The sequence below is a fragment of the Pilimelia terevasa genome (assembly GCF_014647915.1).
Lineage (GTDB): Bacteria > Actinomycetota > Actinomycetes > Mycobacteriales > Micromonosporaceae > Pilimelia > Pilimelia terevasa.
Window position 1 is genome coordinate 225,377 of sequence record NZ_BMQC01000007.1, and the last position, 45,525, is coordinate 270,901.

At 74.8% G+C, this 45,525-nt stretch carries 37 protein-coding genes (1 of these 37 running past the window's edge); 18 read left to right on the forward strand and 19 right to left on the reverse strand.

Going from position 1 to position 45,525, the window contains the following annotated elements; translation table 11 throughout:
* Both IEY75_RS12250 and IEY75_RS12255 read left to right on the forward strand, forming a co-directional pair.
* Window positions 1-789, forward strand: partial view of an acyl-CoA mutase large subunit family protein gene (locus tag IEY75_RS12250; protein WP_189114403.1) — the end only. Its footprint begins 798 nt before the window's first position; the window shows 789 of its 1,587 coding nt (coding positions 799-1,587); its start codon lies beyond the left edge, outside the window; it ends in the stop codon at window positions 787-789.
* A 219-nt stretch (window positions 790-1,008) separates the two neighbouring features.
* Window positions 1,009-2,565 (forward strand): amidohydrolase, encoded by a 1,557-nt coding sequence (locus tag IEY75_RS12255; RefSeq protein WP_229789592.1) that lies wholly within the window; start codon window positions 1,009-1,011, stop codon window positions 2,563-2,565.
* A 12-nt stretch (window positions 2,566-2,577) separates the two neighbouring features.
* Here the strand turns inward: IEY75_RS12255 and IEY75_RS12260 are convergent, their stop codons facing one another.
* Window positions 2,578-3,483 carry a DUF4349 domain-containing protein gene (locus tag IEY75_RS12260; RefSeq protein ID WP_189114404.1) on the reverse strand — a complete coding sequence of 302 codons (906 nt, stop codon included), beginning with the start codon at window positions 3,481-3,483 and terminating at the stop codon, window positions 2,578-2,580.
* A gap of 77 nt (window positions 3,484-3,560) precedes the next feature.
* On the opposite strand from IEY75_RS12260, the gene IEY75_RS12265 reads away from it, so the two are divergent.
* The 4 genes from IEY75_RS12265 to IEY75_RS12280 all read left to right on the forward strand — a co-directional run bounded on the left by IEY75_RS12265 (window position 3,561) and on the right by IEY75_RS12280 (window position 9,515).
* The gene (locus IEY75_RS12265; RefSeq protein ID WP_189114405.1) at window positions 3,561-4,478 is read left to right on the forward strand and encodes a hypothetical protein; all 918 of its coding nucleotides are present in this window, start codon (window positions 3,561-3,563) and stop codon (window positions 4,476-4,478) included.
* A gap of 115 nt (window positions 4,479-4,593) precedes the next feature.
* A complete protein-coding gene (locus IEY75_RS12270; RefSeq protein WP_189114406.1) occupies window positions 4,594-5,346 on the forward strand; it encodes an SCO6745 family protein in 753 nt (250 codons plus the stop codon).
* Between the two features lie 143 nt (window positions 5,347-5,489).
* Complete coding sequence (locus IEY75_RS12275) at window positions 5,490-6,437, forward strand: GNAT family N-acetyltransferase (RefSeq protein WP_189114407.1); 948 nt, start codon at window positions 5,490-5,492, stop codon at window positions 6,435-6,437.
* 126 nt (window positions 6,438-6,563) lie between these two features.
* A complete protein-coding gene (locus IEY75_RS12280) occupies window positions 6,564-9,515 on the forward strand; it encodes an ABC transporter substrate-binding protein (protein WP_189114408.1) in 2,952 nt (983 codons plus the stop codon).
* Between the two features lie 7 nt (window positions 9,516-9,522).
* Here IEY75_RS12280 and IEY75_RS12285 read toward each other — a convergent pair whose 3' ends face one another.
* Window positions 9,523-9,978: a gamma-glutamylcyclotransferase gene (locus IEY75_RS12285; protein WP_189114409.1), complete on the reverse strand. Its 456-nt coding sequence runs from the start codon at window positions 9,976-9,978 to the stop codon at window positions 9,523-9,525.
* A 162-nt stretch (window positions 9,979-10,140) separates the two neighbouring features.
* Between IEY75_RS12285 and IEY75_RS12290 the strand changes: the two genes are divergently transcribed.
* From IEY75_RS12290 to IEY75_RS12300, 3 genes are read left to right on the forward strand one after another with little or no spacing between them, the layout of a single operon-like run.
* On the forward strand, window positions 10,141-11,580 hold the full coding sequence (locus IEY75_RS12290; RefSeq protein WP_373290262.1) for an NAD(P)H-quinone dehydrogenase: 1,440 nt from the start codon (window positions 10,141-10,143) through the stop codon (window positions 11,578-11,580).
* Between the two features lie 38 nt (window positions 11,581-11,618).
* On the forward strand, window positions 11,619-11,966 hold the full coding sequence (locus IEY75_RS12295) for a PadR family transcriptional regulator (RefSeq protein WP_229789593.1): 348 nt from the start codon (window positions 11,619-11,621) through the stop codon (window positions 11,964-11,966).
* Window positions 11,963-13,030 (forward strand): hypothetical protein, encoded by a 1,068-nt coding sequence (locus tag IEY75_RS12300; protein ID WP_189114411.1) that lies wholly within the window; start codon window positions 11,963-11,965, stop codon window positions 13,028-13,030. Before IEY75_RS12295 ends, IEY75_RS12300 begins: the two co-directional genes overlap by 4 nt.
* Here the strand turns inward: IEY75_RS12300 and IEY75_RS12305 are convergent.
* The 5 genes from IEY75_RS12305 to IEY75_RS12325 all read right to left on the reverse strand — a co-directional run bounded on the left by IEY75_RS12305 (window position 12,994) and on the right by IEY75_RS12325 (window position 18,909).
* Entirely contained in the window at window positions 12,994-14,433 is a 1,440-nt protein-coding gene (locus tag IEY75_RS12305; RefSeq protein WP_189114412.1) for a GuaB1 family IMP dehydrogenase-related protein, read from the reverse strand. The two genes, IEY75_RS12300 and IEY75_RS12305, sit on opposite strands and share 37 nt — an antisense overlap.
* A 51-nt stretch (window positions 14,434-14,484) precedes the next feature.
* Window positions 14,485-15,564 carry a helix-turn-helix domain-containing protein gene (locus IEY75_RS12310; protein WP_189114413.1) on the reverse strand — a complete coding sequence of 360 codons (1,080 nt, stop codon included), beginning with the start codon at window positions 15,562-15,564 and terminating at the stop codon, window positions 14,485-14,487.
* 627 nt (window positions 15,565-16,191) lie between these two features.
* Window positions 16,192-17,940 (reverse strand): acetyl/propionyl/methylcrotonyl-CoA carboxylase subunit alpha, encoded by a 1,749-nt coding sequence (locus IEY75_RS12315; RefSeq protein ID WP_189114414.1) that lies wholly within the window; start codon window positions 17,938-17,940, stop codon window positions 16,192-16,194.
* A 34-nt stretch (window positions 17,941-17,974) separates the two neighbouring features.
* Window positions 17,975-18,595: a Maf family protein gene (locus IEY75_RS12320; RefSeq protein WP_189114415.1), complete on the reverse strand. Its 621-nt coding sequence runs from the start codon at window positions 18,593-18,595 to the stop codon at window positions 17,975-17,977.
* Window positions 18,596-18,690: 95 nt separating this feature from the next.
* Entirely contained in the window at window positions 18,691-18,909 is a 219-nt protein-coding gene (locus IEY75_RS12325; RefSeq protein ID WP_229789594.1) for an acyl-CoA carboxylase epsilon subunit, read from the reverse strand.
* A 115-nt stretch (window positions 18,910-19,024) separates the two neighbouring features.
* Here IEY75_RS12325 and IEY75_RS12330 point away from each other — a divergent pair, with 115 nt between their 5' ends.
* Entirely contained in the window at window positions 19,025-20,953 is a 1,929-nt protein-coding gene (locus IEY75_RS12330) for a serine/threonine-protein kinase (protein ID WP_189114416.1), read from the forward strand.
* Window positions 20,954-21,002: 49 nt separating this feature from the next.
* On the opposite strand, the gene IEY75_RS12335 is transcribed toward IEY75_RS12330, so the two are convergent.
* Together IEY75_RS12335 and IEY75_RS12340 are read right to left on the reverse strand one after the other, a co-directional pair.
* A complete protein-coding gene (locus IEY75_RS12335; RefSeq protein ID WP_189114417.1) occupies window positions 21,003-22,394 on the reverse strand; it encodes a TerB N-terminal domain-containing protein in 1,392 nt (463 codons plus the stop codon).
* 90 nt (window positions 22,395-22,484) lie between these two features.
* Window positions 22,485-24,071, reverse strand: coding sequence for an acyl-CoA carboxylase subunit beta (locus tag IEY75_RS12340; RefSeq protein WP_189114418.1), 1,587 nt, complete (start codon window positions 24,069-24,071; stop codon window positions 22,485-22,487).
* A 522-nt stretch (window positions 24,072-24,593) separates the two neighbouring features.
* Between IEY75_RS12340 and IEY75_RS12345 the strand changes: the two genes are divergently transcribed.
* Window positions 24,594-25,478 (forward strand): biotin--[acetyl-CoA-carboxylase] ligase, encoded by an 885-nt coding sequence (locus IEY75_RS12345; RefSeq protein ID WP_189114419.1) that lies wholly within the window; start codon window positions 24,594-24,596, stop codon window positions 25,476-25,478.
* 15 nt (window positions 25,479-25,493) lie between these two features.
* Here IEY75_RS12345 and IEY75_RS12350 read toward each other — a convergent pair whose 3' ends face one another.
* Window positions 25,494-26,159 (reverse strand): potassium channel family protein, encoded by a 666-nt coding sequence (locus IEY75_RS12350; RefSeq protein ID WP_229789595.1) that lies wholly within the window; start codon window positions 26,157-26,159, stop codon window positions 25,494-25,496.
* Window positions 26,152-27,513 carry a TrkH family potassium uptake protein gene (locus IEY75_RS12355; protein ID WP_189114420.1) on the reverse strand — a complete coding sequence of 454 codons (1,362 nt, stop codon included), beginning with the start codon at window positions 27,511-27,513 and terminating at the stop codon, window positions 26,152-26,154. The genes IEY75_RS12350 and IEY75_RS12355 overlap by 8 nt, the downstream gene beginning before the upstream one ends.
* Before the next feature lie 170 nt (window positions 27,514-27,683).
* Between IEY75_RS12355 and IEY75_RS12360 the strand changes: the two genes are divergently transcribed.
* Window positions 27,684-28,235: a PH domain-containing protein gene (locus IEY75_RS12360; protein ID WP_189114421.1), complete on the forward strand. Its 552-nt coding sequence runs from the start codon at window positions 27,684-27,686 to the stop codon at window positions 28,233-28,235.
* Between the two features lie 27 nt (window positions 28,236-28,262).
* On the opposite strand, the gene IEY75_RS21475 is transcribed toward IEY75_RS12360, so the two are convergent.
* The 3 genes from IEY75_RS21475 to IEY75_RS12375 all read right to left on the reverse strand — a co-directional run bounded on the left by IEY75_RS21475 (window position 28,263) and on the right by IEY75_RS12375 (window position 30,446).
* Window positions 28,263-28,964, reverse strand: a complete 702-nt coding sequence (locus IEY75_RS21475) for a GtrA family protein (protein ID WP_189114422.1) — start codon at window positions 28,962-28,964, stop codon at window positions 28,263-28,265.
* A gap of 62 nt (window positions 28,965-29,026) precedes the next feature.
* A complete protein-coding gene (locus tag IEY75_RS12370; protein ID WP_189114423.1) occupies window positions 29,027-29,644 on the reverse strand; it encodes a GtrA family protein in 618 nt (205 codons plus the stop codon).
* A complete protein-coding gene (locus IEY75_RS12375) occupies window positions 29,631-30,446 on the reverse strand; it encodes a sigma-70 family RNA polymerase sigma factor (RefSeq protein ID WP_189114424.1) in 816 nt (271 codons plus the stop codon). Before IEY75_RS12375 ends, IEY75_RS12370 begins: the two co-directional genes overlap by 14 nt.
* A gap of 324 nt (window positions 30,447-30,770) precedes the next feature.
* On the opposite strand from IEY75_RS12375, the gene IEY75_RS12380 reads away from it, so the two are divergent.
* Complete coding sequence (locus IEY75_RS12380) at window positions 30,771-32,603, forward strand: phosphoenolpyruvate carboxykinase (GTP) (RefSeq protein WP_189114425.1); 1,833 nt, start codon at window positions 30,771-30,773, stop codon at window positions 32,601-32,603.
* Window positions 32,604-32,661: 58 nt separating this feature from the next.
* Here IEY75_RS12380 and IEY75_RS12385 read toward each other — a convergent pair whose 3' ends face one another.
* Window positions 32,662-33,336, reverse strand: a complete 675-nt coding sequence (locus IEY75_RS12385) for a maleylpyruvate isomerase N-terminal domain-containing protein (RefSeq protein WP_189114426.1) — start codon at window positions 33,334-33,336, stop codon at window positions 32,662-32,664.
* 314 nt (window positions 33,337-33,650) lie between these two features.
* Between IEY75_RS12385 and IEY75_RS12390 the strand changes: the two genes are divergently transcribed.
* Entirely contained in the window at window positions 33,651-34,433 is a 783-nt protein-coding gene (locus IEY75_RS12390; protein ID WP_189114473.1) for an isoprenyl transferase, read from the forward strand.
* Here IEY75_RS12390 and IEY75_RS12395 read toward each other — a convergent pair.
* Together IEY75_RS12395 and IEY75_RS12400 are read right to left on the reverse strand one after the other, a co-directional pair.
* On the reverse strand, window positions 34,421-35,086 hold the full coding sequence (locus tag IEY75_RS12395) for a peptidylprolyl isomerase (protein WP_189114427.1): 666 nt from the start codon (window positions 35,084-35,086) through the stop codon (window positions 34,421-34,423). The two genes, IEY75_RS12390 and IEY75_RS12395, sit on opposite strands and share 13 nt — an antisense overlap.
* A gap of 41 nt (window positions 35,087-35,127) precedes the next feature.
* The gene (locus tag IEY75_RS12400; RefSeq protein WP_189114428.1) at window positions 35,128-37,473 is read right to left on the reverse strand and encodes a putative bifunctional diguanylate cyclase/phosphodiesterase; all 2,346 of its coding nucleotides are present in this window, start codon (window positions 37,471-37,473) and stop codon (window positions 35,128-35,130) included.
* A 280-nt stretch (window positions 37,474-37,753) separates the two neighbouring features.
* Here IEY75_RS12400 and phoH2 point away from each other — a divergent pair, with 280 nt between their 5' ends.
* Together phoH2 and IEY75_RS12410 are read left to right on the forward strand one after the other, a co-directional pair.
* A complete protein-coding gene (phoH2, locus tag IEY75_RS12405) occupies window positions 37,754-39,139 on the forward strand; it encodes an RNA 5'-3' helicase PhoH2 (RefSeq protein ID WP_189114429.1) in 1,386 nt (461 codons plus the stop codon).
* A gap of 294 nt (window positions 39,140-39,433) precedes the next feature.
* The gene (locus IEY75_RS12410) at window positions 39,434-40,114 is read left to right on the forward strand and encodes an aggregation-promoting factor C-terminal-like domain-containing protein (protein ID WP_189114430.1); all 681 of its coding nucleotides are present in this window, start codon (window positions 39,434-39,436) and stop codon (window positions 40,112-40,114) included.
* 15 nt (window positions 40,115-40,129) lie between these two features.
* On the opposite strand, the gene IEY75_RS12415 is transcribed toward IEY75_RS12410, so the two are convergent.
* Window positions 40,130-40,555 (reverse strand): peptidase inhibitor family I36 protein, encoded by a 426-nt coding sequence (locus IEY75_RS12415; protein ID WP_189114431.1) that lies wholly within the window; start codon window positions 40,553-40,555, stop codon window positions 40,130-40,132.
* Between the two features lie 178 nt (window positions 40,556-40,733).
* Here IEY75_RS12415 and IEY75_RS12420 point away from each other — a divergent pair, with 178 nt between their 5' ends.
* Together IEY75_RS12420 and IEY75_RS12425 are read left to right on the forward strand one after the other, a co-directional pair.
* Window positions 40,734-42,959 carry an FG-GAP repeat domain-containing protein gene (locus IEY75_RS12420; RefSeq protein ID WP_189114432.1) on the forward strand — a complete coding sequence of 742 codons (2,226 nt, stop codon included), beginning with the start codon at window positions 40,734-40,736 and terminating at the stop codon, window positions 42,957-42,959.
* A gap of 122 nt (window positions 42,960-43,081) precedes the next feature.
* Complete coding sequence (locus IEY75_RS12425) at window positions 43,082-44,056, forward strand: hypothetical protein (protein ID WP_189114433.1); 975 nt, start codon at window positions 43,082-43,084, stop codon at window positions 44,054-44,056.
* A gap of 142 nt (window positions 44,057-44,198) precedes the next feature.
* Here IEY75_RS12425 and IEY75_RS12430 read toward each other — a convergent pair whose 3' ends face one another.
* Window positions 44,199-44,519 carry an FG-GAP repeat domain-containing protein gene (locus IEY75_RS12430; RefSeq protein WP_373290263.1) on the reverse strand — a complete coding sequence of 107 codons (321 nt, stop codon included), beginning with the start codon at window positions 44,517-44,519 and terminating at the stop codon, window positions 44,199-44,201.
* Between the last annotated feature and the right edge of the window lie 1,006 nt (window positions 44,520-45,525).

Consider the following 45,525-nt stretch of genomic DNA (forward strand, 5'->3'; position numbering starts at 1 on the left):
GTGGCGAAGTTCCGCGCCGCCCGGCGCATCTGGGCGCAGATGATGCGCGAGGAGTTCGGCGCCGTCAACCCCAAGTCGTGGATGCTGCGCTTCCACACCCAGACGGCCGGCGTCCAGCTCACCGCCCAGCAGCCGGAGGTCAACCTCGTCCGGGTGGCGGTGCAGGGCCTGGGCGCCGTGCTCGGCGGCACCCAGTCGCTGCACACGAACTCCTACGACGAGGCGATCGCCCTGCCCACGGAGAAGGCCGCCCGGCTGGCGCTGCGCACGCAGCAGGTGCTCGCGTACGAGACGGACCTGACGGCGACGGTCGACCCGTTCGCCGGCTCGTACGTGGTGGAGTCGATGACCGACACCATCGAGGCCGAGGCGGTGGCGCTGATGCAGCGGGTGGCCGACTTCGGCTCGTCGGTGGAGGCGATCGAGAACGGGTTCCAGAAGCGGGAGATCGAGTCCTCGGCGTACCAGATCGCGCAGCAGATCGACGGCGGCGAGCGGGTGGTGGTCGGGGTCAACCGGTTCACCGTGGACGTGGAGGAGCCGTACGAGCCGCTGCGGGTCGACCCGGCGATCGAGGCGGCGCAGGTCGGCCGGCTGACCCGGCTGCGCGCCGACCGGGACGACGCCGCGGTCCGGGCGGCGCTGGAGAGCCTGAGCAAGGCCGCCGACGGTACCGAGAACGTGCTGTACCCGATGAAGGAGGCGCTGCGCCTGCGCGCCACCGTCGGCGAGGTCTGCCACGCGCTGCGCGCCACCTGGGGCCTGTACCAGCCCGCCGACCACTTCTGAGGCCCGCCGCGGCGGCCGGTGTGCGGCGGGTCACGTTGCGGGCGGCGGCGTGCGGGTACGGACGGGGGAGCCGCGCCGCGGCCGAAACTCGGGTGTGACGAACGCAAAGTAGGTAGGTTGCGGGAAGGCGTGACGCCGCGCGGCGCCGACTCGTTGAACGCGGGGCGGCGTTGTCCGTTCGCGGAGTGCCCGGCGGCGCCGTGTCGTGGAGGAGGTGCCGTGGCGGCGATCAGCGACGCGTCCGGCGCCGACCGCCGCCGCGCCGACCCGGCCGCGCGCGCCCGGCCGCGCCCGGACAGCCGCCACGACGGCGCGCTCCGGCTCCGGGGCCGCCCGTCGCGGGCGCCCGCCCGCGACGAACCCGCGGCGCCGACCTCACGCGGGGCGGGCGAACCCGCCCCGCGGCCGTCGGCCGCCGCCGAGCGGGAACGAGATGCCACCGTGACCACTGCGCCCACCGCCACCGCCGCGGGCGGGACCCCCGCCGACGCCCCGCGGCCGGGCGCCGCCGACGCCCGGCACCGCCCGGCCCCCGCGTCCGCGCGCCCCGGCGCCGAGGCCCACGTCGGCTGCGCCGCCGGCCCGGCGGACCCGCTGCGGGACCAGATCGACACCTGGCTCGCGGCCCGCGGCGAGGAGCTGGTCACGGTACGCCGGCACCTGCACGCCCACCCCGAGCTGTCGCACGCCGAGTTCGAGACGGCGGCGCTCGTCGCCCGGGAGCTGGCCGTCGCCGGCCTCACCCCGCGGCTGCTGCCCCGGGGCAACGGGGTGATCTGCGACATCGGCACCGGCGACCGGGTGGTCGCGCTGCGGGCCGACCTGGACGCCCTGCCGCTGCAGGACGTCAAGGACGTGCCGTACGCCTCGACCGTCGCCGACGTCACCCACGCCTGCGGCCACGACGTCCACACCACCGTCATGCTCGGGGTGGCGCAGGTGCTCGCGCGGGTCGCCGAGTCCGGCGGGCTGCCGGGCCGGGTGCGGATGCTGTTCCAGCCGGCCGAGGAGTGCATCCCCTCCGGCGCGCCCGACGTGATCGCCGCGGGCGCGCTGGAGGGCGTGTCGGCGGTGTACGCGCTGCACTGCGCCCCCCAGCTCACCGTCGGCACCGTCGGCGTCCGGTCCGGCCCGTTCACCGCGGCCGCGGACACCGTCGAGGTGACCCTGCGCGGCAAGGGCGGCCACACCGCCCGCCCGCACGTCACCGCCGACCTCGTCGGCGCGCTCGGCCGGGTCATCGTCGACGTGCCCGCGCTGCTCGGCCGCCGGGTCGACCCCCGGGCCGGCCTGTCGATGGTGTGGGGGACCGTCCGGGCCGGGGAGGCGTACAACGCCATTCCCGGCGTCGGGGTGGTCCGCGGCACGCTGCGGGTCCTCGGCCGGGAGGCGTGGCGCGGGGCGCCGCAGCTCCTGGAGGAGCTGGTCGAGGCGGCCGTCGCCGGCACCGGGGCGCGGGCCTCGGTCACCTACGTCCGCGGCGTGCCTCCGGTGATCAACGACCACCGGGCCAACGCGGTCATCGCCGCCGCGGCCGGGGCGGTCCTGGGCGCCGAGCGGGTGGTCGAGGCCGAGGTGAGCATGGGCGGCGAGGACTTCTCGTTCTACCTGGAGCACGTCCCCGGCGCCATGATCCGGCTCGGGACGGCGCAGCCGGGCAGCGAGGGCGCCCTGGACATCCACCAGCCGGGCTTCGACGTCGACGAACGGGCCATCGGCGTCGGCGTCCGGGTCATGGTCCGCACGGCGGTCGCCGCGCTCCAGGACCCGCAGTAGGCGCCCCGGAGTTCACTGTGGCGCGGCTGCGGCGGCCGGGCGGGCGCGGCGGCGACGCAGCCAGCGCGCGGTCAGCCAGGCCGGCCCGCCGAGCAGCAGCACCCACGGCGCGAGGAGCCCGAGCACGGCGGCCAGGACCCGCAGCGAGGACACCAGCGCCCGCCAGCCGGCCGCGAGCCCGCTGCCGAACCCCGGCTCCCGCGGCGCCGCCGCCGCGACGCCCGGCCCCCGGATCTCCAGGGTGACCGTGGACAGCGCGGTCCGGTCGGCGAGGCTCCGCTTGCGGGCCTGGAGCGAGGCCAGCTCCGCCTCGCGGCGGGCGAGTTCGCCCTCCAGCGACACCAGCTCGGCGACGGTCCTGGCCTGGGCGAGCATCGCCCGGGTCCGGTTCACGCTGGCCTGCTGGCTGGCGAGGCGGGCGTCGACGTCCACCACCTCCTCGGTGACGTCCTGGGTGCCGATCTGCCGGCTCTCCTCCCGGCCCACGCCGGCGAGCTGGCCCAGCAGCGCCTCGAACCCGGCCGCCGGTACCCGCACCGTGAGCGTGGCCTGCGCCGCGCCGGTACCGCGGTCGCGCCGGTCCTCGCCCACGTAGCCGCCCGCCGCCTGGGTCAGCGCCACCGCCCGGGCCGCCGCCGTCTCCACGTCGCCGGCCCGGTCCACCCGGACCGCGAGCGTGCCCGTGCGGACGACGCTGCGCGTGTCGACGACCTTCGCCGCCGGCAGGCCGGCCGCCGCCGGCCGGCCTGCCGGCGCCGGTGCGCCCGCGGCCTCCCTGCGGTCCTCCTGCCCCATCGAGACGCCGCTGCCCGTGCGCTCGTCCGCGGCCCGCTCGACGGTGCAGCCGGCCGCCACCGCCAGCAGGGCCGCCCCGGCGGCGAGCGCCACCCCGTACCGCCGCGCCCGGAACCCGTCCATCCGCCACCCCCGCGATAGGTCGATCCGACCCGGGTGGGACGCGCTACCCGGGGTCGCGGTTCCGGCACACTGGGCATATGCCGCCTGACGACGCGACGGCGGTGGACCCGCCGACCCTGGACGCGCTGTACCGCACCCCGCCCGACCGGTTCGTGGCCGCCCGGACCGCGGCCGCCGAGGCGGCCCGGGCGGCCGGGGACCGCGACGGCGCCCGCGCCCTGGCCGCGCTGCGCCGGCCCACCGTGCCCGCCTGGCTGGTCAACCTCCTGGCCCTGGCGGACCCGGCGGCGCTCGCCCCGCTGGACGCGCTGGCCGACGCCCTGCGCACGGCCAGCCGCGAGCGCGACGGCGCCCGGCTGCGCGCCCTCGCCGACGAGCGCCGCCAGGTGGTGGGGACGCTGCTGCGGCGGGTGGCGGCGCTGGCTCGCGCGGCGGGCGCCACGCGGCCCGGGCCGGCGGTCCTCGCCGAGGTGGAGTCGACCCTGCACGCGGCGCTCGCCGACGGCGAGGTGGCCGCGCTGGTGCGGGCCGGCCGGCTGACCCGGCCGGCGGCGTACTCCGGCTTCGCCGACGCACCCCGCCGCGGCCTGCACGTCGTCCCGCCGCCTCCCGCCACCCGGAACACCACCGGGCCGCGCGACGAGGCGCCGACCGCACCCGCGACAACCGCACCCGCGACGACGCCATCCGCCGGGACCGCCCCGCGGGACGGGACCGCACCGGCAGACCCGACTCCACCAGCGGACCCGGCCACACCCGCGGGCAGAGTGGCGGGTGACCCCGTCGCCTACCGGGCCGCGCTCGACGCCCTCGTGGCCGCCCGCGCCGCGGAGGAGGAGGCCGGGGAGGCGCTGGCCGGCATCGACGAGGCGCTGGCGGCACAGCGACGGGAGGCCGAGCGGCTCCAGCGCGCACGGCTCGCCGCCGTTGCCCGCCGCGACGCCGCCCGGCGCACCCGCCGCGCCGCCCAGCAGACCCTCGCCGGCCTGGACTGACCGCCGCCGCGGCGGTACCGGACCGTGCCGCCGACACCACACCCTGTTGCGAGGACCACACTTTCGGCCGTCCGTCCAGATCAGCCGTCGTGAGTGGAGCGGGCACAATCGGCGGGTGACCCCCGAACACGCGGCCGCCGTCAGCCGGTCCGCCGTCCACTACCTCGGTGACGCGTTCACCGAGTGCCCGGTCACGGTCCGGCACGCGCAGCAGCGGGGGCTCAGCGGGTGGTCGTACCACGTGGCCAGCCGCGCGGGCGTCCTCGGCTACGTCTCCACCGCCACCGTGACGGCGGCCCTCGGGATGCTCGGCCCCGAACTGGTCCGCGACGCGTGGGAGTACGCGCGCCGGCTCCTGCCGCCCACCGAGATCGCCGCCCAGCGGGCGGCGGAGTGCTGCCGCTGGGGTACGGCCCAACTGGACCGCTTCCCGGCCGTCAACCGGCTGGTGGGCCTGACCGGCCGGATGCTGGCCGCGGCCGACGCCACGGCGATGCCGCTGTTCGCCGCCTGGCGGGCGCTGCCGAGCCCCGACGTGACGCCGGGGGCGCGGGCCGCCACCCACCTGCACCTGCTGCGGGAGCACCGGCGGGCGGCGTACCTCATCGCGGTCCGGGCCGGCGGCCTGACCCCGGTGGAGGCGCTGGTGGCCGGACCGGAGGGCGAGGCGGCGGCCGCGGCGTGCGGCTGGGCCGGGCCGTACCCGCGGGTGGGCCCGCTGCTGCGCCGCCGGATGTGGACCGAGGCGGTCACCGACCGGCTGGCGGGCCAGCCCTTCACCGCACTGAGCCCGGCCGAGCGGGCCGAGCTGGTCGACCTCCTGGACGAGGCCGCCGCCGGGCACTTCGACACGCCCGCCTCCCCCTGACGGCGCCGCCGCGTCCGGCGAGCCGCCCGCACGCCGCGTAGGCAGCCGTTGCCGGGCGAGGAGTCGCAGGGGTGGGCGGGCAACGCGGGCGGCGGTGCGTAAAACCCGGGGACAGCCGGCGGAGCGGCGGGTTCAATGGCGGCATGGAGCTGCCCGCCGACTGGACCCTGACCCGCCCCGCCGACGCCGACGTCGCGGCGCTCACCGCGCTCGTGCGGGCCAGCGACGTGGCCGCCCTCGGCTACCCCGACTCGGGGGAGGACGACGTGGTCGAGGCGCTCGCGGGCACGCACACGACCCCCGCCCGCGACCACTGGCTGGTGCGGGACCCGGCCGGCGCCGTCCTGGGCTGGGCGTACCTGGACAGCCGGCAGGGCGGCGCCCGGGAGACCGCCGAGGTGTTCGTGCTGCCCGGCCGGGGCGAGCCGGCGATCGGCCCGCTGCTCGACCTCCTGCTCCGGCGGGCCGGCGAGCGCGCCGCGGCCGCCGGCCGCCCGGCCACCACCCTGCGCGCCTGGGCAATCCCGACCGAGGCGGCGTACCTGGCGGGCCTGCGCGAGGCCGGCTTCGCCGAGGTCAAGCGGTACGCCCGGATGCGCGGCCCGCTCGACCCGCTGCCGGCGGTGTCGGCCCCGGGGGTGGCGGTCCGCCCGGTGCGCGAGGGCGACGAGGCCGACCTGCGGGAGTTCCAGGCGGTGCTGGACGAGGCGTTCCGCGACACCGAGGACTACGAGCCGGAGTCGTACGGGGACTGGCGGCGCCGGATCGCGGCCCTGCCGCGGATCGACTGGGATGAGTGGCTGGTCGCCGAGTGCGGCGGCGCGGTCGCGGGCGTGCTCCAGTCGGCTCCGCCGGGTGCCGACGCCGAGGGCTGGGTGCGCAACCTCGCGGTCCGCGGGCCGTACCGGGGGCGGGGCGTGGCCAAGGCCCTGCTGGCCGCGGCGTTCGCCGTCTACGCGGCCAAGGGCCGCACCCACGTCGGCCTCGGCGTCGACCTGACGAACCCGACCGAGCCGTACCGGCTGTACCGGGCGGTCGGCATGAGCCCGGCCTACGAGGCCGTGGCGATGCAACGGGAGGTGAGCACCTGACGACGTATTGACACCGCCGGGCCCGCTGACCTGAATGGACGGTACAGACTGGCCGCTCGGTGGAGGGACGCCCCGCGGCCGCCTCGTTAGCCACTGCGAGTCTGTGTCGAGAGGCGGGAGCTTCCCTTGCTGTCCAGACCACGACCGCACGAGTACCACCTCCGCGCGGGCAGCCGCGGCGCCTGGGACCTGGACCCGGGACTCGACGACAGCCTGGTGTTCGCGGGCGTCGCCAACCTGGTCGACCAGATCGACCGCCTGACCCTGCGGCCGTACCTGTTCTGGCGCAGCCGGATGATGCCGATCCTGGTGCTGCGCCACCCGCCCGAGCGGCACTCGCCCCTGCCGGGGCTCCGCAGGCGGTTCGCCGCCGCGGGCAACGCGGTCCCCTACGCCCACCCGGCCGGCCCGGCGCCGCGCGCACCGGCCGACACCGGGCTGCCGGGGCTGATCGAGCTGCTCGACAGCCTCGTCACCCGCTGGCGGACCACCTCCAAGGGCAGGATGGCGTTCAGCCACTACGAGTACGGCCGGAAGCTGGTCACGTCGTCCGCGGACGTGTCGGTCGGCGCCGCCGACGCCGTCGCCGAGAACCCGCTGTTCCAGCAGTTCGTCACCCACGCGCTGCCGCGCGGCCTCACCGTGGACAACCTGGCGCCGGTCCGCGACCAGTTCCCGTGGTGGCTGAACCTGGTCATCAGCGGCGTGAGCCCCTCGCTCAACTCGTGGGCGTTCCGGCACTGGCGGGTCGCCCGGTGGTTCTCCCACCACCAGTTCTCCGACGCCCCCGAACGGCTGGCGGCCGGCCCGCCCGACGCCGAACCCCGGCACCTGCTCGGCCGGCCGACCGCGGAGGGCTCGCTCGCCCAACTCCTGGTCGACGCGCTGCTGCACGACATCCGGCGGGCGTACCGGCCGCGCCCGGTCCGCGGGCGGCCGTCGCGCTACCCGGTGGCGCTGCTGGATCTGGGGGTGCCCCAGCAGCGCCGGCTGGTGGAGCTGATCGAGGCGTCGCGCCGGTCGGTCACGCCGCCGCCGGGGCGGCACGGCCGGCTGGAGTGGCACCCGGACCCGCTGCTGGTGCTGGCCGCCGAGCGCGTCCCCGGCGACCGCCCGGCCGCCGGCTGGCACGCGCCCGACAACATCGAGAACCTGTTCGTCTCGTGGCTCAACGGCTGGGCCACCCCCGGGCTCACCAACTCGTGGCGCCTCGTGGTCGACCTGCCGGGCGCCGGGGTCGGCGACGGCCGGGAACTGCGCCGCAAGGGGCTGCCCTACCGGCGGCGCCGGCTGACGACCGCGCTGCTCGCCCTGGCGCTTGCCGCCGGTGGCGCCTCGTGGGCGAAGGCCAACGTCGACGGGTGCGCGGAGAACTGGCTGGCACCCAGTCTGGGCACGACGCTGAGCAAGGTGGACAGCAACGAGTGCGTGGGCCTCAGCGACGACCTCTCCCGCTTCAAGCCGGCCCGGTCGGCGTCGGCGGCCGACGCCGCGATGAGGCCGTGGAAGGAGGTGGTCGCCCTGATCCAGCGGCACAACGACCACGCCCTGACGTACAAGCCCGAGAGCTACGTCACGATCGCGTACTTCGGCAGCCTCACCGCCGACTCGGCGCAGCAGGAGTCGACCCGGCAGACGCTGGAGGAGCTGCGCGGGCTGGCGCTGGCCCAGCAGCGGGCCCGCGACCGCGCCCGGCCGATGCGGATCGTCCTGGCCAACGTCGGCCAGAACTCGGCGATCGCCCCGGCGATCGCCGAGCTGATCGTCGACGTCGCCGACCGCGAACGGATCATGGCGGTCGTCGGGCTGGGCCTGTCCAGCACCCCGATGCTGGAGGCCCGCGACATCCTCCTGCGCGCCTCGATACCCACGGTGGCCACGGTCACCTCCGCGTCGGCCTTCGCCAGGGCCCGCCCGAACGCGTACCAGATCGGGCCGTCGAACGCCCGCTTCGCCCAGGTTCTCGGGTCGTACCTCGGCGCGACCACGGCGCCCGCCGCGGGGCCGCCGCGGACCGTGCGCATCGTGCACTCGGCCGCCCGCGACGACAACTACTCGGCCGACCTCGCCGCCAAGACGGCGGAGGCGCTGGCCGCGGTCCGGGACGACGGCCGGGCCCGGTTCGAGGTCAGCCAGGACTCCTACCTGACCCGCCGGGACCTGACGGACGCGGCGACCAAGAGCTGCGACCGGGACTTCGTCATCTACACCGGCCGCGACAGTTGGAACGGCGAGACCGACCTGTTCAAGGCGTTCCTCGACGGACTCGACGCGAAGTGCCCCGTGAAGGTGATCGCCGGTGACTCGATCTCCAACTACGTACTCCAGCACGACGGCGGCGGCGGCGCCTCCCGGATCCCGCGCACCTTCGACTTCCTCACCATGTCCACGAGCAAGACCCGTGCCGGCAGCGCGCTGGAGTTCGAGGCCGCCTACCTCGACGCCTTCCCCGACCGGGACAGGGACCCGCAGCGGGCGCGGTTCCGGCTGCACGACGGGCTGGCGATGCTCGCCTACGACGCCGGGATGCTGGTCACGGCGGCCGCGGAGCAGGTCGGGGGATGCCAGCCGTGGGAGGAGTGCGGCGACCCCGGGCCGCGCGACAGCTACGCCTCCTGGCAGCAGTGGGCCGGGGTGCGCTGGTTCGTCGCCCGGTTCGCGTCGCGGTCGCCGCGGTGGCGCCACCAGGTCCGGGTGCGGCTCGCCGAGCTGGGGGCCGAGGGATTCGCCGAGGGCGCCACGGGGCGCCTGCTGTACCGGGGAAGCCCCGAGCCGGTGGGCAAGTTCACCCACCTCCTGGCCGTACACCCGCTGGAGGGGCGGCACCGGTTGGAGCTGGTGTTCTCCTGCGGGCCGCGCGGGGACTTCGCCGTCAGGACCGACGGTGAGGCCAGCAGGGCGCGCCTGGACGCCGTGCTGCGGGCGGAGTCCAGGCGGCGCCCCGAGAAGGTGCCGGCCGCGCTCCCGGCGGCGGGCGACGAGCCGGCCGTCAAGGTCACGGAGGTGATCACCCAGCCCGGCGTCGACACGGCCGAGCCGTGTATGCGCTTCGCCCCGGCCGGCGCCGCCGGCCGGTGAGGGCGGCTCAGGGGGTGGGCGTGCTGCTCGGGCGGGCGCGCAGGGCGGCCACGTAGTCGTCGGGCGCGCCCGCCTTCTCGGCGGCGTTGGCGACCTCCGACAGGTACCACGCGGTGGGCAGCCCGCCCTCGTACCCCTCGAACACGTACACCCAGACCGACTGGTCGCCGTCGAGCGTGGCGACCCGCACGGTGAGCTTGCGGTACGCCCCCGCGGAGACGCCCTCGATCTCGTCGAGCTGGGCGGCGTCCCACGGGTGGACGTCGTACAGGGCGACGAACACGCGGTCGCCCGGCGACTCGACCACCGTGGTGACCGCGCCCTCCCAGCCCATCTCGCCGTCCCCGGCGAAGGTCAGGCGCCAGCCGTCCAGCCAGCCGATCCCGACCATGGGGGAGTGCGGACAGTACGCGCGCATTCGCGCGGGGTCCAGGTTTGAGCCGTAGGCGGCGTACAGGCGCACGCAAGTGACGATAGCTCGCTGGAGGGGCTCGGGAGAAGTAAGAGACAATGGGTTCGCGCGTGTCGACTGCCGAAGGCCGGGAATCCGGCGGGGGGCGGGCCGGGAATCCCGCTGGGGCGGTCGGGAATCCGGCGGGGCGGGCCGGCGCCGTCGGCGGCGGGCGTGGCACCGGCGGCGGTCGCCGGTGCGGGAGGAGTAGGCGTGACGCGGATCGTGATCATCGGTGGCGGGCCGGCCGGGTACGAGGCGGCCCTGGTTGCCGCGCAGCTCGGCGCTGAGGTCACGGTCGTGGAGGCCAGCGGCGCGGGCGGCGCCTGCGTCCTCTCCGACTGCGTGCCGTCGAAGACCTTCATCGCCAGCTCCGACGTGGTGACCGGCTACCGCAACACCGAGTCGCGGGGGGTGTACTCGGGCGGTCCGGCGGCGGTGCGGGTGGACGCCGAGATCGTCCACGCGCGGGTGCGCAGCCTGGCGCTGGCCCAGTCCGCCGACATCCACGCGAAGCTGGTCAAGGCCGGCGTCGAGGTGGTGACCGGGACGGCCCGGCTCGGCGACGACACCCTGGGCCACACCCACCGGGTGGTCGTCACCCCGGAGCAGGGCCGGCCGTACCACCTGGACGCCGGCACCGTGCTGCTGGCCACCGGCGCCACGCCGCGGGTACTGGCCTCGGCGGTCCCCGACGGGGAGCGGATCCTCGACTGGCGCCAGCTCTACGACCTGACCGCCCTGCCGGCGCGCCTGGTCGTGGTCGGCTCCGGGGTGACCGGCGCCGAGTTCGCCAGCGCGTACCTGGCGATGGGCGTCGAGGTCACCCTGGTGTCCAGCCGGGACCGGGTGATGCCGCACGAGGACGCCGACGCCGCGATGGCGATCGAGCGGGTGTTCCGCGAGCGCGGCATGACGATCCTGAACAACTCCCGCGCCGACTCGGTGGTCCGCGACGGCGACGGCGTCCGGGTGACGCTCGCCGACGGGCGGGTGGTCACCGGCTCGCACGCCCTGATCGCGGTCGGCTCGACCCCGAACACCGCCGGGCTGGGACTGGCCGAGTACGGCGTGGCGCTGACCCCGGGCGGCCACGTGGCCGCCGACCGGGTGTCCCGGACCAACGTCCCGGGCGTCTACGCCGCCGGCGACTGCACCGGCGTCCTGCCGCTGGCCAGCGTCGCGGCCATGCAGGGGCGGATCGCCATGTGGCACGCCCTCGGCGAGGCGGTGCAGCCGCTGCGGCTGCGGACGGTGGCGGCCAACGTCTTCACGGACCCGGAGCTGGCCACGGTGGGCGTGTCGCAGAACGAGGTGAACGCCGGCACGGTCCCCGCCCGCGCGGTCATGCTGCCGCTGGACGGCAACGCCCGCGCGAAGATGGCAGACCTGACCGACGGCTTCGTCAAGCTGTTCTGCCGGCCGGCGACCGGGCAGATCATCGGCGGCGTCGTCGTGGCGCCGAAGGCCTCGGAGCTGATCCTGCCGATCACCCTGGCGGTGGAGAACGGCCTGACGGTCGACCAGCTCGCCCACACGATCACGATCTACCCCTCGGTCTCCGGCTCGATCACCGAGGCCGCCCGGCAGCTCATGCAACACGTCACCGAGTAGCGCCCCGATAGCATGGTGGGCAGGATATGCTGTCTTCCATGAGTACGAGAAGCATGACGGAGCCGGCGTTCTTCGTCCTCGCGGCGCTGGTCGACGCCCCCCGGCACGGGTACGGCGTCGTGGCCGAGGTCGCCGACCTGTCCGGGGGGCGGGTGGCCCTCAAGGTGGGCACGCTGTACGGGGTGCTCGACCGGCTGGTCGCCGAGGGCGCGGTGGCGCCGGACCGCGAGGAGACCCACCAGGGGCGGCTGCGCCGGTACTACCGGATCACCGACGCCGGCCGCGACGCGCTCGCCGCCGAGGCCGCCCGCCAGGCCGCCAACGCCGAGGCCGCCGCCGGGCGGCTGCGCCGGTACCGGCCCGCCGGGGCCGGGGGCGCGGCGTGAGCCCGCTGGAGCGCCGGTACCGCCGGGCGCTGCGCCTGCTGCCCGACGACTACCGGCGGCGGTGGGAGGAGGACATGGTCGCCACCTTCCTGGAGGCCGCCTACGCGGCCCACCCCGACGGCCGCGACGGCGTCGAGCTGGGCGGGCCCGGGCGCGCCGAACTGGCCAGCGTCGCCGGCCTCGCGCTCCGGCTGCGCCTCGGCGGCGACGGCGCCCCGGCCCGGGCGGTGCTGTGGGGCGCGGCGGTGCGCCGGGTGGCCCTGGTCGGCCTGCTCGCCGGGACCGTGACCGGGGTGGTCGGCGCGGGCGCCGCCGTCTGGGCCGGCCTCGGCCCGGCGCCGCCGCCGGCCGAGTTCGGCAGCACCTGGCAGATCCTGTGGCGGCTGTCCGCGCTGCTCTGGCTGCCCGCGTTCGCCGCGCTGCTCACCGGCCACCGGCGCGCCGCCGCCGGTACCGCCGCCGCGGCGTTCCTGCCGGCGCTGGCCGGCGCGGCGGCGGCGCTGGCCGGGACGGGTGGGGCCTTCGCGCTGTCGACCGGGTACGGCGTGCTGTTCGACGCGCTGCCGCTGGCCGCGCTGGCCGCGTTCCACGCCGACGCCCCGGCGGTCCGGCACCGGCCGTGGATGTGGGCGGCGGCCGGCGGCGTGCTCGCCCTGCCGGCGTACACGGCGCTCGCGCGGACGGTGCCCGGCGGGGACGCCGTCGTGCCCCTGCTGACCGACTGGGCGGGGCTGTGGTGCGCCGGCCTCACCGCCGCCGCGGTCGTCGGCCTGGCCTCGCGGGGCCGGGGGCTGGGCCGGCCGCCCTGGCGGCGCGCGCTGCTGGTGCTCGGCCTGGCGGCGGCCGGGCTGCGGCTGACCTCGCTCGCGGACCACCTGCGGTTCAGCGCGCCCGTCGTGCCCGCGCACCTGCCGGCCCTGGTCGGGCTGCTGCAACTGGGCGCCCTCGTCGCCGCGCTCGCCGCGCTCGCCGGCACCGCCCGCGGCCCGCGGGACCGGCCGGCCGGCGGCCGCGCGGCGTCGGCGGCTCACCAGCCGATCGGCAGCGCCTCGCCCTCGGTGTAGCCGGCCGCCGACTGCACGCCCACCACCGCGCGGTCCCGGAAGCCGGCCAGGTCGGCGGCGCCCGCGTAGGCGCACGCGCTGCGCAGGCCCGCGACGATCGCGTCGAGCAGGTCCTCCACGCCCGGCCGGCGCGGGTCCAGGTACATCCGGGCCGCCGAGATGCCCTCCTCGAAGAACGCCCGCCGCGCCCGGGCGAACGCCGAGTCGTCCGCCGCGCGGGCGGTCACCGCCCGCGCCGAGGCCATCCCGAAGCTCTCCTTGTACCGCCGGCCGTCGGCGTCGGTGAACAGGTCGCCGGGCGACTCGAACGTGCCCGCGAACCAGGAGCCGACCATCACGTTGGAGGCCCCCGCCGCCAGGGCCAGCGCCACGTCGCGCGGGTGCCGCACGCCGCCGTCGGCCCAGACGTACCCCCCGGCGTCCCGGGCCGCCGCCGCGCACTCGCGGACCGCCGAGAACTGCGGCCGGCCGACCCCGGTCGCCATCCGGGTCGTACACATCGCGCCCGGCCCCACGCCGACCTTGACGATGTCGGCCCCCGCCGCGAGCAGGTCGGCCACCCCCGCCGCGGTCACCACGTTGCCCGCCACGACCGGTACGCCCGGGTCGTGCGCGCGGACGGCCCGCAGGCCCTCGACCATGCGCTCCTGGTGTCCGTGCGCGGTGTCCACCACGAGCACGTCCACGCCCGTGCCCAGCAGCGCGGCCGCCCGCGCCGCCACGTCGCCGTTGATGCCCAGCGCGGCGCCGACGCGCAGCCGGCCGGCGCCGTCGAGGGCCGGGGTGTACAGCGTCGCGCGCAGCGCCGCCTCGCGGGTCAGCAGGCCGGCCAGCGCCCCGGTGTCGTCCACCACCGGCGCGAGCCGGTGCCGCCCGGTGCTGAGCAGGTCGTACGCCGCCTCCGGCGAGGTGCCGGCGGGAATGGTCACGAGCGCCGCGGACATCACGTCCCGGGCCTGGGTGAACCGGTCCACGCCCGCGCAGTCGGCCTCGGCCACCACGCCGACCGGGCGGCCCGCGCCGTCGACGACCACGGCGGCCCGGTGCGCCCGCTTGGGCAGCAGGTTGACGGCCTCGCCGACGGTGGTGTCCGGGCGCAGGGTGATCGGCGTGTCGTACACGGGGTGCCGGCGCTTGACCCAGGCGACGACCTCGCGGACCACCTCCAGCGGGATGTCCTGCGGCAGGACCGCCAGCCCGCCGCGCCGGGCGACCGTCTCGGCCATCCGGCGGCCGGCCACCGAGGTCATGTTGGCCACCACGACCGGGATCGTGGTCCCGGTGCCGTCGTCGCTGGCCAGGTCCACGTCCAGCCGGGAGGCCACGGCGGACCGGCACGGCGCGAGGAACACGTCGCTGTAGGTCAGTTCGTGGCCGGGCGGGCGCCCGTCGAGGAAACGCACACCTCATCCTGGTCCGCGCCGCGGCCGCCGGGAAGGCTTTCGGGCCATCGCCTAGGACGCGACGTCGATCTGGTCGGCGGGACTGAGCAGGCCGGACCCGCCGATGGCGAAGCCCAGCGCGAAGCGGGTGTTGACGTGCATCCGGTCCATCAGGGCCCGGAGCGTGTACTGCACCGTGCGGGTGCTGACGCCGAGCGCCCGGGCGATGGCCTGGTCGGTCCGGCCCTGCATCAGCAGGATCACCACCGCCTTCTCCCGGTCGGTCAGCGGGGCCGGCCCGGTGTCGTCCGGGACGCACTCCTGCGCCTTGTCGAACGCCCGCAGGTACGTGGCCACCAGCGCCTCGACCACCGCGGGCTGCTGGATCTCCACCGCGCCGACGGCCAGGTCGCCGGGGTCCAGGGGCAGGATCGCCACCCGCCGGTCGGCGATGATCAGTTTGGTGGGCAGGTCCAGGGCGACCCGGTGCAGGGAGCCGGCCTCCTCCAGGGCGCGGGAGTGGGCGTCGACGGCCGGGCTGCGGTTGCCGGGGTGGGCTAGGCCGACCATCCGGGTACCGCGGGCGAGCATCGCCAGGTCGTGCGGCGCGGCGGCGGCGATCGTCTCGTCGGTGAACACCGGCTCGGGGTTCATCGCCAGGTACTCGCGCGCCCGGGCGGACAGGTCCACGAGCCGGGACCGCGCGGCGGAGCGGCCGGGGAAGGTCCGCAGGCCGAGCTGTCCGGGCGGCAGGTCGGCGGGCAGGCCGGCGGCGAGCAGGACGGCGCCGTGGCCGGTGCGGGTCGCCGCGTCCTGCCGGGTCTTGGCGCGGGCGTACTCCGCCGTCCGGTGCCGGTCGCGCAGCCGGGGCAGGAACTCCCCGGTCGGCGCCGCCCGCCACGTCCGGCTGCGGCCGCCCGGGTTGGTGACCCCGCGCAGCGCCTGCACGGCGGCCAGCTCGTCGCACGCCCGCGCGGTCTGAGCCGCCGTGAGGCCCAGGCGCAGTCGCAGGCCCGATTCGGACTGCGCGCCGGCACCGGTGAGCGTGCGGTACACCAGGTCGGCGTCCGGGGACATCCCGTAGCGCGTGAGGACCGGGACGACCGGGCCGTCCGCCGGGTCGCCACCAGACACATCCACCGTCGTCGTCATGCTGGAAGCAGCCTACGAGATCCGCCCCGCCGCGGCATACGGGATCCGTCGCGGTCGTCGCGGCGGGCACCCCGTCCGGCCCGGCGGCGTCCTCGATCGACGTTCCTCAGTGCCTGTGCCTGTGCGCGTCCGGTGTGGATGCCGGTGCCGGTGCGGATGCCGGCGTGCGAGTGCGGGTGTCGGCGGCGCGGGGCGCGCTCTCGGCGCTCAGCCCGGTCCGCCCCAGCCCCGCCGCCCCGAGTGGCCGCGCATGACCGCGTCCTGGCTGCCCGTACCCCGCACCGCGCGCATCCCGGCCCCTTCCCGCGTGGGCCGACCCCTCGGCCCCGGTGGTCTGCCGCTTCCGCACGGACCGTTCTGCCACCCCCCGTGGCTGGCAGCGCGGTCCGTGCGGTTGCGTGACCACAGACTCGCGCACGCGGGCGCGGGGGTAAACGATCGTGCGCGACGGGCGGGCCGATTGCGCATTCTCGCAACGCGACCGTCCCGGATCACGCATCAATCAGCCTGAATCGGACGGGACGCGCGGGATCTGCGGGACGTGCGGTGGGGGACGCGCGGGATCTGCGGGACGTGCGGTGCGGGACGCGCGGAAGGTGCGCCGCGCGGGCGGGCGACGCCGCGCGGTCAGTCGGTGATGGTGGCGAGGGTGGCGCCGGCCGGCACCGTCTCGCCGACAGCGGCGGCCAGCCCCGCGACCGTACCGGCCTTGTGGGCGGTGATCGGCTGCTCCATCTTCATCGCCTCCAGCACCACGACCAGGTCGCCCGCGGCGACGGTGTCGCCGTCCGCCACGGCGATCTTGACGATCGTGCCCTGCATCGGCGAGGTGAGCGCGTCGCCGCCGGCCGCCGCGGCCTGCTTGCGGCCCCCGCCGGAGCGCCGCGGCGCGGGCCGCCCCGCCGGTGCGGCGGCGCCGCCGAGGCCCGCCGGCAGGCTGACCTCCAGCCGCCGCCCGTCGACCTCGACGACGACGGTCTCCCGGGCATCGGCCGGCCCGGCGGCGTCCGCGGCCGCGGTGAACGGCGGGACCCCGCCCGCCCACTCGGTCTCGATCCAGCGCGTGTGCACCCGGAACGGCGCGTCGGTGAACGCCGCGTCCCGGACCACCAGCCGGTGGAACGGCAGGACCGTCGCCATACCCTCGACGACCATCTCGTCCAGCGCCCGGCGGGACCGCTCCAGCGCCTCCTCGCGGGTCTCGCCCGTGACGACCACCTTCGCCAGCAGCGAGTCGAAGTTGCCGCCGATGACGCTGCCCGCCTCGATGCCCGTGTCCACCCGGACCCCCGGGCCGGCCGGCAGCCGCAGCGCCGTCACGGCCCCCGGCGCCGGCAGGAACCCGCGGCCGGCGTCCTCGCCGTTGATCCGGAACTCGATCGTGTGGCCGCGCGGCGCCGGGTCCTCGGTGTGCCGCAGGGGCGCGCCGTCGGCGATGCGGAACTGCTCCCGCACCAGGTCGACGCCCGCGGTCTCCTCGGTCACCGGGTGCTCCACCTGCAGGCGCGTGTTGACCTCCAGGAACGACACGGTGCCGTCGGCGCCGACCAGGTACTCGACCGTGCCGGCGCCGTGGTACCCGGCCTCGCGGCAGATCGCCTTCGCCGACTCGTGGATCGCCTTGCGCTGGGCTTCGGTCAGGAAGGGGGCGGGCGCCTCCTCGACGAGCTTCTGGTGCCGGCGCTGGAGCGAGCAGTCCCGGGTGCCGACGACGATCACGTTGCCGTGCCGGTCGGCCAGCACCTGCGCCTCGACGTGCCGCGGCCGGTCCAGGTACCGCTCGACGAAGCACTCGCCCCGGCCGAAGGCGGCGACGGCCTCGCGGGTGGCGCTGTCGAACAGCTCCGGGATCTCCTCCAGCGTCCGGGCGACCTTCAACCCGCGGCCGCCGCCGCCGAACGCCGCCTTGATGGCCACCGGCAGGCCGTGCTGCCGGGCGAAGGCCACGATCTCGTCGGCGTGCGCGACCGGCTCCGGCGTACCGGGGACCAGCGGCGCGCCGGCCCGCTGCGCGATGTGCCGGGCGGTCACCTTGTCGCCGAGGTCCCGGATCGCCTGGGGCGTCGGGCCGATCCAGGTCAGGCCGGCGTCGATGACCGCCTGCGCGAACTCGGCATTCTCGGCGAGGAAGCCGTAGCCGGGGTGCACCCCGTCGGCGCCCGCCCGCCCGGCGATGTCGATCAGCTTGTCGATCCGCAGGTAGGTGTCCGCGGCGCTCTCGCCGCCGAGGGCGAACGCCTCGTCGGCGAGCGTCACGTGCGGCGCGTCGCGGTCGCTGTCGGCGTACACCGCCACGCTGGCCAGGCCCGCGTCCCGGCAGGCGCGGACGACCCGGACGGCGATTTCACCGCGGTTGGCGATCAGGACCTTGCGCACGCCGGACTCCTCCCCAAGGGTTTCGGGCGGGAGTCTACGCGGCGGTCGATTCCCACAGGGACGTGATCGGGGTGCCCAGTTCGGCCAGCAGCACCCGCAGGAGCGGGAGGGACAGGCCGATCACGTTGCCGGGGTCCCCGTCGATGCCCTCGACGAACGGCGCGCTGCGCCCGTCCAGGGTGAAGGCGCCCGCCACGTGCAGGGGCTCGCCGGTGGCGACGTACGCGTCGATCTCGTCGTCGCCGACCCGCGCGAACCGCACGGTCGTCGCCGCGACCCGGGTGAGCTGGCGGCCGTCGGCCAGGTCGGTGAGGCTGTGCCCGGTGTGCAGGACGCCGGTGCCGCCGCGCATCTCCCGCCACCGCCGGCGGGCCTCGGCCGCGTCGGCGGGCTTGCCCAGGACGCGGCCGCCGAAGGCCAGGACCGAGTCGCAGCCCAGCACCAGCGCGTCGCGCCGCCCCCGGGACCGCAGCAGGGCGGCCACCGCCTCGCCCTTGAGCCGCGCCAGCGTCCCGGCGACGGTGGCCGCGTCGTCCGGCGGGACCACCGACTCGTCGACGCCGCTGACCACCACCTCCGGCGTGATGCCGGCGGCCCGCAGCAGGCCGAGGCGGGCGGGGCTGGCGGAGGCGAGGACGAGGCGCGGCGCGGTCACGCGAGCAACGTACCCGGCGGCGTCGCGGCGCCCCGCCGTCACCCGCGTGGGTACTCATTGGGCGCCCGCCGCGGGGTCCCTGTGCGGGCGTCCGCTCAGCGGGGGAGGGCGGCGCGGCGCCAGGCGCCCCGGCCCGGGCGGGGGGCGCCGGGACGGCCGGCGGCCGCCCAGGCGGACCGCGCGGGGGCCGGCGCCGCGGCCGGCCGGCCGCGGGTCATCAGCACGCCCACCAGCGCGGCCAGCTCCCGGTCGGTCGGTGCGCCGCGGACGATCCGCACGGATCGGTCGGGGGCGGGGCGGGGGGCGTCGGTCACCCCGCCAGCATAGGTTCCGCACCGGTGACAATGGGGCGTGGCGCCGCTCACATACGCCGGGTGACGGCGCCGCCCGCCCGCGCCGGCCGTGCTCCGGGCGGGTACGGTCGTCGGGATGTCCCCTGCGCAGTCTCAGGTTGTCGCCGACCGGTATCGCCTCGTCGAGCCGCTCGGTCAAGGCGGCATGGGCAGGGTGTGGATGGCCCGCGACGAGCTGCTCCACCGGGACGTCGCCATCAAGGAGCTGATCCCGCCCGCCGGCCTCACCGAGGACGAGCGGCAGGAGATGCGCGAGCGCACCTTGCGGGAAGCGCGCGCCATCGCGCGGTTCAACCACCCGAACGTGGTCCGCATCTTCGACATCCTGCGCACCAACGGCGACCCGTGGATCGTCATGGAGTACGTGGCCTCCCGGTCCCTCCAGGACGTTCTCGGCCAGGACGGCCCGCTGTCGGTGGACCGCACGGCCGAGATCGGCATCGGGATGCTCGCGGCGCTGCGCGCCGCCCACCGGGCGGGCGTCGTGCACCGCGACGTCAAGCCCGGCAACGTCCTGCTCGGCAACGACGGCCGGGTGGTCCTGACCGACTTCGGCCTGGCGACGGTCCCCGGCGACCCCGTGGTGACCCGGACCGGCCTGGTACTCGGCTCGCCCGCCTACATCGCCCCGGAGCGCGCCCACGACGGCACGGCGGGGCCGGAGGCGGACCTGTGGTCGCTGGGCGCCACCCTCTACGCCGCCGTCGAGGGCCAGTCGCCGTACTCGCGGCCCTCGGCCATCGCCACCCTCGCCGCGCTGGCCACCGAACCGCCCGGGCCGGCCCGCCGCGCGGGGCCGCTCAAGCCGGTCCTCAACGGCCTGCTGCGCAAGGACCCGGTCCAGCGGATCGACGCCGAGACGGCCGAGCGGATGCTGCGCCGGGTCGTCGGCCGGCGCCAGCGCAGCAGCCTGGGGATGCTGCCCGGCGTCCGGCGGACCGTCGCCGAGCGGCCGAGCACGACGGTCGGCCTGGCGGACCCGCCCGCACGGCTGCCGGTCGCGCGGCGGCCGATCCCCGCCGAGCCGGCCGGGACCGGCGACGGGTCCGCCACGGCGCTGCTGGGCGGGCCGCCGGTGGCCGCCCACGGCATGGCGGTCGACCGCGAGGCGGCCGCGGCCGAGACCGCCGGCACCACGGTCATCGGCGACCTCCCGGCTGAGCACCCGACCACGGTCGTGCCGCCCGCCCCGCGCAGCGGCGGCGTGACCTCCGGCGGCGTGCCGCCCACCCCGCTCGGCGGCGCCGCCCCGGACCCGGGCGGCCGCGGGCCGTCGCCGTGGGCGCGGCTGCGGCGGCGGCTGTCCGCCGGTGGCCAGGTCGTGCGCCTCGCGGGCCGCTCGGCGGCGGCCGGCGTCCGGCGCCGCCCGCGGGCGGCCGGCGTGGGGGCGGGCGTCCTCGTCGTGGTCGCCGTGGCGGGCGCGCTGCTGCTGCGGGACAGCGGGACACCCCCGCCGCCCCGGACGGCGCCCACCGCCGCCCCGACGGCGCAGGTGTCGCCGACGGCGGGCGCCCCGAGCGCGCCGCCGACCGCGACGGCCGCGCCGGCACCCAGCCCGAGCGCCGCAGCGCCGACCGTGCCGTCGGGCTGGACGACGTACCGCGGCCGCGGCTACAGCGTCGCCGTGCCCGGTGGCCTGCGCCGCCAGGCGGAGGGCCAGGTCACGCTGCTGCGGGAGACCGGCGGCGCGTACCGGTTCATCCGCATCCAGCAACTGGACTCCACGGTCACCGACCCGGTCGGCTACTGGCGCCGGGAGATCTCCCGGCGCCGCGGCGAGTACGGCGGGTACCGCGAGGTGGGCGTGCGGAAGGTCGACTTCCAGCGCGGCGCCGCCGACTGGGAGTTCACCTACGAGAACAACGGCGCCAACCACGTGATCCACCGGGTCTTCACCACCGAGAGCGGGCGCTCGTACACGCTGATGTGGCTCGCCGCGGACCGGCTGTGGTCCCAGCACCGCAGCGGCCTGGACATCATGGCCGCCTCGTTCCGCGCCGGCTGACCCGCACCGGCACCGGGGAAGCGCACCGCGGCGGGTGCCGCCGGAGCGGCTACGGCGTGAGCAGGTCCTCTAGGAGGGTGAGCTGGGGGGCCGCGTCCCGCAGGGCCGCGGCCACCATCGCCTCGTCCAGTACCGTCGCCGTCGCGTCGGCCCGCTCGCTGTCGGCGTCCACCACCGCCGCGACCTCCAGGGCCCGCAGCCGCCGGCACAGGTACCCCTCGCCCGGCCCCAGCACGTCGTAGGCCGCGGCCAGGAGCTGCGCGTGCTCCGGCTCCACCACGGCCTCGATGCTCGTCGTCGCGATCAGCAGCCGCGCCACGGCGTCCTGCTCGTCGGTGTCCAGCGTCGCGTACCGCGCCCGCACCTCGCCGATGTCCGGCGCCGCGGCCACGAACCGGGTCAGCGCGTCGTCGACGTGCCCCCGGACCTGCGCCGGCAGGGCGTGCAGGTCGTACAGGTGCCGGCTGACCAGCTCCAGCAGTTCGTCGTCGGCGCCGGCCAGCACGATCAGCCGCAGCAGCGCGTTGACGGCGGCGGCCGGCCCGGCGAGGCGGGGCGGCCGGACGGGCCCGGTGCTGGCCGCGGCGCCGAGCAGGTCGACCAGCGGCACCTCCAGGGACCGCACGTCGGGTACCGGGGTGCGGAGGGTGACCGTGCGGTCGTCGAAGCCGGGGTTCACGGGGCGGTAGGTGAGGGCCAGGGGGCGGGGCGGCGGCGGTACGGCGAGCCCGTCGGGGTGCACCGCCTCGAACCGCGCGACGAAGTCGTCCCGGCCGGCCGCCTCGTGGCCGGCGGCGACCGCCCACGCGTACGCCCAGGGGGCCGGCAGCGGCTGCCCGGCCGCCAGGTACCGGCCCAGGCCGGCCACCAGGCGGGGCGACAGCCGGCCGAGCATCATCGGCGGGTGCAGGTGCGGGTCGGCGAGCGCCGCCAGCCCGTCCACGGTGGCCTCGAAGGCGGCGGCCTGGGCGTCGAAGGTGGCCAGGTGGCCGTACTCGCGCCGCAGCCGGGCGACCTCCGCGCCGATGGCCTGGTAGTCGGCCAGCCCGTCGGGGTCGCCGGCCAGGTCGTGCAGGACGCGGCGCTCCAGGCCGGCCAGGTACAGCCAGAGGTGCGCGGGGGCGGTCGGCCCGCTGCGGTCGTCGGCGAGCCACTCGAGGTACGCGGCGCGGGCACCGGCGGTCAGGTCGGCGTACGCCGGGGCCGCGTCGCCGGCCGGGGTCTCCTGGTCCAGGCGCACCCGGCGGACCGGCAGCGCCGGGTCCACGAGCGCCGGCTCCGCCACCGGCCGGTACGCCGCGGCCAGCCCGCTGCCCAGGTACAGCAGGCCGCCGCGCAGCCGGTAGCCGCGGACGGTGACCGGCGCGGCGCCGGCGGGCAGCCAGGCGGCGTCGGCGCTGGTGGCGGGCTCCCTCGGTGGGTGGGCCGTCGTGGTGGTCACGGGGTGGGACGCCTTCCGTTTGGCGGGATTTTCCTCACGGACGGTGCGGGCAGCCGCGCGGAGCGGTGCCCCCGGGGAGATGGCGGGTGCCTACAGGGGAATGTTGCCGTGCTTCTTGGCGGGCAGCGTCTCGCGCTTGGTGGCCAGCGTACGCAGCGCCCGGACGATCTGCGCGCGGGTCTCCGACGGCCGGATCACCGCGTCCACATAGCCGCGCTCCGCGGCGACGTACGGGTTGGCCAGCGTGTCCTCGTAGGCGGCGATCTTCTCGGCGCGGACCGCCTCGGGGTCGTCGGCGGCGGCCAGTTCGGACCGGTACAGGATGTTGACGGCGCCCTGGGCGCCCATGACGGCGATCTGCGCGGTCGGCCAGGCGAAGTTGAGGTCGGCGCCGAGGTGCTTGGAGCCCATGACGTCGTACGCCCCGCCGTACGCCTTGCGGGTGATCAGGGTGACCTTCGGCACGGTCGCCTCGGCGTACGCGTAGATCAGCTTGGCGCCGCGGCGGATGATGCCGTCCCACTCCTGGCCGGTGCCGGGCAGGAAGCCCGGGACGTCCACGAAGGTCAGGACCGGGATGTTGAAGGCGTCGCAGGTGCGGACGAAGCGCGCGGCCTTCTCGCTGGCGGCGATGTCCAGGCAGCCGGCGAAGTGCTGCGGCTGGTTGGCCACCACCCCGACCGGGCGGCCCTCGACGCGGCCGAGGCCGACGACGATGTTCTGCGCGTACAGCGCCTGCACCTCGGTGAACTCGGCGTCGTCGAGAACCGCCTCGATCACCCGGTGGATGTCGTAGGGCTGGTTGGCCGAGTCGGGGATCAGCGTGTCCAGTGCCAGGTCGGCGTCGGTGGGGGCGAGGTCGGCGGGTGCGTCGTAGCGCGGCGGGTCGTCCATGTTGTTGCTGGGCAGGTACGACAGGAGGGTCTTGACGTACTCGATCGCGTCGTCCTCGTCGGCGGCCAGGTAGTGCGCGTTGCCGCTCTTGGTGTTGTGGGCGCGGCCGCCGCCCAGCTCCTCCATCCCGACGTCCTCGCCGGTCACCGTTTTGATCACGTCCGGGCCGGTGATGAACATGTGGCTCGTGCCGTCGACCATGACGGTGAAGTCGGTGACGGCGGGGGAGTAGACCGCCCCGCCCGCGCACGGTCCCATGATCAGCGAGATCTGCGGGATGACGCCCGAGGCGCGCACGTTGCGGAAGAAGATGTCGCCGTACAGGCCGAGGCTGACCACGCCCTCCTGGATCCGGGCGCCGCCGGAGTCGTTGATCCCCACCACCGGACAGCCGATCTTCATCGCCAGCTCCATGACCTTGACGATCTTCTCGCCGAAGACCTCGCCGAGGGAGCCGCCGAAGACGGTGAAGTCCTGTGCGAAGACGCACACCTGCCGGCCGTCGACGGTGCCGTAGCCGGTGACGACGCCGTCGCCGTACGGGCGGGTGCGCTCCAGGCCGAACGCCGTGGAGCGGTGCCGGGCCAGTTCGTCGAGTTCGACGAAGGAGCCCTCGTCGAGCAGCAGCGCGATCCGTTCGCGGGCGGTCTTCTTGCCGCGGGCGTGCTGCTTGTCGACGGCGCGGGCCGAGCCGGCGTGGACCGCCTCGTCGACCCGGCGGTCGAGGTCGGCCAGGCGCCCGGCCGTGGTGTGGATGTCGATGCCTTCGGTCTGTGCGGTCACGCGAGGATCGTAACGATCCCGCTGGCGGACCGGTCGTCGGCGTGTCGGGCGGGGCGCGTCGGGTGGGGGCCAAATCATAGGGGTGTGATGGGATTCATCCTGTTTGGCGGGGTGCTGTTCTTCGGAGGGCTCGCCGTACTCGTGGCGCTGCTCGCCTCCGACCCGGCCGCCGGCCCGGACCGGCGGGGCGCCCGGCGGGCCGCGCCCGCCCCACCGGGCTCCGCACCCGCGCCGCCGATATCGCCCGTGCCGCCGATATCGCCCGCGTCGTCCGGGCCGCTCGTGTCGCCCGCGTCGCCCGTGTCGTCCGCGTCGCCCGTGTCGTCCGAACCGCTGGTGTCGCTCGCGTCACCCGTGCCGCGATCCAGGGCGGCCGCGCCGGCCGGTCCCGTGGCCCGGCATCCGGTGCTGCGGGCGGCGGCGCCCGGGCCGTCGGTGTCGGCGGGTCCGCCGCCCGGGCGCCCGCCGGCGGCGCCGCCGCCCGGGCCGTAGGACGGGGGACCAGGCACTACAGTGGTCCGCGTGACCGATATGCCGTACTCCGATGTGGAACGTCCGCCGCTGCACGGGCCGTCGCTGCGCCGCGGCCTGCTGGTGCCGGACGGGCTGTGGACGCAGCTCGTGCTGCGCGCGGAGACCGGCTCCACCAACGCCGACGCCGCGGCCGCGGCCCGGGCCGGCAAGCCCGAGGGGCTGGTGGTCGTGGCCGAGCGGCAGACCGCCGGCCGCGGGCGGCTGGACCGGGTGTGGCGCTCGCCGGCCCGCGCCGGCCTCACGCTCAGCGTCCTGCTGCGGCCGGGCCTCGCCGCACCCGGGCGGGGCTGGGCGCCCGCCGCGCCCGCGACGTACGGCTGGCTGCCCCTGCTGGCCGGCGTCGCGGCGGTGGCCGCGATCCGCCGGACCACGCCGCTGGAGCCCGCCCTCAAGTGGCCCAACGACGTCCTCCTGCCCACCGCGTCCGGCCCGGCCAAGGTGGCCGGGATCCTCGCCGAGGTGGTACCGGGGCAGGACGGCCCCGCCGTCGTCGTCGGCATCGGCCTGAACGTCTCGCTGCGGGTCAACGAGCTGCCGGCCGGCCCGCCGGCCACCTCGCTGCGCCTCGCGGGCGCCGCCGACGCCGAGCGCGCCCCGGTGCTCCGGGCGCTCCTGCGCGCCTTCGCCGAGGGCTACGCCGCCTGGCGGGCGGCCGGCGGCGACCCCGGGCGCAGCGGCCTGCGCGAGGCGTACGTCGCGGACTGCGCGACGGTCGGCACGGCGGTCCGGGTGACGCTGCCCGACGGCGCGGCCGTCACCGGCACCGCGACGGGCGTCGACGTCGACGGCAGGCTGGTGGTGGCCACGGCGGACGGGCTGTACCCGGTGGCGGCCGGCGACGTCCGGCACGTCCGGCCGGCGGGCGTCGACTGAGGGGCGGCGGCGCCGTCAGTCGCCCGCGGCGAACGACTCGACCTGGTCGGTCCGCCCGATGACCAGCACCTGGTCGCCGGCCGCGGGCACGGTGTCGCCGGTCGCGTACCCGAACTCGCCGGTCGCCGCCGGCCGGATCGCCACCACCGTCACCCCGTGCCGGGTGCGGACCTGGGAGTCGCGCAGCGGCCGGCCGACGATGCGGGCCGGCGGCGTGGTCTTGGCCACGGCGAAGTCCCCGTCCACCTGGACGTAGTCCAGCAGGTTGCCGGAGATCAGGTGCGCGACCCGCTCGCCCATCTCGAACTCGGGCTTGACCACGTGGTGGGCCCCGACGCGGGACAGGATCGTGGCGTGCGCCGTCGTCACTGCCTTGGCCCAGATGTGCGGGACGCGCAGGTCGTACAGCAGCGCCGCGGTCAGGACGCTGGCCTCGATGTTGGTGCCGATCGCCACCACCGCCCGGCGGAACTCGCCGACGCCGAGCTGGCGCATCGCCTCGGGGTCGGTGGTGTCGGCGCAGACCACGTGCGGGAGCTGGCCGGCGAGCGCCTGCACCACCGCCCCGTCGTTGTCGACGGCCAGCACCTCGTGGCCGCGCGTCACCAGCTCGCGGGCCAGCGCCGTGCCGAACCGGCCCAGCCCCAGCACCACGACCGGCTCGTCGGAGTTGTCAGCCAACGATCGTCCTCTCCTCGGGCAGCGTGTAGCGGCGGCCGTGCTCGCGCAGGGCCAGCGCCGCGGCCACGGTCAGCGGGCCGGTCCGGCCCAGGAACATCAGCGCGACGAGGATGAGCTGCCCGGCCGGCGGCAGGGCGGCGGTGAGCCCGTTGGACAGGCCGACCGTCCCGAACGCCGAGATCGCCTCGAACAGGACCCGGTCGAGCGGGGCGGCGCTCAGGCCCAGCAGCGCGAAGGTCGCGGCCACGACGAGGCCGACCCCGAGCAGCGCCACGGTCAGCGCCTGCCGCTGGTTGGCGGCGGGGATGCGGCGGTACCCGACGCTGACGTGCGGCTCGTTGCGCATCTCGGCCCACATCACGTACGCGAGCAGCCCGAACGTGGTCACCTTGATCCCGCCGGAGGTACCGGCGCTGCCCCCGCCGATGAACATCAGCACGTCGGTGGCCAGGACGCTCTCCGGCCGCAGGGCGGTGACGTCGACGGTGTTGAACCCGGCCGACCGGGTCTGGACGGAGGCGAAGAACCCGGACATGACCTTGCCCCCGGCGCCGAACGGCCCGAACGTCGCCGGGTTGCCCCACTCCACCGCCGCGAACACGACGGTCCCGCCGGCCAGGAGTACCGCGCTGAAGGTCAGCGTGATCCGGGTGAGGACGGACCAGGACCGCGGTCGCCGCCACTGCCGGGCCAGCTCGAACACCACCGGGAAGCCGAGCCCGCCGACGATCACCGCCGCGCTGACGGTGAGGCAGATCCACGGGTCGACGGCGTAGCGCACGAGGCTGTCGGCGTGCGGGGACATGCCGGCGTTGTTGACGGCGGCCACCGCGTGGAAGACGCCGAGGTAGGCGGCGCGGCCGGCCGGCTCCCCGTACCCGAACGCGAGCCGGGCCGCCAGGACCAGCGCGACGGCCGCCTCGAAGCCCAGCAGGAACGCCGCGATCCGGCGGATCAGCCGGCCGATGTCGCGCAGCTCCAGCGCCTTGGTCTCGGCCTGCGCCAGGAACCGCGCCCGCAGCCCGAACCGCTGCGACAGCAGCACGGTGAACAGGGTCGCCAGCGTCATGATCCCCAGGCCGCCGACCTGGATCAGCCCGAGGATGACCAGCTCCCCGAACGTGGACCAGTGGGCGCCGGTGTCGACGACGACCAGCCCGGTGACGCAGACGGCGCTGGTGGCGGTGAACAGGGCGTCGAGCAGCGCGGTGGAGCGGCCCGCGGTCGCGGCCGCGGGCAGGCTGAGCAGGGCGGTGCCGACGGCGACGGCGGTGGCGAACGCCCCGGCGATCACCCGCGTCGGGTGCGCTCCCGCCGACGGCCGCGCCCACGGCCTGCGTCGCTGCCATCCCACCCCGCCCACGCTAGAGGGCGGCCCCCCGGCGCCGCCGGCCGGTCCGCCGATCCACCGCGCCGCGGCCCCGTTCCGCCGCCCCACACCGCGGCCTCGTACCGCACGTGTCGGCGGCCGGCGCGCGGCGGGGTGGGATAGCGTCGCGGACAGTCGCACTGTGGAGGTCCGCCATGGCGTTTCCCGACGATGTGCTCACCACCGACGAGGAGATCGTGCTGCACCTGCACCCCCACGCCAAGGCGCTGGTCCGCCCCGCGCTGGTGGTGCTGGGGTCGCTGGCGATGCTCGGCGTCGGGCTCGCGTACCTGCCGGCCGGCGAGACCGGCACCGTGAGCCTGTACATCCTCCTCGGCCTGGTCCTGGTGCTGATCGGCGCCTTCGCCGCGGTCCCGTACCTGCGCTGGCGGACCACGCACTACGTGTTCACCAGCGAGCGGGTCCTGCTCCAGCGGGGCGTCCTCGCCCGGGACCGCCGGGACGTGCCGCTGAGCCGGGTCAACGACCACGCGATGACGCAGCGGTTCGCCGAGCGGCTGCTCGGCTGCGGCACGCTCACCATCGAGTCCGCGGGCGAGCGCGGGCAGGCGACGCTGGTGGACGTGCCGCAGGTGGAGCGGGTGCAGACCACGCTGTACGAGCTGATCGAGGCCGACCGGCTGGCGCACCTGGCCGCCCCCGAGCGGACCGAGGGGCCACTGGGGGAGGAGCGCCTGCCGGCCTGAGTCACCGGTCCCGCGGTGGCGGGGCGCTCAGCGGTCCTGGCGCCCGCCGACGAGCGGGCCGGTCAGGGCGGTGAACTCGCGGTCGATGTCGGCGTCCTGCGCCCGGCGCGGCTGCGGGGCCGGCACCGTGACGCTCGTGCCGATGAAGACGAACGTGCGGTACGCCCAGAAGCGGAAGACCGTGCCGAGGACGAGGCCGAGGACCTTGGCGGCGTTGATCGCCAGGATCGCGGTGAGCCCGAGGCCGTACTTCACGCCGAACAGCACGAGCAGTTCGATGGCGAGGCCGGCCAGGTTGAAGAAGACGAACAGCGTGAACTCGCGCCGCTTCTGCGACCGCGGCCGGTGCTGGTAGGTCCAGTGGCGGTTCATCAGGTAGGACATCACCGTGGCCACGGCCGTGGCGGCGACGTTGGCCTTGAGCTGGCCGTTGCCGAAGACGGTGAAGATCAGCGCGTTGAACACGGCGAAGTTGACCACCGTGTTGAGCAGGCCGACGATCAGGAACCGGGCCGCCTCCGGGCCGATGGTGCGCAGCTTCGCCGGCAGCAGGCCGAGCAGTGCGGCGACCCAGGCCGGGCGCGGGGCCGCCGGCGCGCTGGCGTGCGGCGCGGCGCCGGGGCGGGCCGCGGCCTGGCGGCCGGGGCGGGGGTGCGGTGCGCGACTCCGGGTCTGCCGCGCCGCCGCACGGGTGCGCGGACGCTGGGCGAGGGGTCGGGCTGGACGCATGCGGCCACCTTACGGGAGTGCGGCGACGGGCTGCCGCCGCCGACGGGTCAGTGGGTCGTACGTCACCCCGACTGTCGAGGATCGGCGGGGGGACGCCCGACCTGCGGGGAATCGGCGAGGAGAAAGACGAACCGGCGGTACGACCAGAAGCGGAACAGCGTGCCGAGCGCGTTGCCGACCACGTTGGCGGCGATGAGGTCGGCGGTGTCGGTCCGCAGGACCGGCCAGAACGCGCCGAGCACGTAGTGGCTCAGGGCGAGCACGGCGAGCGCGATGGCCAGCCCGACGACGTTGAGCAGGAAGTACCGCAGGTACTCCCGGCCCAGCCCGGAGCGGGCGCGGTGGCGCCACGTCCAGAACCGGTTGCCGACGAACGCCACCGAGGCGGACACCAGCGTGGCCAGGGTCTTGGCCAGCAGCGGCTCGACCTCAAGCCCCGCGTTGAGCCAGGTGAACAGGGCCGTGTCGACGCCGAAGGCGACCGCGCCGACGGTGCCGAACTTGCCCAGCTCGCGCACGAGGTGCCCGACCCGGTCCCGCAGCGCGGGCCACCACCCCGGCCGGCGGCCGGTCAGGGGCGCCACCGGGTCGGTGACGGCGAGGGCTTCTCCGTGAGGCACCGGCCCACGGTACCCGGGGTCGGCGGGCTCCCCGGAGTCGGCGGTGTCACGGTTGCGCATGGATCGCGCCCCGCGGCAGGCCGCAGGCGACCTCGGCGACCTCCCCGTGCAGCCGGCGGCAGGCCGGGCAGGCCGCCAGGTGGGTCGCGACCTTGGAGCGGGCGCGGCTGGCCAGGCCGCCGCGCACGTAGCTGCCCAACTGGCCGGCCGCGGCGTGCGCCGGACCGGGTCCCGGGACGCTGATGTGCTCCTGGAGGTAGATCTGGCGCAGGCGCTCGCGGGCGCGGTGGGCCAGCACGGCGACCCCGTTGGGCGTCAGCCCGAGCAGGGCCGCGACCGTACTGGGGCTGCCGCCCTCGATCTCGGTGTGCCACAGCACGGTGCGCCAGCGCGCGGGCAGCTTGCCGAAGGCGCGGGCGGCGTACCGGCGCTCCAGCGCGGCCACCGAGGGGTCCTGGAACGGCTCGCCCCGCTCGTACCGGGTCAGGTCGTCGGTCAGCTCGATCCGGGCGGCCACCCCGGCGTGCCGGATGCGCAGGTGGCGCAGCGTGGTCAGGACGTAGGGCAGGAAGGCCCGGCTGGGGCCGGAGCCGCGGCGCAGGGCGGCGAGCACCTTGGCGAAGGCCTCGGCCACGAGGTCCTCGGCCTCGGTCCGGTTGCCGGTGAGGGCGTAGGCGGCGCGGCGCGCCGCGGGCGCGTAGCGCCGGTACAGCGGTCCGAAGGCGCGGCTGTCCCCGCCGCGGACGGCGGTGAGCAGTGCGTGGTCCTCGGGTGTCGGGTCGGTGGGCGAGTGGTCGGTTGGGTAGTCGGTCTGGCGCTGCTGCCCGGTTTGTCGGGAACCGGGCGGCGCAGGTGTCACCATGCCGCCTCCGATTGGGGGAGGGTTGGGGCGGAATGATGAATTTTTACCGCTTGTGAGCGATTTAATGCAATTCTTGGGGCCGACAGGAGTGTCGGGGTCCCTCGCCCGGGGCGTCCCGGACGCCGGCCGGCGGACAGGTGAACGGACTCTCACGATTGGCTTGTGCATTTCTTCACAAGCCGCCAAGCTGCGGTTAAGGGGCTCGGGGTTTAGTCTGTGGCGAACTTCCCGACACGCCGCACGGGCGTCCGCGGCCGCCACCCCACACCAGGCACCGCCGCTGGGCCCCGCGGTGGTACCCGGTCCTTACCGAGGAGATCCGTGATGAGTGCTCCGACCACCGTTCGCGGGCTTGAGGACGCGCCCACGTCCCACGCCGCGCTGCTGAGCTGGGTGCGCGAGGTCGCCGCGCTCACCACACCCGAGCGCGTGGTGTGGTGCGACGGATCCGAGCAGGAGTGGACCCGCGTCACCGACGAGCTGGTCGACGCCGGGGTACTCGTGCGGCTCAACCCCGAGCTGCGCCCGAACTCCTTCTGGTGCCGCACCGACCCCACCGATGTCGCCAGGGTCGAGGAGCGGACGTTCATCTGCTCGGTGGACGAGGCCGACGCCGGCCCCACCAACAACTGGATGGCCCCGGCCGAGATGAAGGCGCGGATGACCGCGCTGTACCGCGGCAGCATGCGCGGCCGCACGATGTACGTCATCCCGTTCTGCATGGGCCCGCTGACGGCCGAGAGCCCGATGTTCGGCGTCGAGATCACCGACAGCCCGTACGTCGTGGCCTCCATGCGGGTGATGACCCGGATGGGCACCGCCGTGCTGGAGAAGATGGGCGGGGACGCCGCGTTCGTCCCGGCCCTGCACTCGATCGGGGCCCCGCTGGAGCCCGGCGAGGCCGACGTCGCCTGGCCGTGCAACACCGAGAAGTACATCTCGCACTTCCCGGAGAGCCGCGAGATCTGGTCGTACGGCTCCGCCTACGGCGGCAACGCCCTGCTCGGCAAGAAGTGCTTCTCGCTGCGGATCGCCTCGACGATGGGCCGCGACGAGGGCTGGCTCGCCGAGCACATGCTGATCCTCAAGCTCACCTCGCCGGAGGGGGCGACCAAGTACATCGCCGCGGCGTTCCCGTCGGCCTGCGGCAAGACCAACCTGGCGATGCTGGAGCCGACCATCCCCGGCTGGACGGTCGAGACCCTCGGCGACGACATCGCCTGGATGCGCTTCGGCGACGACGGCCGCCTCTACGCGGTCAACCCGGAGTACGGCCTGTTCGGCGTCGCCCCGGGCACCGACTGGAAGACCAACCCGAACGCCATGCGGACGCTGGCGGCGGGCAACTCGATCTACACCAACGTCGCGCTGACCGACGACGGCGACATCTGGTGGGAGGGCATGGGCGAGCCGCCCGCGCACCTCGTCGACTGGAAGGGCCGGGACTGGACGCCGGGCGGCGAGGAGCTGTCCTCGCACCCGAACTCCCGCTTCTGCACCCCGATCACCCAGTGCCCGATCCTGGCGCCGGAGTACGACGACCCCCGGGGCGTGCCGATCGACGCGATCCTGTTCGGCGGCCGGCGCAAGACCACCATCCCGCTGGTCAGCGAGGCCCGCGACTGGGTGCACGGCGTGTTCCAGGGCGCCACGCTCTCGTCCGAGACCACCGCCGCCGCCGTCGGCCAGGTCGGCGTCGTGCGCCGCGACCCGATGGCGATGCTGCCGTTCATCGGGTACCACGCCGGCGACTACTTCCGGCACTGGATCGAGATGGGCAAGGGCCGGGCCGGCGACGAGTCGCTCCTGCCGAGGGTCTTCTACGTCAACTGGTTCCGGCGGGGCGACGAGGGCCAGTTCCTGTGGCCCGGGTTCGGCGAGAACAGCCGCGTCCTCAAGTGGGTCGTGGAGCGCCTGGAGGGCCGCGGCGGCGCCGTCGAGACGCCCGTCGGCTACGTGCCCTCGGCCGCCGACCTGGACCTGTCCGGGCTCGACGTGGCACCCGCGGACATCGAGGCCGCCCTGCGGATCGACGCCGAGGAGTGGAAGGCCGAGATCCCGCAGATCACCGAGTGGTTCGAGAAGTTCGGCGACAAGCTGCCGGCCGTCCTGTGGGCCGAGCTGGACGCGCTGAAGGCGCGCCTCGGCGTCCACTGACGCGCGCGCCGACGGGCGGGAGTCGCTGCGGCGGCCCCGCCCGTCGGCGCTTCGCCGCTCAGGGCGCCACGTCGGCGGCGGGGGGCGTGAAGATCGTCAGATGCGGGAGGTACGGGGTCGGGTCCGTTGTCCAGTCCAGGTGCCGAAGCTGGGTCCCGCTGCGGCGGCCGACGAAGGCGCGGGCGAGGGTGAAGCCGGGCGCCGTCAGCGTGGCCCCCGGCTCGCCGGCCCCGAGCTGCCAGCTCCCGCCCTCGGCGGACCGCACCCGCAGCGCCGGCAGGCCCGCCGGCCACCGGCGGCGCAGCGACTCGGCCTGGTAGTCCAGCGCCAGCGCCACCTCCGCGGGCTCCGGCGGCACGGCGTGCTCCAGCGCGCCCGCGATGTCGTACTGGTGGTGCCAGGCGTCGAGTGCCGTCAGCCCGTACCGGATGCCCCGCTCGCCGGCCAGCAGCGCCGCCACCGCCGGGACGTCCCCGGCCCACTCGGCCACCACCGCGGCCAGGTCGGCGTCCCGGCGCTGGGCCAGGTGGCGGGCGGTCCAGGCCGCGCCCGGCGCGCCGTCGGTCCGGCCGCGGCGCACGTCGGCGGTCACGCCGGCCAGGTGCCGGTACGTGTCCAGGACGGTCCAGCCGGGCAGCGCCGGCACCGGGCGGCCCGCCGCGGCGGGGTCGAGGTCCGCCGCCAGCGCCGCCAGCCGCCGGTGGGCGTGTACGTAGATGTCGGTGAACGTCACGCGGCGAGCGTACCGAGCGCACCCCCGTCCGGCGGCCCGGCCGCGGGGCGCGCGGCGGCGCCCGGGGGTGACGGCGGCCCGCGCGGGCTTTCCCGCGGCGGCCCGCGCTGGTTACCCTGACCTTGATGTCTGTGCCCACCGCCCGCCCCCGTCGGTGGCGGCTCCTCCGCACCCCGCCCGGTCGCACCCTGCCCGGCCGCTCTCTGCCCGGCCGCTCGCTGACCGGCCATACCCTGGCCGGCAGAGTTCCGCCGCTGCGCGGCCGGTCGGCGGCCGGCGCGCGGGGGCGCTGGCGCCGGCTGCGGGAGCTGGCGCTGCGCCCGCGCGCGGCGGCGAAGGCGCTGCTGTACCCGCTGTACGAGCGGCGGCTCACCCGCGCCCTGGCCGGGGCCCCGGTACCCCGGCACGTCGGCGTCATGTGCGACGGCAACCGGCGCTGGGCGCGCGAGATGGGCTACGTGGACCCCAACGACGGCCACCGGGCCGGCGCCGCGCGGATCAAGGAGCTGCTCGGCTGGTGCGACCAGGCCGGCATCGCCCACGTCACGCTGTACCTGCTGGCGACCGACAACCTGCGCCGCCCCGCCGCCGAGCTGGACCCGCTGATCCAGATCATCGAGGACCTGGCCACCGAGCTGGCGGAGGACGGCAACCCGTGGCGGCTGGTGATGGCCGGCGCGCTGGACCTGCTGCCGGCCGAGCACGCCGCCGCCCTCAAGGCCGCCGCCGAGCGGACGGCCGGCCGCGACGGCGCCGCGGTGGTCAACCTGGCCGTCGGCTACGGCGGCCGGCGGGAGATCGCCGACGCGGTCCGGTCACTGCTGGCCAGCCACGCCGAGGCCGGCGGCACGCTGGCGGAGCTGGCCGAGACCCTCGACGTCGAGGACATCGACCAGCACCTCTACACCCGCGGCCAGCCCGACCCCGACCTGGTCATCCGCACCAGCGGCGAGCAGCGGCTGTCCGGCTTCCTGCTCTGGCAGTCCGCCAACTCCGAGTTCTACTTCCACGACGCCAACTGGCCGGACTTCCGGCACATCGACTTCCTGCGCGCCCTGCGGGCGTACTCGCGGCGCCAGCGCCGCTACGGCGCCTGAGGGCCGAGGACGGCCCGGCGGATCTCCACGGGGAGTTTCGGCTGGCCGTCGGGCGTGCCGTCCTTGGTGCCGGCGGCGGCGATCCGGTCGAGTACGTCGAGGCCGTCGGTCACCACCCCGAGGACCGTGTACTCCGGCCGGATCTGCGCCACGGAGTGCACGAGGAAGAACTGGCTGCCGTTGGTGTCCTTCCCCTGGTTGCCCATCGCCACGGTGGCCCGCGGGTACGTCTCCGCGCCGGTCAGCTCGTCGGCGAACCGGTACCCCGGGCCGCCGACCTCCGCCTCCCAGATGTCGCCGCACTGGAGGACCCCCAGCCGGGCCGATGTCGTCAGCCGCCAGCACCGGCTGCGGTCGTAGAAGGTGGACGCGGCGAGGTGCGCCAGGCTGTGCACGGCGCAGGGGGCGTGGGTGCGGTCCAGGCGCAGCGCGATGTCGCCGTGGTTGGTCCGCAGCGTGGCCTCGACGGTGCCGGTGGCCGGCGCCAGGGCCGGGGGCGGGTCGACCGGCCGGGCCGGCGGGTTGTCGGGCGTCGGGGTGAAGGTGCAGGTGACGGTCGTCGGAGGGCGGGTCGCGGCGGCGGCCGGCGCGCCCGCGGCGCCGGCCGGCAGGACGGCGGCGAGCGCGAGCGCGCACAGATTGATGCTCCTCATCCCGCCGACGGTAGTGGCCGCGCGGGGCGGGCGGTAGGGCGTCAGGCGACCTGGCGGTCCGGCGCGCCCCGGTGCAGCATCGCCAGCGCCTCGGCGGCGGGCAGCGGCCGGGCGAAGTGGTACCCCTGCGACAGCTCGTAGCCGAGGCTGCGCAGCCGGGCGGCCTGGGCGGCGCTCTCCACGCCCTCGGCGACCACGCCGAGGTCCAGCCCGTTGGCCAGGTACAGCATGGCGACCGCGATGGTCGACTCGGTCGTGCTCTCGGTGATCCGGTCGATGAAGGACTTGTCCACCTTGAGGACGTCGACGGGGATGGTGCGCAGCAGGCCCAGCGAGGAGTTGCCGGTACCGAAGTCGTCCAGCGCGATCCGCACGCCGAGCGCGGAGATCTGCCGAAGGGCCGCGCTGGCGCGCTCGTTGTCGAACACCGCCGTCTCCGTCACCTCGATCATCAGGTGCCGGGCGGGCAGGCCGGTCTCGTCGAGGGTGCGGGCGACGGCCACCGCGAAGCCCGGCTCGCGGAGCTGGCGGGCGGAGATGTTGACGCTCATCGTCCAGTCCTCGGCGCCGTCGGCGGCGCGCCAGCGGACGGCCTCCTCGCACGCCTCGCGCAGGATCCACTCGCCCAGCGGCACGATCAGGCCGGTGCGCTCGGCGACGGGGATGAAGTGGTCCGGGCGGACGGTGCCGCGCTCGGGGTGCTCCCAGCGGACCAGCGCCTCGGCGCCGACGGCGGCGTGGTCGGCGAGCCGCACGACCGGCTGGAACAGCAGCCGGAAGTGGCCCTCGGTCAGGGCGTGCCGCAGCTCGGCGCCGAGCTGGGCGTCGAGGTTGGCCCGCTGGTCGAGGTCGCCGTCGTAGCTGACGTACCGGGACTTGCCGGCCTCCTTGGCCGCGTACATCGCCAGGTCGGCGCGGCGCACCACCTCGGTCGGGTCCAGCCCGGGCGCGAGCCCGGCGAGGCCGGCGCTGGACCGGACCAGCAGCGCGTGCCCGTCCACCTCGATCGGGCGGTGCAGCGCCTCGGACACCCGGTCGAGGACCACGGTGCCGTGGGCGGCGGCGAGGCCGGGCAGCAGCAGCGCGAACTCGTCGCCGCCGAGCCGGGCGACGGTGTCCCCGGGGCGCAGGCAGCCGGCCAGCCGCGCCGCCACGGCGACGAGGAGCCGGTCGCCGACCTGGTGGCCGAGCCGGTCGTTGACGGACTTGAAGTCGTCCAGGTCCAGCAGGGCGACGCTGCCGGCGGCGCCCTCGCCGGTGAGGTCGGCGAGCCGCTGGTTGAACAGCCGGCGGTTGGCCAGCCCGGTCAGCGTGTCGTGGCTGGCCTGGTGGGCGAGCTGGGACTGCGCGTCGCGCAGCTCCCGGACCGTGGCGTCGACCCGGCGGAGCAGCCGGTCGTTCTCCCGCAGGGCGATGACCTGGCGGTACACGACGATGACGGTGAGCGCGACCGCGCCCGCCGCCACGGTCAGGTCGGCCCGGCCGTTGCGGGCGACGACCGCCAGCAGCAGCGCGTCGGTGGCCGCCACGGCGGTGTACGGCAGGAAGCCGGCCAGCCGGCGCAGCCGCGTCCGCAGCGGGCCGACCGGCCCGTCGCCGTCGGCGGCGTCGGCCGCGGCGGCGGCCTGGCGCCGGGCGGCCAGGACGAAGCTGAGCGCGACCAGGGTGATGCAGACGGTGGTGACGGTCGGCGCCGCGGTGCCGGCGAGCGGGCCGACGGCCCCGAGGACGGCGCCGACGGTCACCCCGCCGGCCAGGAGGTGCAGCGAGCGCCGGTCCACGGCGCCGATGCCGAACATGGCGACCTTGATGATCGCCAGGACGGCGAGGAACCCGAGCAGGATGCTGCCGAGCGCGGCCTCGCTGCCGCCGAACCGCGCCCACTCGTTGGTCTGGCTGAACGACAGCCGCCACGCGTACAGGCCGGTGCCGAGCAGGACGATCAGCCCGTCCAGGGCGAACTGCCGGCGGGCCACCGGGGACAGCCGGGTCCGCCCCGGCAGGCGCAGCAGCGCGACGAGCTGGGTGCTGACCGCGAGGATGTACACGGCGACCGCGGCGGTGCTCGGCGCGAAGTGCGCGGAGTCGTTCTGCACGAGGTTGTCGACCAGGTGGACGGCCGCGCCGGCGCCGACCAGGCCCACGGCCCAGCCGGAGAGTCTCCAGAAGGCCCGCGCGGGCGCCGGCAGGTCCGCGCCCCGGCCGACCGCCAGGCAGACCGCCGCCGCCAGAGCGGCCGCCGGCAGGGTGGGCAGGCGGGCCAGCCACGCGTTCGGCTCCACGCCGCCCAGGCTCGCCCCGAGCAGGCCCAGGCCGACCGCGGCCAGCGCGGCAGCGGCGTACACCGGTGCTGGCTGCCGCCGGTGCTGTGGCTGGACCGCGGTCACGGGGATCCCCTCGGGCAGGCGATGAACGTCGTCCTATCGACGCCGGCCCGCGGCAGTTGAGGTGTGGCGCGGCGCTCCCCCGAACGGCCGACAATGATCACGCGGTTCCCCAGGTCTGGCTTTGGGGGGCCGTCAGCGGCTAGCGTTCTTGGTAAGGGGATCGGGGTCTTCCCGGCCCCTCCGGCGGGCAGGCGCCCGCTGCGGCTCGCGCCGGCTGGGAAAAGCGCAGCCCGGGGATCCTCGCAGCCGCGGCCGGCACCGCGCAACCGGGCTGCGCGGGATGGCACCCGTCCCGTACCGGCCGCCGGTGGTGGCGGCGGCGGGCGGCGGGGTGACCGCCCAGCGGAGTGGCGACGTGATTGATGTGCGTACGTTCGTACTGGACACCTCCGTCCTCCTGTCGGACCCGGGTGCATTCCGGCGCTTCGCCGAGCACGCGGTCGTGGTCCCGCTGGTGGTGATCTCCGAGCTGGAGGGCAAGCGCCACCACCCGGAGCTGGGCTGGTTCGCGCGGGAGTCACTGCGCATGTTGGACGACCTGCGGATCAAGCACGGCCGGCTGGACGAGCCGCTGCCGGTCAACGACGTCGGCGGCACCCTGCGGGTGGAGCTGAACCACGCGGACTCCTCCCTGCTCCCGCAGGCGGTCCGCAACGACAGTAACGACTCGCGGATCCTGTCGGTCGCGTTGGGACTGAACGCCACCGGCCACGACGTCACCCTGATCACCAAGGACATGCCGCTGCGGGTGAAGGCCGCCTCGGTCGGCCTGCACACCGACGAGTACCGCCACGGCCAGGCGATGGATCCGACCTGGACGGGCATGGCCGACTGGGACCTGTCCGCCGAGCAGGTCAGCACCCTGTACGGCGAGGGCCGGCTCGACCCGCGGGAGCTGGGCGCCGAGGCCGTCGCCGCGCTGCCCGCGCACACGGGCCTGGTGATCTCGTCGCCGCGCGGGTCCGCGCTGGCGCGGGTGCGGCCGGACCGGACCGTCCAGCTCGTCCGCGGCGACCGGGAGGCGTTCGGGCTGCACGGTCGGTCGGCGGAGCAGCGGATCGCCCTGGACCTGCTGCTCGACGACCAGATCGGCATCGTCTCCCTCGGCGGCCGCGCCGGTACCGGCAAGTCGGCGCTGGCGCTGGCGGCCGGGCTGGAGCAGGCGATGGAGCGGGGGCGGCACAAGAAGGTGATCGTGTTCCGGCCGCTGTACGCCGTCGGCGGGCAGGAGCTGGGCTACCTGCCCGGCAGCGAGCACGAGAAGATGTCGCCGTGGGCGCAGGCGGTGTTCGACACCCTCGGCGCGGTGGTGCACGAGAACGTCGTCGAGGAGGTACTGGGCCGCGGGCTGCTGGAGGTCCTGCCGCTGACCCACATCCGCGGGCGGAGCCTGCACGACGCGTTCGTGATCGTGGACGAGGCGCAGTCGCTGGAGCGGGGCGTACTGCTGACGGTGCTCTCGCGGATCGGCCAGGGGTCGCGGGTGGTGCTCACCCACGACGTGGCGCAGCGCGACAACCTGCGGGTGGGCCGGCACGACGGCGTCACCGCGGTGATCGAGGCGCTCAAGGGCCACCCGATCTTCGCCCACATCACGCTGACGCGCTCGGAGCGCTCCGAGATCGCCGAGGTGATCACCGACCTGCTGGAGGACATTCCGCGCTAGGACGCCGGCGGGCCGGTCGCCCGAACGGGTGGCCGGCCCGCCGTTCGGGGGCCGGGTGGCCTGTGCCAACCCGGCCGGACCGCCGTCGGAGTGCGTCGCCCGTCGCCGCACACGCTGTGTGAATATCCGCTAATGTCGGTATTGGTCCGGTGGGATGCTTCACATCGGGCGCCTCGGGGGGTAGCGCGGGGCCGCCGGATTGGGAAAGGTGTGCGTCGGACCTGTGGCGCGGAACACCGTGCCCGGCGCCGACGACCCCCTCCCGGCGCCGCCCTCGACGAAAGGGAACTCCTCGTGAGTCCGCAGTGGAGCCGCCTCACCGTGCGCTCGCTCTCCGTCGCCCTCCTGCTCAGCGCCCTCGGTGGCGGCTTCTACGCGGGGTACGGCACCGACGGGACGCCGAGCCCGGAGGCCGCGCCCGCACCCGATCAGCTCGCCGCGCAGCAGACCCTCGACGAGCGCGACCGGCTGAGCGCCGTCGCCTCCCGGCAGCGGTCGGCGCAGCAGCAGGTGGCCCGCAACGCGCTCGCCTCGGCCCGGTCGGCCGCGGCGAAGGCCAAGCGGGCGGAGGACGCGGCGAAGAAGAAGCAGCAGGAGAAGAAGCGCAAGGCGGCGGCGGGCGGCACGGTGCCGTTCGACGGGCCGATTCCGAGTTCGTGTGACGAGTACTCGGGTAACCGTGCCATCGGCTGCGCGCTGACCCTCAAGGCTGGCTGGGACCTTCAGCAGGTGGCCTGCCTGGAGCGGCTCTGGACCAAGGAGAGCGGCTGGAACCACAAGGCCGAAAATTCGGGTAGCGGAGCCTATGGCATCCCGCAAGCCTTCCCGGGCAGCAAAATGGGTCAGTTCGGCGCCGATTGGCAGACCAACCCAGCTACGCAGATCCGCTGGGGCCTCAACTACATCAAGACCAAGAAGAACTACCGGACGCCGTGCGGCGCCTGGACGTTCTTCAAGAACAACGGCTGGTACTGACGCTCGGCAGCAGGTTCAGCAGACGTGAACGATGTCCACGGTGTCGTTGGGATGGATGTGGTTCCAGCCCTCCACGGGGTCGTCGCCGTCGGAGCGGGAGGAGAACAGGTGCTGCCAGTTCTCGGGCTTCGAGGCGTCACCAGAGCCGTCGTAGTCGTACAGGTGTGACCAGGTGCCGGCCGGTCGGCGGTTGAGATAGCTACTGGCCTGGTCATTCCACGGCTTACCAGTGGACAGCTTGAACGTTACGAGGTTGAACACACCGCAGGTGGACAGCGTCACCAGCTCACCCTGGTAGTTGGCGTGCTCGTAGATGCATAGTGCGCCGTCCGGACACGGCCTGACCGACTCCCGCCCGGCTCCAGAGGCCGCCGTGGGTGTCGTCAATGCGGTCGCGCCGAGGATGACAACCCACGACCCGCGCCACCAGTTCCTCTTCACCGTGAGTTCCCCTCCACAGCTTCCCCTTCCCCGCGGTCCGTCGGCGCGGGGCGCCGGCGGACCGCAATTGTCCACCACATCGGGTCGGCGGTGCTGTCGCCAATCTGACACACCTGCTTGTTGCCGCGGCTCCGCATAGGTCCCTAACCTGCACCGAGGCCAGCATCAAGGAGGGGTCGTGAACGGTGCATCGTGGACGGGCTGGGTGGCCGCGGGTCGTCCGCGCCGGTCGGACCGGGCCTTTCACCTACGCCGGGTGCGTTGGCTCAGCCGACACCTCGTGTCCACCCTGGTGGTGGCGGGTGTGGCCGGAGGGCTGGGGGCACCCGCTTCCGCGCGACAACCCACGCCACGACACATCGTCCCGGTCGCCGTAGCCAGGCCAGCTTCGTCGGTGCCGCCGGCGACGACCGAGGAGAAGCTCAAAGCTGCGACTGCCGTGGGCCTCGATCCGGCCCAGGTGGCACAGCTCGACGACCGGGAGTTCACGTTCCGCGTGTGGCAGAAGGCGCCGGTCGGATCGGAAGTGTCCGCCGCGGCCGTGCTGGCGCTCAACGACGAGATCGACCCGGACACCAAGCAGAGCGTTGCCTGCTCGCTCTACATCCGAACCGGAATCACCGAGGCGAAGGACCGGGACGCCAACCAGGAAATTCGCGACAGGAACGCGGCGGCGGCGGCGACCGCCCGTCGGCAGTCTGCCGCCGACCTGGTCGGCCTGCCGGGTAGCAGCGGCCGCATCGGCCTCGGGGATCGCGACTTCATCATCGTGCTGTGGGAGTACGTCAGGCAGCAGCAGCCGGGACTCACCGGCACGATCGCAGCGGCGGAGAAGGCCTTCGCCGGCGGGATGACAGACCGTGAGACCTTCCTCGGGGGAGGGCTAGGCGCCGTCTACGCCGCGGATCGGCGCCGACTGATCGATGAAGCTCATCAGGGTGACGAGGCTGCCAGGAAGGACGCAGAACGTCGGTTTGCGCGGCAGTTCGCCGCGTCGGCCGTGGGGGTGGCTGTCACCATCGACGACCCACAGTGGATGGGTATCCGAGAGGACGACTTCCTGCGGCGGCTCGGGGACATCATCGGGACCGATCCGCTGTTCGTTCTCACTGAGGCCGCCCGCGCCAAGGCCGTGATGCAAGGCCAGGCTGCGTCCTTGAGTTTTATCGAGAAGGGCATCCACGAGCGGGTGGCGGACGACGGTCTGCGGCGCCGTGAGGGGATACGGGCGGAGTATCGAAGATCGGTCAGCGATGTTCGCGGGCGGGCCGAGCGGGACGGATACAAGAATCTCGCACGCGCTGCCCAACGCGCGCTCGCCGATGGCACGCTACAGGCCATGATTTGGTTTCTGCAGAGCTACACCGCCCTACCCCTGGATTCTTCTGACGTCGCCTTATTCCAGGCACACGACTCCGCCCCGAACGGGAAGGGGGTCACCGGTTGGGCACTGCGCCACCTCGGTCGAAGTAGTGCCACGGTGCAGAGGTTCTGGACGTCGTCGACCTGGATTCATTCACGGTTCGGGGCTGCCGCCGGTGACTTCGACAGGGATGGTCGCAAGGACGTGGCGGTGCTGTACCGGGTCGCCACCTACCATTACCGAATTTTCCTGTTCTCCCATATCGATTCGGGTGACAGTAGGCCGGTACTGGCCTGGGAGACCAAGAGTGAGAAGAAGGGCTGGGAGTTCGGGTATCACCAGCTCGTCGCCGGAGACTACAACGGCGACGGACTGACCGATCTTGCCGTTCAGGGCAGCCGATGGGCCGATAACGGACCGATCGACAAGAGCAATCACCTGTACCTGATGATGTCCGACGGCAAGGGGGCGTTCGCGGCCAAGGCCACGCCGTTCGAACACGAGGCCGTCACGGGCACGCCCTCGGCCGGTGACGTCGACCGCGACGGCAAGGACGACCTCGTGTTCCTCAGCCGTAAGAAACTGTGGCTGGCCGTAAGTTCCGGCGACGGCATCAAGCAGCCGGTGGTGCGCTGGTCGGCGAGCAGCGAGGAGGAGCGCCTCATCGACCGCAATCCGCTGGTGGACATTGATCAGGACGGCTCGCCGGAGTTGGTTGTCCTTCGGCAGGCCAACGACTCCAAGGTCGAGGCCCGGGCGTTTCGGAACCTCGCGCCGGCGGCCGGCAACGTCGCCGTAAGCAAGCTGTGGGAAGCGGCGGGTGTGGCGCGCCTCTATTTTGGGCAGGCGTTCGCCCCTGACGTGAACGGTGACGGGGCGACCGACGTGACGTTCGTCGGCCCACAGGCTGTCACCCCTGACGACAAGCCGGTGATCCATACGATGCGCGGTAGTCGCCATGGTGGTTTCTCGGCCGTGCGTCGGATCGGCAATCCTAAGGAGATGACGTGGGGATACTACGCGATGGTAATGGCAGGATAGCCCGAGACGGATCGGACCTGCTGCGGGGTCGGCTCGCCATTCTTGGTCTGCTTGGAATTTTGGCAGGGACAACTCCTGCGCAAGCTATGGCAACCGACAATCTCGCCAGGCTCGGGTCCGCGATGCGCAACCTGCCGAGTCAAGCCGAGCCGTCGGAGTTGCGTGACCTCGTCGTCTACCTGGCTCAGCGTGCAACCTACGAAGCCGTGCGGTCGGCGGCGATGATCGCATTACAGTCGCCGCGCGGAGACGAGGCGATCCGTGAGTTCTTCGCCGTCGGTTGGGGCCAGGCCCAGGAACGCGCCCAACTGGACCAGCAGATGCACCGGCACATCGTCGCGCGGGTGCTAGCTACCCACAGCCCCGAATATTCTCCTCAGGTTGTGGCCTCGGCGCGCGCCGCCGAGCGGGGAACCGACGCGGAGCGGGCCGAATATGTCCGCTCTGGTTTCCGGGTGGCGCAGGAAAGGGATCAGGCCACCCGCGACGCCGATGGCCAGGCGGCCGCCGCACTGCGCGACGCCGACCGATGCTACGTACGCGGGCTGCGCGAAGTCACCGGCGCCCAGGTCCGACTGGCGGCGACCTACGCGACCCGGGAAGGCGCGACCGACAGCGACATCATCCAGTTCTTCCATTTCTCCTGGGCCAGTGGCGCCCGCCTGGACACGGAGGACTTCCGGCTGACCGCTGAGGCGCAGGAAGTGCGACAGGTTGCGGCGATAGAGCGGCTGACCAGGGAGGCACGGGCTGCGCAGAAGGCCGCCGAGTCGGCGGGCGACGCCGCCAAGGAGGCTATGCGCCGCCAAGCCGCCGACGCGTGGGGCCGGGTCGCCACAGGGGGTGCGCCGGCAGTCGGGTCGTGGCAGCAGGCCCAGCAAGTCGCCGACGCGCAGGCCAGTTTCTGGGGACAGGTGTACCGCGACGCGGTGGCCCAGTCGAGCATGAACTGGCGACCGGTCATGAAGAGCGCCAACGCTGCCCGGACGGATTGGCGGCAGGACACCCTGCACGCCCAGCAGCAGGTGAGCTTCTGGCGCAAGTTGATCGCCGAGGCAAAGGAGCGCGAGGAGCAGCTCCGCCCCGTCAGCGGCTGATCATCCGGTACCCGGGGAACGGGGACGCGAGGGCCTGAACAGGCGTGGCGGCAACTGTGGTCCGACGGTCGAAGATTCTGCCGCGCACCCGGCCGCCCTCCGTGCGTCACGGCCGAGCGGCAGGGTGGTACGGGCCGGTCTGTCAGGGCGCGATCTGCGTGGCCGTGACCCGCCAATCGCCGCGTCCTGAGTGCCATGCGAGATGGGCTGCCTCGAACCCGGACCCTGTCGAGCGCATCCGCCACAGCCGGGTTGCCTTGGGCCCGACCGCCTGCATCACCGCCAGGTCCGTCCGCCCATCACCGTTGAGGTCCGCGGCAGCCGGCCGCAGGTCCTGGAAGACCCATCCTGCCGGCGAGTCCCACTTCTTGGCGTGTGTCACTGTTGCGGCGCCCAGTTGGTCGTGAACCCAGAAGGTGGTGTTACCGGCCGTCACGACCGCTAGCTTGTGATCGGTTGTCATATCTGCGCGCTGACCTGCCAAAACCCTGAACCGTGGTGATCAACCGTTGTCACTGTTTGTCAACGCTTGGCAGGGGTTTTCGGGGGGTAAACGGGGGGCGCCACCCCCGCCCTGTCGCCTGGCCGGTGACCCACCGTGGCAGCAGAGGCGGGTACAGCGCCAGGGGCCGGCCCGGGACGAAAGCAAGGCGGCGGCTGTAAGGAGGCTGAGCCTTTTGGGTGCAACGCAGATCGAGCCAGTCCGGCCGGCCAGCGTAAGAATTGAACCGTCGACCTTCGCTTACCGAACGTAGCAGCACAGGATTGTCATCGGTTGTCGAAAACTGGCATCTACCTGCCCGTGCGCACGCGGCGACCAGTGATCGTTCGTCACTGGTTGTCGCCTATTCGTGTGAGTTTTCGGGGGTAAACGAGGGAGAGAACCGGCGTTGCCGGGGCCGGAACACCGTCCCGTGGTTCCGGTAGGCCGGCCGAGCTCCGTTTAGGCCGGCTGTCCGCTGTAGGGAGTGCCGGCAAGGTCGCTCCGCCTCAGTCCGTTCGTACATCGTCAGGAACGATGCACCCAACCTGTCAGCGTACGAACTTATCCGCGCTGGTCATGGGTCCGAACGTCGCCGTCGCGCCCGCCCACAGCAAGATCCGACGTGAGGGCTACTTGCGGTGACGGGCATGGTTCCCGCTCTTACAGCCACGACTGACTCGCTGCGTCGAACGGCTATCGGGTGCTTGGTCACGGGATTCGCGAGCTTGTCTAGCGCAACCAAGAACTGAGCGAAGATCCACGGCTTCGCCCGGTCAGGCGGGCGTCGAGGTCCATCGTCTGCTCCTCCGTAAGACCGCATATGTAGTCTGCGGCTGCACGCCGGTTGCGTTCGCCATCGGGGTCTGCTGCACCAACTGGTGACACCTGAGCTGGCTTGCCGTTGAGGCGGGCTGGAAGGATGCCACCGTGCCCAAGCCCTACCCCCGAGAGTTCCGTGACGACGTCGTGCGGGTCGCCCGCGGCC

Coding starts and splice junctions, on each gene's coding strand:
- IEY75_RS12260 (WP_189114404.1), bottom strand. CDS start 3,483: ATGGACGGGTTCCGGGCGCGGCGGTACGGGGTGGCGCTCGCCGCCGGG.
- IEY75_RS12265 (WP_189114405.1), top strand. CDS start 3,561: ATGCCGCCTGACGACGCGACGGCGGTGGACCCGCCGACCCTGGACGCG.
- IEY75_RS12275 (WP_189114407.1), top strand. CDS start 5,490: ATGGAGCTGCCCGCCGACTGGACCCTGACCCGCCCCGCCGACGCCGAC.
- IEY75_RS12295 (WP_229789593.1), top strand. CDS start 11,619: ATGAGTACGAGAAGCATGACGGAGCCGGCGTTCTTCGTCCTCGCGGCG.
- IEY75_RS12310 (WP_189114413.1), bottom strand. CDS start 15,564: ATGACGACGACGGTGGATGTGTCTGGTGGCGACCCGGCGGACGGCCCG.
- IEY75_RS12330 (WP_189114416.1), top strand. CDS start 19,025: ATGTCCCCTGCGCAGTCTCAGGTTGTCGCCGACCGGTATCGCCTCGTC.
- IEY75_RS12360 (WP_189114421.1), top strand. CDS start 27,684: ATGGCGTTTCCCGACGATGTGCTCACCACCGACGAGGAGATCGTGCTG.
- IEY75_RS21475 (WP_189114422.1), bottom strand. CDS start 28,964: ATGCGTCCAGCCCGACCCCTCGCCCAGCGTCCGCGCACCCGTGCGGCG.
- IEY75_RS12370 (WP_189114423.1), bottom strand. CDS start 29,644: ATGCGCAACCGTGACACCGCCGACTCCGGGGAGCCCGCCGACCCCGGG.
- IEY75_RS12375 (WP_189114424.1), bottom strand. CDS start 30,446: ATGGTGACACCTGCGCCGCCCGGTTCCCGACAAACCGGGCAGCAGCGC.
- IEY75_RS12380 (WP_189114425.1), top strand. CDS start 30,771: ATGAGTGCTCCGACCACCGTTCGCGGGCTTGAGGACGCGCCCACGTCC.
- IEY75_RS12395 (WP_189114427.1), bottom strand. CDS start 35,086: ATGAGGAGCATCAATCTGTGCGCGCTCGCGCTCGCCGCCGTCCTGCCG.
- phoH2 (WP_189114429.1), top strand. CDS start 37,754: ATGGCACCCGTCCCGTACCGGCCGCCGGTGGTGGCGGCGGCGGGCGGC.
- IEY75_RS12425 (WP_189114433.1), top strand. CDS start 43,082: ATGCGCAACCTGCCGAGTCAAGCCGAGCCGTCGGAGTTGCGTGACCTC.
- IEY75_RS12430 (WP_373290263.1), bottom strand. CDS start 44,519: ATGACAACCGATCACAAGCTAGCGGTCGTGACGGCCGGTAACACCACC.